Genomic DNA, 41,773 nt, shown 5'->3' with positions numbered 1-41,773 from the left:
TGTCCTATTTATTTTGGCAAATAAAAACTGGTATTAGTTTTCACCAACACCAGAAAGTGTAGACCCGAATATATCTTCAAGTCGGTGGATTTTTTTGGTGAAAATTATTGAAATCAGGTGTTGTTGATCAAATGATAAATCAGCCGCCACAATTATTCCGCGGAGTTATTTTGAGCGAATAACTGCCAATGTTGTGCTAGATACTGTGTAGTTAAAGTGTCAGGGTGTTTGACTAACTGGCTAGGCTGTCCGGTGGCAATAATCTGGCCACCAGCTTCACCACCACGTGGGCCCATATCGATCAGGTAATCGCTGTTGGCAATTAAATCGAGATCGTGGGTGATCGTAATTACCGTCGCACCACGTTTGAGTAGCTGATCGAAAATTTGCAATAACGTTTGTACATCGAGTGGATGTAATCCGACGGTTGGTTCATCGAAGACGAATAAGGTTGCTAATTGTTTTTGGCGCAAATGTGCGGTTAGCTTTAAACGTTGCGCCTCACCACCAGATAAACTTGGCGTGGCTTCGCCTAGATGGAGATAGCCCAAGCCCATCGATTGTAGCGTTGTGAGTGTGTGTAAAATACGGGGCTGATTCTTGAAAACAGGGAGTGCGTCCGTCACCGAAAGTGCGAGCACATCTGCAATCGAACGGTCTGCCCATTTAACAGATAACATTTCTTTTTTAAAACGATGGCCGTGACAAGTTGGACACGTTTCAGTCATGTCTGGCAAGTATTGAATGTCTAAGGAAATTTCGCCGGTACCACCGCAAGTCGGGCAGGCGCCTTCTTTATTATTGTATGAGAAATATTTGGTGGTCCATTTCTTGGCTTTAGCAGCCGGTTGCTCGGCAAAAAGTCGACGCAACTCATCCATAATATTCGTGTAAGTGGCCACCGTGGAGCGAGCGTTTTTGCCGACTGGTGAGGCATCGACACTGACTACATGCTGGATTTGACTAGCATTGAGTTTACTGACGTGACGTGGCAAGGGTTCTTTTGCTAATTGGGCGTTCAAAGCGGGGATGAGGCTGTCTAAAACCAGTGTCGTTTTACCGGCTCCTGAAAAGCCAGTTACACTCGTCAATCGATTTAGCGGAAACTGTGCCTTGATATCGTGTAAGTTGAACCGATGCGTGATTTCAATCTCGATCTGTCCAGAGCTGAAGAGTTCCTGTTCAGAAGCGGGTTGGCGAACTAATAATTGCGCAGCACCGGTTAAAAATGGGCCGATCAACGAAGCGGTATTTTCACGGATGGCTTGCGGTGTCCCAGTCGCAATCACTTGACCACCTGCCGCGCCAGAATTGGGGCCAATTTCGACTACCAAATCTGCAGCGGCAATCAACGAGGTTTCGTGATCAACAACCACTAGCGAATTTCCTTGCTTGATCAATTCGCGGAATATTTTGATCAAGCCATTAATATTATCGGGGTGCAATCCGACAGAAGGTTCGTCTAGAACATAGAGTACCCCCGTCGTCTGCGTTCGTAGCGTGCGGCCTAATTGGATCCGTTGCAGTTCACCGGTAGATAAACTGGCGCCCGTTCGATCGAGCGTTAAATAATCCAAGCCTAAGTCCAAAAGTGGCTGGAGTTGATTGAGCAATTCCTGAGTGAGGTTCTTAGCCAGTGCCTGCATATTTGTCGGCAACCAATTTTTTATCGTGGTCATGAATGCGGGCAAGTTGCCCAAGGTCATTTGCGCAACTTCAGCAATGTTTTTACCAGTAACTAATTGTGTTAAGCGTGTTGGATCCAAGCGAGTGCCGTGACATGTTGGGCAAGTTTGGAACTGATAAAAACGATTGAGACGTTTCAAAGCAATGTCACTTTTAGTCGTGCTCATACTATCTTCGACGGCAGCGTAGGCATTTTCGTAAAGGGCGTGGTCCATGTGAAAGACCCGACCGTTCTTTGAAGGGATATCGATGGGATACTGTTTCTTCTCACCGTGCAAAACGAAATCTTGCTCTTCTGGCGTTAAGTCTTGATAAGGCACGTCGATGCGAATGCCGGCAGCTTGCGCGACGATCGGCATAAAATTACGACCAGGAACTCGCCAGGCTGCAACGGCACCGTCCGTCAGACTTTTTTCGGGCGCGTCGATCAGTTTTGTCGTGTCTAACTGACGGGTTGTGCCTAATCCGCCACAGGTTGGGCAGGCACCGTCGGAATTAAACGCGAAATCTTCCGCACCGAAAGCATAGAATTGCACACCACAAGTAGGACAGGTGATTCGACTCATTTCATCGCCGACTTTATCCATAGCCTCTGCGATCTCAATCGTCGGTGGTACTTGATGCCCATTTGGACAGACGGGTGAACCTAGTCGTGAAAAAATCAGCCGGAGAATATTAAAAATTTCGGTCATCGTACCGACAGTTGAACGCACGCCTGGAACAACTGGGCGCTGGCGCAACGCTAATGCGGAAGGAATATGTTTGACTGACTTCACTTCCGCGCGACCGACTTGGCTGATTCGCCGTCGCGTGTAAGTTGCCAAAGAATCGAGATAACGACGCGCACCTTCAGAATATAAAATACCCATGGCCAAAGACGATTTACCAGAACCGGAAACGCCGGCAATCGCCACAAATTTATTCAGTGGAATATTCACATCGATATTTTTAAGATTATTGACTGCACCGCCACGCACTTCAATTTGTGTGGGGAGATTTGTTCGATCCATTTTTAAAAACCTTCTTTGGAAATTTTCTTTTAGTACTGATGAGTTTACTTTAGCACGGATGCGCGACTTTTTGTATTAATGCCTTTTTTGGGGACAGGTTTGCATTTTATCGAGTGGCTTTGTAAACTAGACGGATAGCTAAAGTAGTCGGTGTTTTTAAACTCAGTTGAGGAGATCATCATGGAAATTACGATCAAGAAAATAGTTGTCGCTGACGTTGAATTATTACAGCAACTCAGCATCGAAACTTTTACAGATACATTTGCGGCTGATAACACGCCCGAAAATTTACAAAATTACTTAAACGAAGCCTATACCACCGAAAAATTAACCGCAGAACTAGAAAATCCCGAGTCAACATTTTACTTTGTTTATGCGGATCAAGAATTAGCAGGTTACTTAAAGTTAAATGTTGGTGCTGCGCAGACCGAGGTTGAGGGAACCAACGCCATGGAAGTTGAGCGCATTTATTTACGGCAGTCAGTTCAACATCAAGGTCTGGGCAAGAAGCTGATTCAATTAGCCGAAAAAGTGGCACATGAAACGGGCAAATCAGAATTGTGGCTAGGCGTCTGGGAACACAATGAAAATGCTAAGGCCTTCTACGAAAAAATGGGTTTTAAACACATCGGCGCACACCATTTTATGATGGGGACAGATCCACAAACGGATTTAATTTTGTTGAAGAAACTGGATTGATATTTTGATTGCAACAATCAGGAAGTGGGACAATTATGAAAATCGGATTTTTCTCGTCATCAACCCCAATTACCGCTTTATCACCACAACGATTTGCACGCGCCCAGGATTTTTTGCGTAGTAAGCAGATCGAGTTGGTAGCCGGCAGTTTAACCGGCAAACAAGACCATTATCGCAGCGGTTCGATTCAGAAACGCGCGGCTGAAATTAATCAGTTGATCCATGATCCCGAAGTGTCGGTGATTATGTCGACGATTGGTGGCACGAATACCAATGCGGTGCTGCCGTATATCGATTACGAATATTTGCGTAGCCATCCGAAAACGTTCGTTGGTTATTCTGATACCACGGCGTTGTTGCTGGCAATTTATACGCAGGCGCCGAATTGCCGAGTCCTTTATGGTCCCGCATTGGTAGCAGCCTTTGGTGAATTTCCACCGTTTGTTGAGCAAACCTGGAACTATTTTCAGACGATGATTGATGCGTCGATCGATACTAAAATTGCACTTACGGCTCCGAAATTTTGGACGGATGAGCGCGCTAATTGGGAAAGTTTCGAGCATTTCAAAACGACCCACGAAAATCACTGGGGTTATACCACACAACCGATTTTATCTGGAAAGGTGGTTGGCGGGAACCTAGATACGATGTACGGTTTTATGGGCGCCAAATATTTTCCAAAGTTTTCTTCGGATGATTTGCTCTTTATTGAAGATGCGGAGAAGGATGCCGCGACGGTCGAGAAAAACTTTGCCATGTTGAAAAACGCCGGTGTTTTCGATCAGGTGAAAGGAATCATTCTGGGCAAGCACGCGTTGTTTGATGATCGCGGTACTGGGCGACGGCCGATCGATATTTTGTTGGAAGTTTTGAATGGCGCGGATGTGCCGATTATTTATGATTATGATAGCTGCCACACGACGCCAATGATGACGACACCGATTGGCGCACGGGCGACGTTTGATGCGAAAAAGATGACGGTTGAGTTTGAGCTGTAACTGGGGTGATGGCTGCAGGATTTTGGAAGTGCGGAATATTTTACCTGCATTTGAATGGTCTAAAATTATGGTTGTGTGTAACTGCAGTTTGAATTTGCTGCAGAGAATGAACAGCACACTCGTGGGGACGGCTCCAGGATTTCCAAAGTACGGAAATTCTTCCGCCTAAATTTGGAGCTCTTGCCAAACCGGCAAGATCTCCGAATTTCCCATGCTCTAAGCGACGATGGATCGTGTCGCTAAGACCATTATCACAGTGTGCTGTTCATTCTCTTCCGCAAATTCTGTGTGTCTATTCTAGTAAACAGATTTAAATTTTGAACTGGACTTTCTCCCGCATGAATCTTTTCTGAGCAACATAAATATTTAGTGGCAAAATATCAAACGTGATCATATTTCTCACAAAAAACGCAATCGACGTTAAATTCAAATCATGCGACACAAACCCAGTTATTTCCAGTTCACCACTAAACCAATTCAAGTTTAGGTCGCGGCTGCGTGGGGCAAGTGACGACACTGTGAAACTGGTTTTGCGACAGGGCCATCGTCGCTTACAGCAGGGGCGCATTTCGAGATTTTTCTCAGGAGCCGGGTTTGCGACGGATAAAAAGCTCGAAATCGAGGTGGAAGACTTTCCCCAGAGTGTGACGCAACATGGTTTGAAATCAACAGCTAAGACGTCAAGATACAAGAATTGGGCTTCATTCTTCGTGGCTTGATCTCTTAGATGCTGATTTCAATGTTGCAGAACACGTTTCGGGGAAAGCCTGGAACCGTCCCCACAGTAGTCAGTCACTTGCCCCACGCAGCCGCGACCGAAGGTAGAGCAGCCAGATTTTACTTTCTTACCACGCTCATACCGTTGACGAATGAGCTGTTTCTTGTTATATTGAAATCAATAAATGACCAGGAAATTATTGCGAGGTTCTTGATGAGTGTGCTTGGGTTCTAATTAGCCAGCTAAATAACTGAATGAATAGCAACAGATAGTGGTGGTGCTTTTAGCACGTTTATTTGCGTCACACTATCCACACCTGCTATTTATTCGGACACTCATGAGTGATGCCTGTCGCAATTTAGATTGTTGAAGACTATGCGTTTTAAACGTATGGAGACGGTAGGATGACTGCCGCCTTTTTTGTTGCCTAAATTTAATTCAACAACGGAAAAAATCTGGTCGTTTTTATCAGGTATCCTCTTTCACAACGAAGGAGAACGAAATGAATCAAGCAACTTTTGAAAAATTACAATTCGATCGTGTCAAAGCCGAAGTTCAGGCGCAGGCGTTGGGAAATTACAGCAAGGCAAGAATTGCCACGTTGCAGCCACAGTCGGATTTAAAAACGGTCCAAGCGTGGCAACAAGAAACACAAGAAGCACGCTGGATTTTGGATAATGGACAGCACGTTCCGTTTATGGGATTAACTCGGATCGATGAGCTATCCGCCCAGGTCAAGAAAGGGCTCGTGCTCACACCCGCCGAGCTAGTGACCTATGCCGATTTTATTCGCAGTAGTCGCATGATCGCTACATTTTTTGAAAAAAATCAGACGCAGACACCATTATTATGGCAGTATAGCCAAAACTTGCCGGATCTGCAGGAAATCGAAAATGCCATTTACAACAAAATTAAAAACTCACAACTGATCGATGCCGCTTCGCGCGAGCTCCGCAAGATTCGCAAGCGTCAGCACGAGTTAGAAAAAAATATTCAAGATAAATTAACGAAATTCATGCATCAATCTGGCCACCGTGAAATGATCCAAGAACCGATTGTTGTTCAAAAGGACGGTCATTACACGATCCCAATTAAGGCGAATTATAAAAATAAACTCGTCGGACAGGTGATCGATCAGTCGAATCATGGGGGGACGGTTTTTATGGAGCCTGGTGCCGTGGCAAAATTAAACGAGCAGTTGATCTTGACACAGGCCGAAGCAACCGCCGAAGAATATCAAATTTTGGCAGAATTAACCGGTGAAATTGCCGCTGAACAAGCGCAAATCGATTATATGATCGAGTCGATCACGGCGCTGGATATTATTTTTGCGCGGGCTAAGTACAGCCGTGAATTGAATGGAATCACGCCAGAAATCAATCAGTCCGAAATAATTCGGATCAAACAAGGTCGGCATCCATTTTTACCAGCAGATGCGGTCCCACTCGACTTCGCGCTAGGAGCCGATTACCGCGGCTTGGTCATCACCGGACCCAATGCGGGCGGCAAAACTGTCGTGCTGAAAACGGTGGGCTTATTGACGCTGATGACTATGTTTGGCTTGCAAATTCCCGCAGCCGAGGGGACAAACATGGCGATTTTCGACCGACTTTTCGTCGACATTGGCGATGCGCAAGATTTGGATAACGCGTTGAGTACTTTTTCGGGGCATATGCAAAACGTTGCGGAAATTCTCAACCAAACGAAACGCAATACGCTGATTTTGTTGGACGAGATCGGTAGCGGCACTGAACCAAATGAGGGTGCAGCGTTGGCAATCGCCATTATGGAGTCGATGTACGAAAAGGGCGCCTTGATCGTCACCACCACGCACTACGGCGAAATTAAACGTTTCGCAGAGTTGCATGCAGATTTTATTCCCGCAGCAATGGAATTTGATAGCGCCACGCTAACGCCGAAATATCTCCTTCATCTGGGCAAAGTTGGGGACAGCCAAGCGCTCTGGATCGCCAAGAAAATGAAAATGGACACCACGTTGATCCACCGCGCACAACATTATATTGCGAAAAAAAATTATCAAACCGAAAAGAAACAGTTTTCGAAAAATTATGTCCAGAAACAGACCGTGGAACAAAATCGCCTTGCACAAGGCGACCGCGTATTAATGACTAGCACGCAACAAACCGCATTAGTTTATCGAGACGAAGGAAAAGACGAATTGGCTGTTTATGTGGATGACGAAGTTGTGCCGATTCTGCGTAAACGATTGAAACTACTCACACCCGCAACAGAACTTTATCCCGCAGACTATGATCTGGACAGCTTATTAACGGACTATCGAACTCGCAAACTGCGGCATGATTTGGATCGTGGCTCGAAGAAAGCTCAGAAAGAATTGGATCGGGAACGGGAGGAGAGGAGAGGAAATTTGAAATAACAGCATGTATTAGCAATTGAGTTTGCCAATTCGTATAAATATTCTTAATTTACCTAAAAATAGTTATTTTTATGTTTCTTTTAAGTTACAAAATCGGTGTTATTGCTAAATATAAGGTTCTATCTGTTAAAATTACCCTTAATGACACGTTCAAACTTGTGGAGGGATAATTACAATATGATTCAAAATTTTTTATTCAGGAATAACCGCGGCTCTGTTGCGAAAGATAAGCACAGGATTACCGGATTTTCCATTGTGGGGTTAACTGTATTAGGCCTATTCTTAATGTCAACCACGCAACATAGTGTCGTGCACGCAGACACAACTAGTGGTGCTGGGGCAACGTCGGAAACAGCCCCATTTATAGCCGGTACAAGGTCTAATTTGGATTCGAAAATGATCTTACCTGCCAATATTGTTGCACAACAAGCCTGTGATGTTTTTACGATCGGGGATGCAGGACGTCCTCGTGTTGATATGATCGATGTTTCATCTTATCAATCTGGATTGACACAAGCAAATTATAACAAGATGAAAGCCTTTGGGGTTAAAACCGTTGTAGTTAAGCTCACAGAAAGCACAACGTACACCAATCCATATGCCAAGGCTCAGATCAAGATGGCACAAAATGCTGGTCTCGAAATTCGTGTTTATCACTACGCACAGTTTACGACAGCGGCCGAGGCAAAGAACGAAGCTGCATATTTTGCTAAAGTTGCGAAAAGCTTTGGTTTAAGTAGCAAAGTTATGTTTTACGCAGATATGGAAGAAGGTAAAACAGCAACTAGCAATGTTGTTAATAACCTGAAAACATTTTATAGCACGCTTGCCGCGAACGGATATAGCAATTACGCCGTTTACACCGGACACGGGTACAAATACTGTGATGCCATTGTAAACATCCTCGGTCAAAAGAAAGCGTGGATCGCTCAGTATCCATATCAACCAAGTTCAAGCAACCTTTGGAATTTTTCATATGCTGCATGGCAATTTAGTAGCACTGCAATGTTGCCAGGATACGGCAGTACAATCGATGTTTCGATTGACTACACTAGCGTAAATGCCGTAAATACCGGAAGTGTCGATAATGTTTCTTTATCTGGTACGAATTTGCAAGTGCGTGGGTGGCATGTAAGCGATGAATCCGAAGGGAAAAATTACAGCTTTATCATTTTGTATGATAAAACAAATGGGAAAGAATTAGGTCGATATAAAATCACTCGCGGTGTAAGAAATGACGTTCATAAAATCTACGCCAATGTTTATAATTCAACTAACAGCGGTTTCTTGATCAATATTCCATTTTCAAGCAAGCTAGTTGGTAAAGACATCCAGGTCATTTCACGTTATGCGCAATCTGCAAGTGGTGAAGGCAGTTATGTAGATTATCGTTCCCCGAAAACTTATAAATTTAACAGTGATCACGGCTCATCTGACTCGGTGAAAATTTCAGGCACACAATTACAAATTAAAGGTTGGCATGCCAGCGACAATTCTGCAAGCAAACCTAATAGTTTCGTTATTCTGTATGATAAAACAAATCGTAAAGAACTTGGCCGTTATAAGATCTCAAGAAATGTCAGAAATGATGTCAGCAAAGCCTATCCCAATATTTATAATTCAGCCAATAGTGGTTATACACTTAACATCCCGTATAGTAGCGCGCTAGCAGGAAAAAATTTGCAGGTTATATCGCGTTATTCTGATGCTGCAAGTGGGGAAGGAAGTACTGCTAATTATTGGTCAAAAAGCTATCAATTTACAAATAATCGTGGATCGATAGACACTGCAAAAGTGGTTGGCAACCAATTGCAAATTAAGGGTTGGCATGCAAGTGATAATTCGATCGGCAAAACGAACAGCTTTATTATTCTTTATGATTCAACAAATCATAGAGAACTCGGACGCTATAAGATTTCTAGGTATGCCCGTAAAGTTGTTAACAAAGCTTATCCGAATGTTTATAATTCTGTAAATAGTGGATTTATGATCAATATTCCCATGACAAGCAAATTAAAGAATAAAAACATTCAAATCATTTCACGTTATTCTAATTTAACTAGTGGAGAGGGTAGTTATGTTGATTATCGATCTTCAGCACGGAAATTTTGAGTAACAATTTAGATGAAGTTGAAAACATCTCCTTTCTTGGAGATGCTTTTTGTTTTTTCAAGGGATTTATTAATCGTGTTTATATTGCTGCAAGTTAATTTATTGAAAATAATTAAAGCAACAATCAGTTTCTGAAAAGAAACTGATATAATTAAGTTATTGTTTCCGGAGGAAAATTATGATTTCTTACTTTTTAACAATTTTTGTTTTCTTCACCATGTATGTTCCATTATTTAGTGTTCTTAGAAGGAATAATCTGAGCGAGATAAACACTGTTTTTAAAATGATTTTAAATGCAGTTAGTGTTTTTACAATAGTACTTGTGGTTAGCCGGTATATTTTGCGCACCAACCTTTTAATTGCCACTAATTATTCATTGATGTATTTTGCAAGAATTCTGACATTGTTTTTGCTCACGGAAATCATCATTCTGTTATTGGATAATTTCTTTCATTTAGGTAATTTTTTTACGATTATAGAAATTAGAAAATCGACACTTAAAAAAACGATTCAGTCAATATTGCTATCGCTACTGGTTGCGGTCGCAGTTTTCCTGTATAAAGCAAGTTTTTGGGCAACCAACACTTTCGGTTTGCTTAATCCAGAACAACTTATTTATAATTTGCAACAACCCATGGAGGGTGCAGATACAAGTTTTATCGCTTCTTTTTTAAATGGGCCTTTACTTGTTGCGGTGATTTGTTTGTTACTGGTATTTCCATTTGTTTTAGCGTTGTTCAGAATACGATTTGAAATTCATAATCGCTTTAAATATATCTATACTGTAGTTACAGTCATTTGTTTGGCTTTTTCATCTGTTCTGATTTTTGCTGCTGCAAAAAATATCAATATAGCAGGATTTTATAAGTATTTTACTTCTTCTTCGACGTTTATTGAGAGAAATTATGTTGACCCACAAAAAACAAAATTAACATTTCCTACTAAAAAAAGAAATCTAATTTATATTTATGTTGAGTCTCTTGAGTCTACTAGTATTGACAAGCTTCAAGGTGGTCAGATGTCAACGAACCTACTGTCTAAATTGACTGAACTTTCCAGCGAAGGGATTCATTTTTCAGACAGCGATAAAAAGTTTGGTGGCGCAATGCAATTTTATGGTACTGGTTGGACGATTGCTGGGATGGTTGCCCAAACAGCAGGATTACCTTTGAAGGTACCAGTTCAGGGGAACTCGTATGCGAATTCATCTAAACAGGAATTTCTTCCTGGAGCAACGACCATAAATGATATTTTGAAAGAGAATGGTTATCAACAAACAATTCTGATGGGTTCGGATGCCACTTTTGGCGGTCGTAGAAGTTATTTCACGCAGCATGGAAATATTAAAATTGATGATTATTTGCAGGCCAAGAAAGATAAACGTATCGCCCCGGATTATCGTGTGTGGTGGGGTTATGAAGATTCTAAATTGTTTGCATATGCCAAGCAGGATTTGATCAAAATGGCAGCGAAAGGCAAACCTTTTAATTTCACTATGTTGACCGCAAATACTCATCACATTGGCGGTTTTCCAGAAAAGAACATGCCAAAGACGTATCCGCAGCAATATTCAAATGTTATTTCCTTTACTGATACACAGTTAGTAGAATTTGTTTCTTGGATCAAAACCCAGCCATTCTACGATAATACAACCATTATCATTAACGGTGATCACCTATCGATGGATGCGAAATATTATCAGGATATTCCCTCAAAAAAGCGTCATACATTCAATTTAATTCTTAATGCAGCAGGCGACAATTCAAACGTGAAAGAAAAAAATAGAACTTTTGGTACTTTTGACATGTTTCCCACGACGCTTGCCGCGCTCGGTGTTAAAATTGAAGGTAATCGTCTTGGCTTAGGGACCAATCTCCTGTCAGCTAAAAAAACAATCGCGGAAAAATATGGATTTAAGGTTGTCAACGAGGAATTATCGCAAAGTTCGAAGTTTTATAATGATACTTTTATGTATAGCAGTAAGTAATTTATAATGGTAGAAGCGTGGATTAATCTTGAAAAAGTTCTAAGGTTGTGATGATTACTATGAATTGTTCATCAAATATAATATTATAGATTACAGTTGTCTAATTGTTGTTTGAAATAATTAGGTATAAAACCAGTATCTGATCAGGAATTATAAGTTGATCAAGAAATATTATTAAATAAAATAGGGGTGCCTTATGAAACGTGTTATAACATACGGAACATTCGATCTTCTTCATTATGGTCATATCAACTTGCTACGTCGAGCAAAAGAGCATGGGGATTATTTGATTGTCGGTTTATCCACCGACGAATTTAACTGGGATGAAAAGCAAAAGAAATGTTATTTTTCCTATGAGAAGCGCAAACAATTATTGGAAGCAATTCGCTATGTCGATTTAGTTATCCCAGAAACTGGATGGGAACAAAAGGTAGAAGACATCAAAGAATATCATATTGACACGTTTGTTATGGGTGACGATTGGGCCGGAAAATTTGATTTCTTACGCGATAAAACAGACGCAGAGGTTATTTACTTACCAAGAACGCCAGAAATATCCACAACACAAATAAAAAAAGATTTGGGAATGGATTAACGGCTAAAAATAGCTAATATAGATGGCGAGTAAATCTATGATTCTGGGGTGTGAAAATTAGCATGATCACAAAAATAAAAAAATATAGTCGCGACGTTATTCAAAGTGTCATTTATTTTATGAGCGGTTTTTCTCACCGCAATCCGAAAAGAATTGTGTTCGGCTCATGGTTTGGGACAAAGTTAGCCGATAATTCATTATATTTTTTAGATTACTTAGTTCAAAAAAAATATGATGAAAATTATGAGTTAGTCTGGATCGGTGACGAAAAATTGAGGCAAGAAGTCTTGGAACGTTTCGATGGCAAGGTTGCATTTTGTCGAAGAAATGCAATGAGTACTTTTCGAGTTTTGTTAGGTGCAAAATATGGGTTTGTCTCAAACGGTATGTCTGACTTAGGAACGTTGGTACCTAATAAAAATATGTCGTTAGTTCAGTTGTGGCACGGCTTTCCATTTAAAAGAATTGGTGCGGACATGCCAACTGATCCCAATGAAGGCAATCAAGTTTTTGATGAGTTCTCTTATTTTTTATCTACTTCAGAAGTCATGACAAAGCGCTTATTAACAGCTTTTAAAAATTATGGCATTACTGAGAACAAACTTATTAAAAGTGGGCAACCACGAGATCGTATTTTTTACGATCATGAAAGAAGTCGTATAATCAAGAATGAATTACTGGAAAAATTACACATTCCTCGCGGTGCCTTCGTGGTTTCATATCTGCCAACATTCAGAGATAGCAATTCTGCAAGTTTTTCTTTTAGAAATCTTGGGAGTGAATTCGAAGAACAATTGCAGCATGCAAATATTTTTATTGTTGAAAAGCCACATCATTTTCGTGCTCAAGAGTATCATGTCTCAAGCTCAGCAAATATTATTGAAGCTCCTGATAGTATTGATACCCAGCACTTATTGATAATCACTGATTTGTTGGTCACGGATTATTCAAGTGTCTACGCTGATTTTCTTTACTTAAATCGTCCCATTATTCATTATTTATATGACGGCGACTATTATGTGAACAATGACCGTGGTCTCTATAATAAAAATGTAGAAGCCACGTTTGGTGGACCCGTCATTAAGGATGAGAAGACATTAATCGATTTTGTTCTCAACCACAGTGATAAAGATTTTCAGGATGTGAAACGAAACCAACTGAATTCGATTGTTAACCAGTATTCGGCGCAAAACTCCGGAGAAATTATTGCTGAAAAATTGGGCCTAGTGAGAGGTTAAATGTGAAAAAAATAAGAGTTAATTTGGTTTATAACGCCATGTATCAGTTTCTTCTAGTGGCGTTGCCCATTCTGACAATACCGTATCTATCTAGAGTGTTGGGACCAAAACCACTTGGAATAAATGGTTATGTTGGCTCAATTGTCGCATTTGCCGGAAATTTTATGTTGTTAGGATTAAATCAATTTGGTGTGCGAACGATTGCACAGGCCAAGGCGGATGAAATTAGTTCAAAATTCAGAGATCTATGGATTGTCCAAATTGCGACAGGTGCGCTTATTGTCCTGATCTATATGTTGGCAACTTCTATCTTTCTGCCTTATAAGATCTATTTTTATTTGAACATTCCTTATTTAATTGGTTATGGGCTAGATATTTCTTGGGCTTATATTGGATTAGGCAACGTCAAGAAAGTAGTTCTACGAAATAGTATTGTCAAGATTTTGAGTGTGCTGTTGATTTTTACTTTAGTACACAATCCTCATGACTTATGGAAGTATGTTACGATCAACAGCGTTGGTATGCTCCTTGCAAATTTTGTTTTTATCATCGATTTGAAAAGCATCGGGATAAAACTCAAAGAAATCAATTGGCGAGAAGTAAACAAAAGATATTTACGCCCATTAATTGTTTTAGCTGTTCCAGTAGTAGCTGCACAACTCTATACAAATATTGATAGCACCATCGTTGGTACTTTTTCTGGTGTCACTCAGTTGGCTTATTATGATCAGTCACAGAAGATTGCAAGAATCATTCTAGCAATACTTACTTCTGTGAGTACTGTCATCATGCCTAAGATGGCACAGCTTGATCAACGAGGATCGCAATCAAAGCTGTTTAGTTTATTTAAAACTTCGGCAGATTATACACTTTTATTATCGTTACTATTTAGTTTAATTCTCATGGTTAATACAGAATCATTTATTCCATTTTTCTTTGGCGAGGCATTTACAAAAATGAATTTTAATATGTTCTTCGTAAGCTTGATTATCATTTTCATTGCTTATGGGGGCGTATTCTCGACTCAACTGGCTCTTTCCAAAGGATTATATAAAGAATATACAATTCCATACGTGGTGGGTGCAGTCTTTAGTATTGTCGCAAATTTAATTGTTGTGCCACAATTTAAAGCAGATGGTGGAACTGTTGTTATCGTAACGACGGAATTTATTGTATGTGTATTACGTATTTTCCTAGTCAGGCATGCAGTTGATTTGAAATTATTATTCAAAGAACATATAAAATATGTCTTGGTTTTCTTGATACTACTATTTGCAATGAGATTTGTTCATATTGGCGCGGTTGGGAGTTTTGCAAACTTAGCAATCACTTCAATTATTACTGGTGTACTATTTATACTATTGTTGATTGTATTCCGTACCAGAATACTTTCAGACTTTAAACGGATATTTATTAAGACCGCAAAGTAAGTTTCGTTGAAGATCAGTTTTATGTGTGGGTTTTGCATATAACTGAATTTATAGTAACTATACGTGTCACGTGATGTGATAAATAAAGATAAAAGAACAATGGAGGGTTTTTCCGGGTGAAAAGCAAACAACTAACTAAATTTGAGAAGTATTTATTATATGTCTTCTTCTTTGAACTATTTGCCGGTGGGGGCGGTCGGATACTAGCAGTGGGTCCGATATCTATCCGGCAATTATTGTTTGTTGGCATACTTGCTATTTTTTCTATCCGGTTTATTGTCAATCGTGAAACTCGGAAAGAATTAATTTCTTATTTTGTAAAGCCTTTTTCTGGTATCTCGCTGGTAAGCATACTCATGGTTTTATGGATTGGTATTAGTTCAATTATTGGAATAATCAATCATCATCCGGTGGGGGCTGTTTTAACAGATACTTTAAGAGTTGTTTTCGTGATCACAATCGTTCCGTTAGCATACTATATCGGTAAAAATAGATTTACTAAGGAAGACCTACTCAAAACTTTACTAATTGCTTCTTTGGCAACTTCAATCCTAACGATAGTTATCAGCCTGATTGGTAAGACGATGAATGGACATGATTTCTATTATTTTTATAAATTTATCAATCAGGCATTCCCGGGAGATTTATTCTTTCGTCCATCCAGAGGTGTTTTTTATAAATCACATTTCTTAGTTTTGTTCGCGCTGATTATTTGCTTCATTAATTTGATCGAAAAAAAATCATCTCGTTTGCAGAATGTGACCATTATTTTAAGCGTCGTTTCAATCGTATTATCAGAAACGCGTGGATTGTATATTGGTTTTGCGGTGGGGTTGTTGACATATATTTTGGTCAAAGTAATTATTTACTTCTTTGGACAATCAGGTAAAACAACAATTACTAGAAGGACAATGATCCGCCAAATAGTATTATTAATTGTTGCATTTGCGTTCACCGGTTATTTCTTTGAGAATTCAACGATATCCAGATTCTCCGACCAAGATGATTTCCAAACTGAGGATAATGGTAGCCGAGGTGAACAGGAGGGCACGAAGGTAAATGATGTTAGTATGAATGTCCGTCTTGATTTACTTAAGGATTCAGTCAACCTAGTTGAAAAATCAAAATTGGCATTGCTGATTGGTAATGGATACGGCACTAAGATTGGAAAACGAACAACGGGTATTGAAATGACCTTTGTCGATATTTTAGTTGAACAGGGCGTAATTGGCGCTCTAATTTGGTTAATGTTCTCGCTGTTGCCACTATATTATTATTTCAGAGGATTTTTATTGAGCAGGTATATCGGTATTTTGGATATTGGGTTATTAGGATCTTCACTTGCTATGATTGTAGTAACGAATATTAATCCGTTCCTAAATAGTCCGATTGGATTAGGATTTCTTATTCCAGTCATTGTTATTTCGTTTAAATCATTTAGAAGCTATCAATCCGCAGTGTTAGAGGAGACTGATTAATATCGACAATAAAATTGCAATTAGCATTGTGACGTACAATAGTCCAGACGTGTTTGTAACTTTAGACAATTTTAAATCTGAAATACTACCTAATTTTGCCGCTCACATTTATATTTTTGACAATAATTCGAACGATGACTATCAGCAAAAGTTAGCTAAGTACCAAAATGAAATGATTACAATTCACTTCGCACCTGATAATGCGGGTTTTGGGCATGGACATAACTATAATATAGATCATTGTACGGAAGAGTTTATGTTGATTTGCAATCCTGATATCTTAGTTGATCAAGAAAGTTTTGAACTTTTACTTGTGCAGGCTTCAGCGCAAGAGCATGCAATGTTGGCCCCTTCAGTCTTGTATCCAGACGGATCTGAGCAATATTTAGTTAGACGTAAACTAGATGTGTTTGATTATATTTTGCGATTTATTCCTTTTGGATTTATAAAGCGGTTATTTGATAAGCGTCTTGCCTATTTTGAATGTCGTGATTTAACATCCGAAATGCAGGAAGTCATGTTTGTTTCGGGTTGTTTTATGCTCACACGTCGTCAGGATTTAGTGGATGTGGATGGATTTGATGAACGATTTTTCATGTATTTCGAGGATAACGATTTATGTCAAAAGTATCGTCATGCCAGTAAAAAAATCGTTTATCTGCCAGAAGCGAGCGTTGTACATTATTATGGTAAAGAAGCACATAAAAGTATGAAAGTCTTTAAAATTTTTATCAGTTCGATGATCAAGTATTTTAATAAGTGGGGCTGGAAATTTTTCTAGGATGGAGATTGTATGAAATTTATAATTGTTGCGGTTCTTTATAATAAGAAGATTACGGATTTACCATACTACTCATTATTTGATCAGCTATTTCAAAGAGATATTTCTATCATTTGCTACGATAATAGTCCTTTTGCACAATCAGTAAGCATAGTTGAAAGTCATTTCCATTATTATCATGATGAAAAAAATAGCGGGATTGCCGCAGCATATAATTATGCGTTAAAAATGGCGAATAAAAATCACGTCGCAGCGCTTTTGTTATTAGATCACGACACGCAATTGACTTTAGAACTTGTTGATATGTATCTTGCAACTGTTCTGGATGATAAGCTTGTTGCTGCAGTTCCACGCGTTGTATCTAATGGCGAGCAGATATCGCCTGTGGATGCATCACAATATATTAACCATTCATCAAAAGCCATTGATCCCGGCATTTATTCTAACCCATTAATGGCAATTAATTCTGGTAGTTTGATTTCAGTTGCGTTTTTAAACGAATTAGGCGGATTTAATCAGTCATTTCCATTAGATTTTTTAGATCATTGGCTCTTTTATGAAATTAGTCAGCATGGCAAAAAAGTATTGATATTGGATACATCATTGGATCATGATTTATCTGTTCAAAATTATCAAAATGTTTCACACACCCGATACAATAGTATTATTGATTCAGAGACAAAGTATTATTCTAATTACAGGACTGATTTGCTCCAGGCACACAAAATTCAGTTGCTTAAACGAACGATGAAACAATTTGTCAAAGAGAGCGACCGGTTCTTCTGGAAACGGACGATTCGTGAGTTTAAGAAAATTTGGAGGTTGAAAATGTGATTACGGTTTGTATGGCAACATATAATGGTCAGGCGACAATTGAACGGCAATTACGTTCAATTTTGCCACAACTTTCAAATACTGATGAAGTGCTGATTGTTGATGATCAATCTTCTGATGATACAATACAAATTATTAACGATGTTTTTCAAGAATCAGACATTCCACATCAAATTTTTATTAATCAAGTGAATCAAGGTCCGATAGCCTCATTCGAAAGAGCAATTACTAAGGCTAAGGGCGATTATATTTATTTGAGTGATCAAGATGATCAATGGTTTTCAAATAAAATATCGGTTTGTCAAGCAACTTTTAAGTTGAATAAGTCCGATTTGGTTGTTCACGATGCTATAGTTGTAGACAAAAATTTACAAGTGATCGATAATTCGTGGAATCACTATAATCATAATAATGTTGATCAGGGCGTTCTAGGAAACTTAATAAAAAATGGTTATACTGGTGCCATGATGGCATTTACCAACAAAGTTAAGCAAGCTATTTTACCCTTCCCCCGGACGATTGCAATGCATGATCAGTGGATTTTCTTGGTAACCAAAAAAAATAGATATCGAATTGATTCTATAAAAGAACCGCTAATGAATTATGTGAGACATGGTAATAACGTTACTGGGCAGAAACGAAAGAAACTCCCAATGATTCTAGATCGACTGACGATGATCCAATGCTATTGGTCAATTAAACGTAAATAAATCTTCAAACATAACTAGCTTAAAATAGTAAAATAGCTTTGGCTCTGATAAAATAAATCAGTAGCCGCGGTAGCTTTTAGCGCCTTTCCAGAAAGTGAGTCCTATCATGTTCAACATTATTGTAAAACTTATATTGACAATGATCGTGTCCGCGTTGATCACACCATTTGTTCGAAAACTCGCCTTTGTATTGGGCGCAGTTGATAATCCGAATGCACGACGGGTAAATAAAAAACCCATGCCAACGATGGGTGGTCTCGGTATATTTGTGGCTTTTAATTTTGCTGCGTTTGTTTTATTGCGTAATCAGTTTCCCACACATGAACTGTTAGCCTTGACTACAGCTGAATGTATTATCGTGTTAACTGGTATGATCGATGACATTCGCGAATTATCTCCGAAATTAAAGATGTTGGGAATTGTCATTGCCGGAACAATTGTTTATTTCCTCGGCGGTATAAAAATGAACTTAGTGGTCATACCTTTCCTTGGAACTTTTCATTTGGGTTGGTTAAGTTTTCCAATTACACTTTTTTGGATCATGGCGATTACTAATGCGGTCAATTTAATTGATGGGTTAGATGGGCTAGCCACTGGTGTTTCTATCATTGGGTTAACAACAATGGGAATTATGGCGTTCTTTTTCCTAGCCATTCCCAACACTTATGTTGCAGTTTTAATTTTTACGTTGGTTGCCGCTCTGATTGGATTTCTGCCATATAATTTTCATCCCGCCAGTATCTTCTTGGGAGATACCGGTGCCTTATTTATTGGCTTTATGATTTCGGTACTTTCATTAAAGGGATTAAAAAACATAACGTTTGTCACCTTGGTTATTCCTGTGATTATTCTCGGTGTTCCGATTACAGATACAGTTTATGCGATGTTGCGTCGAATACTAAATAAAAAGCCAATATCACAAGCTGACAAGCATCATTTGCATCATCGTTTAATGCAGTTAGGGCTTACACATCGTCAGACAGTTTTGGCAATTTATGGCTTAGCGCTTATTTTTTCGTTCGTGGCATTGTTATATCCGATTTCTTCGACAATTGGGAACATCGCATTAACAATTGTGATTTTATTCGGATTGGAGCTTTTTGTTGAGTCGATTGGATTGATAGGAGACGATCGTCAACCATTGTTGAGAACAATTTCGAGAATTGTGAAAAAAATGGGTCGAAATGAACGATAGCAATAAACGGAAACAAACCAGATTTTAAATTAGACCGTAAGTCGTTTTTCAACAATTCAGACTACGAATCTAGGGTTAATATTAAATGAAATCGGGAATGTTTGAATGCCAAAATTGAATGGGTCAAGGCAAAATATAAATATTTTTTCTTGGTTAACTATTATAAAATTTTTCCTCATCGGTATATTAATAGTCATTCCTAATATACTGAATCATACATATTATGAGTTAGCTTTAGAACTTTTTGAAGTTGGGATAGTTATTTCAATTTCTCAAGTGCCATTGAAATATTTTAAATATCCTGCTTATTTAATAAGTTCAATTCTCTTCTTGATTATCATTGCACAGGAATGGGTCAAGTTGTTTTCTGGGACGTTCACGACTAAAACAATGCTTGAAAATATTAACAATGTCCACGCATTGGGTCCCAGTTTGCCTAAGTATGTCGTTTTAACTATTATTGTGATTCTAATTGCTTTTCTCCCGATGAGATTTAATCTGTTAAAAAAACATAGTTTCCTTGCTATGGGCTCAATTGTGATGAGTATACTCGCTGTTATTGCAATCTTTATTTTTAAGCCAAATACAGCACTTGCTGGAACCTATGCTTTAATCAAAGATTACCAGAAAGATTATCAGATCGAACAGGCTATGGAGACAACGAATCAAGCAAAAATTTTAAAAGCTTTTAAAAATAAAAGCGTTAAAGACGGAATAGACGCAAATCTTGATCATATGAATGTAATCATTATTTTTGCCGAGGGGACCTCACGAAGAGTCATTGAGGATGATAAATATCCTAATTTGATGCCTGCAGTAAATAAATTTGCTGACGAATCAATTGATGTGAGAAATTATTATAATCATACTGCCCCTACTTATCGAGGGCTTCGTGGGCAGCTTTACTCCAGTTACCAGTTTAATGAGGGTTATGAAGGCGCGACTACGGCTAAACAAATGAAAAAGCGGTTAGATACTAAACTGATTGGTTTGCCAGAAATTCTCAGTAAAAATGGGTATGTTACCAAGATGATCAATGCAGAACCTAAGCACAAGCAATTCACGCCTTATCTTAAAAATCTTGGTTTTGATAGTGTTATTTCCGGAAATAAGAGCCAGTGGCAAGGTAGTGGTGCTGATACTTTCTTACCTGATAAAGATAATCTGAATTTGTTGTTCGAACAGGCCAATGCTTTAAGTCAAAAGAACAGAAAGTTTATGCTCGCCACGTACACGTTCCAAACACATAATGGCTGGGATACAGATAGCAAGTACGGTGATGGGAAAAATCCAGTTCTCAATAAATTTCATAATTTCGATGAAGCTTTTAGTTCGTTTTATGATAGTTTTGAAAATAGTGATCTTAAAGATAATACCATCTTGATCTTAACAACGGATCATGCCAGCTATGCAGCGCCAGAATATGCGAATACCTTTGATGATCAACGTACAGCATTTGCATCAACCGTGCCATTGATGATCAAGTATCCCAATAGTAAACATCAAGAAGTCGATGCGAAAGGCAGAAATTCACTTCTGTTGACACCAACCATCCTAGACATGCTAAATCTTGAAAATGAAGAGAATTACTTCTTAGGAACTTCTCTATTTACAAACAATGTTAGTAAATATGAACATACAACAGAGGTAGGGTCGGATTTTTACGATACAACCGATAACAAATTGATGGAATTACCGCCGGACAAACAATCTATTAAGGACGAAATTCTTAAATATGATTCGATTTCCTTGAATATGAAAAAAGTAAAAGGTGAGTAGACAAACAAATTAATTCAAATTTAAAAGATGATCACTTATTTAGTGATCATCTTTTCGGGCTTCCGCACTTTTGGCTTAACCAATAGCTTAAAGTATTGAAGCTTTTTATATTGGGGAATCGGACTAGTTATTTAAGACTGTGACGATCAGAGTTAATATTCCGATGACGGTTGTGCTCGCTGTGACCAACTGGATCTGGCTCGAATTTAACTTTCTAATTTCTTGTTTCCAAAGCATTAGAACTAGAATTATAGCGACGACAAAAACAAGATAATAGGTTCTTAATCCAGAGGCCCACACGGTAGGCGAGAAGCCAAGGATTAATCTTGAACCGAAAGCCATCAATATTAGGACAATGGCGAATATTGCTTCATGCTTGTTGGTAAATGACGTGAACAAGCTGATGCAAAGAAATAATAATAAACTTAAGATAGTTAGTGTGGCCAGCCATGTTCCGGGGTGTAGAAGCGATAAGTCCGTTCCGGTTCTTGAAAAAAGTTTATCAATACCATTACTGTCCCAAATCATGTTTTGTTGACTCCCAGTGTTAAGGAAGCTGGGTTTCATTGTTTTTCCGAGAAAGATCAACAGATTTAATGAGAGAGGAGTTAGCGATATGAGACGTAGGTAATAATTTTTAGTATTTTGGTAGCCAGCGATTGCAATCAAGGCAAATAATGCCCCGAACAGTATGTTAGTATCGAAAAAGAACGGTTTACCGAAGGAAGAAATTCCCAGGTCAATCTTGTTAACAATCGAAAAATGCTCATATCCTGGAAACCAACGGATCACTTCTTTGTTAAACCGAATAAGGTTGCCTGGGGTTGTAATTGAAAAGAATAATTCAGCAAAACTTATCAGCGATAAAGGAAGTAATTGAATTGGGTAATGTTTTGTTGTTGTTTTAATATACACGGAAACAATCAAGGTTAAGACGAAAAAACAAAGATTTATTTGTTCTTGATTGGCAGCAAAAACAAGCAATACTGTGCTAAATATAAGTATATAAGGGGATGCTTTTTTCTTTTTTATAGTCTGGTAGAAGGGATAAAATGCGAGCAATGCTGCAAGCGTCGGCCATGAATAATTTAGTGTTGTCGCAATCCAACCAGCTTCGTTCATAATCATTAGGGGCATCAGGAAGTATAATGCAGCCGTAAGCAACAACTTCTTTGGTTCCAAGCTGCCAAACACAAATTTGTAAATTATTATAATCGTACCAAGCATGACTATGGTATTTATAAATTGCCAAAGCAAAAAGTTCTTTGCAAAAAACATGACAAAAAATTCAATGACCAATCTCGAGCTCCAACTATGGTAATGATCGACGGTCGCTCCCCAGTAACCCATGGTGTTTGCACGATGAATATAGCCCAAATCGTCATTCTTAAGTGTAGGAACGTATAAGTTAAAAAGTAACAGTACAATACCCAAACCTAATGTAACCAATATAATTTCTCTATTACTGCGTTTAATGTTACTACTTTTCAAAATGATCACCTCAATGGATAATTTTGCTAATAATCTTTTCTAGACCGAAATTGAATGGTATTAAATAATGTGTGAGAAACTATTTACAACGGTTTCTCACACATTATTATTTGATCAGTGGAGATCGTGAAATTCATTTTTTAGTTGACATGAACTTGGTGTTTTCAAGATAGTGATTTCCCTTAGTTAAATCGTATTGGACGAGTTGTAAATCATGTAAGAGATTTTTTTGATTTTTAGTGAGGGAGTTGTATTTGAGCGTCTTTTGTTGCTGTGTAATAAATTCATAGTTTTCTTCCGTGGTATCACCCGCCGCGGTATTATTAATGATCGATTGCTGTGTAATCACAGGTAGTTTCTCTTGAACTGCGGTTAGTAGGGCTGCATACGGTGATACCTTTGAGTTGGTTTGCTTGAGAATTAGCGAAGTGAAATCATTAGTTCCAGCTATTTTTACTGAGTTAAGCCGTTTAGTGTGAAGATGCTCGCGACTATATTTATTCGAGTAGATGAAAAAATTCGTTTCATGCATCTTCAAACCATATTGTGATAAATACGATGTTGAAATAATCGCTGGATAATGGTCTCCATAAAATACCACTGAAATTGGCTTATTAATCTTGTCAATCGATGTTATGAAAGATTTAACGGCCTGATCAGTATAACTGACCCCCTTCGTATAAGTGCTGAATGCATTTAATTCAGTTTCTGTATTCATGACCCCGCTCTTGATTTTACCAGTATATTCATTATTTGAATAATAATTATTATAGGGCATATGGTTTTGCATTGTAATCAAGTTAATAAACTGGCCACCGTTTTGCTTATTAATTTGATTGAGCGTATTTTTATAGGCAGTTTTATCAGATAGATAAGGGTTATTGCCGATTTTGGTTTGATTTGTAATTTTATAATGGCTTCCTAAATAATGGAATGCATTAAAACCCATTTTTTTATAAACTGCGGGCCGGCTATAATAGAATCCATAATAGGGATGAATCGCGCTCGAATAATTAAACTGGCCATTAATGGCATCAACATGCGTCATAGATGGAACAACGAATGAATACTGAAAAGTTTCTGCTGATTTTATTTTTCAATAAATTTATCTCCTAGAAAAAATAGATGTTGAACGTTATTATACTACAAAGTGAGTTGTGGCGAATTATTCATTGGAGATATTAATACGTTACTTAAATATTCTTCCAAACTAAATGACTGGGTGAGTAAACGGTTGGTTGAATTTGACGCGTTTTCAACAAGCGTACGCTTCGGTTTGGGCGGATCCGTTTGTACAGGGGTACTATTGTCATTTGATTGTGGATATTTGGGTTCGCGGTGAGTTCAATCAATCTTTGCGACATTTTGAGGGGACGGCTGCGCATCGTGAGCGAATACTTTCGCTTCATTATCAGGATTTCCATAGTTTGAATGCTATTTTGAAAAAAGAGTATCAATTGAGTCCACCTAACTTTGTGCTACCTGTGAGTTGTCCTGTTTTTGAAATTGATGCGAGTTATTTACCGAGTCTTTTAAATGATTTAAAGGCTGATTTTAGCGATGTTGAACAGCCGTTAAGGGGATTAAGGGGATTCATACTCAAGCACAGATCAAAGCTTACCTCGAGGCTGCTATCGTGGCATATGAGCGTGTGGCCTTGATTGGGTCGTAATTTTACGGATAAACGAAAAAAGAAGCCGAATTTCGGCTTCTTTTTTTAATATTAATCAAATTCGTAATACAAGTCTAATTCTGGCAACCAGGCTTCACTCCGCGTGGTTTTGAGTTGGTCGGCTAATAATTCTGGTTTGAAACTGTGCCACGGAACTGTATAACGGGCACTAATTTTGTTGGCCAAATCGAAAATGTCTTGTTTCGATGCATGTCCACTAGCACCCATTGGGACGAAATCGAGCTTTTGCGTTGCCAGAATTTTTTGTAGTTCGGCAAAATGTGGATCGTAATCGCCGAGTGGTTCGCCGTTAAAGTGTAGATAAACGCCATCACGGAATTCTGTGAGCCGGTCATGTTTTTGCCACGAATTTTGGACGACAAATTTCCGGGGAGTTTGTTGTAATTCAGCCATTAAATCTTGCCAGTGCAAATTGAATTCTGTTGCTGGTTGATCAGTCGCGACAACTTGATAAACGGTTGCTTCGGGTGCAAATGTACGAATGATTTTCGCGTAATTGTCTTCCCAAACGATCGGACGGTTGGCAACCAGGGCGGCAGAATTGAAGTTGATCAGTCGCTCAACGTTGCGTGGATAAGGATTGATGATCAATGTCGATTGAATGCTGGCCATTTCCTCTTCGAGCAGCGGTACCAGATCCTGTTCTTGATAAACGGGTTCCGAGGTGTTGTTGGCGACGACTAAAGGCTGTTCGGTGGCGAAGCTGTAGGTAGTCGCTTCAGATAAATACACGAGCAGTTTGTTGGCGACGAGATCGGACCAACGGGTGACGCGATCCTGATGGGGGCCATTGATGCGCACGTCGCCAGAATGGAGAAACTTGTGCTCGTCATCATCAACGAGAAACGCCATTGGTCCAATCGTATCATGATCGCTGAGAAAACCAGTCACACTCAATGAGCCGACCTGAATTTTTTCTTGATCAGCCAATGCGTGCAAATTTTCGACGGGTGCTTCAACACCTTCAGCTATTAAAACTTCGTATAGTTTTTTAGCGTCGCTGGATAAATAAATGGGAATTTCATGTGCCTGTAAATATTTCAGCGCGCCCATATGATCGATGTGTAAATGAGAAATAAAAATCGCCTGGTGGGCAAATTTCTGAGCCTGGTCGGGCAATAATAAATCTGGCAAGTGGGGAAGATCATGGTCATCGATGGCTTGCTGGATGGTTTTGTCATCGAAATTAGAAGCAATTCCGAAGTCCATGATCACGCGACTGTCGCCGTTGACGAATTCAACAATGTTGCCGCCGATCGTGTTCAGACCATTTAAGAAACGTAAAGTTGTCATTGAAAAACTCCTTTGATTAATCACACTAAAAACTATTTTCGAGCAGTAGACCAGTTTACCGCAAAAATCGGTAAATCACAAATCGACAGTCGAAAAGCATTCCAGATTTTTTAGGTGGGTGGTTCTCCGTGAATAACAAGCCGACACGTTCGTACTTTTTTAGGGCATATCGCCTGAAACAAGGTATAATCAAATTAATTTTTGAAAAGCAATCCGCACACATGGATTTTGATAATGAAAATAGAAAGAGCCATTTTTCAGATGATGTCAATGTTCAAGAATTGTTTGATAAGTGTGCTGGTACTGGAAAAGTCGGAAAAGACCGTTATGGTGTCGAAGAAATACTGAAATTGTCTATCTAAAATATGATATTGGTATTGAAGGCAGTACGGGAAATAAAGTGTCCGGCATTCAGATTCATCATTCCAAGCAACGAACACATATTGTGCCTCAAAGAAGGGAGTAAATCATGCACTTATATCCGTACCTAGATAAGAATGTGGAAATCAAATTTGACGATGAAACCGTCTATGGTAAGGTAGTCGGCTACACTTCAGCTGATGACAATGAGCCCGATGACGCTGGAAACTATGGTGGAGAATACGTTACAATTAAGGTAAGCCAGCCCACAGGACATTTTGAAGTAGGTGAGCAATTTTCCGCCTTTCTCTACGAAATAAAATCAATCAAAGCGACTGGCATTTAGCACCCAAACAATTAACGTTGAATGAGTGCTATTTTTATACTCAAAATATGGCGATCTATTGTGTCTAAGCAGTTTCGAATAAATAAATATTGGTACATTAAAATTACTTCTTTGCGATAATAGGACACTACCTTTTCAGCGGATGATTATAGTATTGCTGCTGATTACGGGTCGACAGCAGACGTGCTTGGATAAAAAAACACTACTCAAAATTATGAGTAGTGGCATGCATCCGCGGGGAGCTGTTGTTATCTGTATTATTTTATCTGTATCATAAAATGACTATGTTCTAAAATGCTGGTTGCCATAATGGTTGCCATTCTATGACTTTATGCATTTTGCCAAAAGTTTATAAAGACTGATTTGACAGCGTTTTGAGGCCATATAATGACTGATAAATCTATAAATATGGAAATCCAAAAAAATAGCCCCAATTGAGGGCTATTTTTATTCCGGTCGAATGACATAGCTAGGGAAGCTTTAACAGCTGAAATGGTCAATATAATAGCTACTCACTCTTGTCCAGAATTTGTCCAGAATGGTTTAACTTTCTAGTGTTTTTTAATACATTTTACAAAAATAGAAACCTGCTAAATGTTGATTTAGCAAGGTTTCTATTTTTATAAATCTTTCTAATACATATTAATATGGAGATGAGGGGAATTGAACCCCTGTCCATGCATACTGCCACGTCAACGTCTACATTCATAGCGATGTTATTTAGGATTTAATTATCATCGCGCGCCACACCACAGGGCTAACCGATAATAACGAGCTTGATGATCTCTTCTTGTCCGTTCAAACGGGACGAACAAGCGTAGCCTATGATTTTGAGACCCAAAATCCGAGTTCTAGGCTAACCCGGCAGGATCACGCGAGCTGGTTTTTAGGCAGCTACCGCGTAAGAAACTTTATTATTGTTTGCAGTTAAATAACTGTAACGTTTTTACGTAGACGTAACCTACGGAATGCAATTCACGCTCAGACACACATGTCGAATCCAGAACATCCCCGTAACAGTAGTCATTATATCATGTTTCGGATGTTTTTGGAACCGACACGAATTATTGATAGTCAATGGATTTTTGGAAAATTAATTGACTATGAAAAGGATTTTACAATTTATTTGGTAACTAAATAATAGAAAAACTAATCAATGAGTATGACGTGTGTTACGACACTCGGATCAAATACAGCAGAAATTAAGTTGATTGTCAGCTGTAATATCTAGTTGTAAAATGGTGAATTTATTCATGTGGTTCTACCAAAAATAAGTATAAAGTATTTACCAATCAATCAATTATATGTATAATATAAGTATAGAAAGAGGAAAAGCAGATGCCCATGAAACCTGAGAAGCTTGAAAAACTTGTTTTGAGGCAAGGATTTAAGCTAGTTGCAAATAAAGGTAAAGGGAGTCACAGACGTTATCAACACCCTGATGGTCGAACAACGGAGATTAATTTTCATTCGAAGGAAATTAGAAAAGGAACTCAAGAAAAAATATTTAAGCAAATAGGGCTGAAATAAGCTATGTACATTTTTCCTCAAAGGAGGTTTATTATGAATGACAAAATTTTAGTTTATCCAACGATCTTCGCCGAATTCCATGATGATGGAGATTATTTTACAGTGACTAGTCCGAATATTCCTGGGATGATCACACAAGGCCAAACGCGGCAGGATGCTGCAATTGAAGCAATTGACGCAATTGCGACCATGCTTGACGGTGAAAATTACCCGGTTACACAGGATCCGAGTCAGTGGAAATTGGCTAACAGTGAATCGATTGTTTATATCACGGTAAATATGAGCGAATGGTATCGTGCAAAAGAACGTGCGTTAAAAACGAAAGCTGTTAGACGAACAATTACGTTGCCCGAGTATTTGAATGATCTGGCTAAGAATAGAGGCATCAATGTTTCGCGGGTCGCCAGTGAGGCTTTGGAAAAAGTATTAGAAGGCTAATTTGAGGATCGATGTGAAAAGAATAGAAGCCTGACTCAATATTTTTGAGTCAGGCTTCTATTCGATTACGTGTTAAATCAGTTTAAAGTGTTTCAGTCCATTAATAATGCCGCCATCAATATTACTATCAGTCACAAATTCGGCAACTTTTTTAACTTCTTTCAGGCCATTACCCATGGCAACGGGGTGGTCAACGTATTTCAACATGCTGAGATCGTTCGGGCCATCGCCGAAACCTTACGTTGGCAGGCCGTCGAGTTCGAGATCTTTGACTAGTTCCTTAATGCCGTTCATTTTCGAGATGCCGCTTTTGACGGTGTCGATCGAAAACGGACTGTTGCGGTAATAAGTCAGTTGGGGAAAGCGTTCATGGTAATAATGGTCGTTGCTTTTCGTGAGCAGCAGTAGCATTAAGATTTCATTGTGCAAGTAGAAATCTGGTTGCGCTTCGGGAATCGGCGTGTGGATCAGGCGATAGGCGGCGTTGATATTCTCGTCGTCTTTTGAAGCCTTGATTTGATCCGTGGTATAAAATGAAACGGCGTCACCCAGCTCGTTGGAAAGTTTAACAACCTGATCGACCAGCTCAGTGTCAATTTTACCTTCGAAAACAGGGCGGTGGTCGTGTTCGAGATAGCTACCGTTGAGGCTGATGAAAGTATCGATGCCCGTCATTTCGCGAGCGCCGACAATTTCTAGTGGTGAACGGCCAGTATTGATGACGGGCAAGTAACCATTAGCACGCAATTGATGAACGGCTTGACCGACGTCGGGATCAACGGCGGAATTTGCATTTAAAAGTGTGCCATCTAAGTCGAAGAAGACGACACCTTGATAATTAGTTTTCAATAGATATGACCTCCAATATTTCTCCCTTTTATCTTAACAAACTTTGGGGAAGAGGTACACTGTCTGGTTGCGCGCCGTTATCTAAAAGCTTTGCATCGCGCTGTGATTCAAGTAAAATATAAATTAATGAATTCGAGTCAAGCTCGTGTAAAAAATGATATACTAATAGTGTTTAAATGGGTTTATTTGTGAAGTTGATCCAAGTATTGATTATCAGTGACAATAGTGTTTGTGGAGGTTGCTCATGATTTATCTGATCAGTGGTTTACTTATTTTCTCGATGGGACTATTTTACTTAGTTCACCCGGCGAAATCGCCGGATCATCTTTATAGTTATAGTTCTAATTTAGCAACGGCGACGACGAGTGGGTTTTATTTAGCACAACGTTGGTGTCGGAATGCATTTTTGGTCGTTGGTGCCGCAGAATTATTGTTGGGAGTCGCGATCAATTATTTCCATCTGAATCATTTCGATGGGCTGTGGACGTTGACCGTTTATGCGGCCGTCGCCATTATCTTTGTGCACACAGAAATTAAACTGCGCCATTATCTAATGCGAATTGGGCAATTACCAGCTGCCTATCAGAAATAACATCAAGATTTTTTCACAATTGACACATTATTGAAACCTTTTCGCTTTTTCAGTGAAAATGCATTATTTGGTGTACGTAACGTCTATAATATAAATCACAGGATGTGGGGTAACTATGAAAATATTAATGATCGAAGATAATACATCAGTTTCAGAAATGATGGGAATGTTTTTTCAAAAAGAGAAATGGGAAGTCGAATTTGCCTATGATGGCAACGAGGCAACCGATAAATTCAACGCCGATCCCGAGAGTTGGGATATGATCACGCTGGATTTAAACTTGCCTGGCAAGGATGGCATGCAAGTGGCCAAAGAAATCCGCGAAGTTTCTAAAACCGTGCCGATCATCATGTTGACGGCGCGTGATAGCGAAAGTGATCAGGTTTTAGGCTTAGATTTAGGTGCGGATGATTATGTCACTAAGCCGTTCAGTCCAATCACACTAATTGCGCGGATCAAGGCGATTCATCGTCGTGCTGATTTATCGACCAACGGTAATTCTGACGATGATGATACACCAACGCTCAATCAAGGTGAGTTTGATGTGACCACGGATCATTTCAAGTTAAGTTCGAACACGCGCGAGGCTTTTTTGAATGGTAAGGAAATTCCCGGTCTCACGCCGAAGGAATTCGATTTATTAAAGACGCTTGCGAAGAAACCACGTCAGGTTTTCTCACGGGAACAATTATTGGAACTCGTTTGGGATTATGAATATTACGGTGATGAACGCACAGTTGATGCGCACATCAAGAAATTGCGTCAGAAAATTGAAAAAGTCGGACCGCAGATCATTCAAACAGTTTGGGGTGTCGGCTATAAATTTGACGACTCGGAAGCGGGAATTGAATGAAACTTATCTATCAGCAGATGTTGGGATTTTTCTTGGTGATCTTCACCACTTTGTTGATCGTCAGCGCTGCTATTATCAATTATAACAATCGCCAAGCTTATGAAACGACTTGGAACCAATTGGAAGGTTACGCCAGTAAATTTGGTGCACTTTTTACGCAAACGGATCCGCAGACAGGCTCATATCAGTCGATGTCAACGGATTTTTTAGACGAGGTCAAATATGTGCTTAGTGACGACCAAGTTTATTACGCAATTTTCAACGAGGACAACGCCCAGATCTATCCAACTTCTGAAGGCGCGTCGGTCGATCTCAAGTTAGATGCGGCCACTTGGAAGAAATTGAAACGCGGCCAGATCGTGCGTGCGCAAACTAATCGCACCCAAAACCAGGGACCAAAAATTGGTGGCGGTGAATTAGCCTATGTCATCTATCCTTGGTTTAACAGCAATAAAGAATTCGTCGGCGCCATGTATATTGGCTCGCGAGTCACGCGGATCAAGTCGACATTGCGCGAAATGGAGAATAATTTACTCGTTGCGTTGGGTATTTCTCTGTTGGTTGCTTTAGCAATTAGTTTTGTGCTCGCTCGTTTTCACGTTCGTCGGATCAATCGGTTGCGGCAAGCGACGCGAACGGTTGCCAGCGGCAATTTCGATGTCGAATTAGTTTCCAATGGTCGCGATGAAATCGATGATTTGGCGACCGATTTTAACGGGATGGTCTTGTCGTTGAATGAGTCCAATCGCGAAATCGCCCGGCAAGAACAGCGGCGGCGTGAATTCATGGCCAATGCAGCCCACGAAATGCGGACGCCTTTGACGACGATCAACGGTTTGCTGGAAGGCTTGGCGTACGATGCGATTCCCGAAGAGGCTAAGGGGAAGAGTATTGAGTTGATGCAAAAGGAAACTCAACGCTTGATCCGCTTAGTGAATGAGAACCTGGATTATGAGAAGATCCGTTCTAACCAAATCATTTTAAACAAACGTGAATTTAACGGAGCCGAAGCAATCGGTAATATTGTTGAGCAGCTGACTAAAAAAGCGGCCGCGGCCGGCGATAAGTTGGTTTTGGATTCGAAAGAAAATGTGACTGTTTTTGCAGATTACGATCGTTTCATCCAGGTTATTTTCAACGTCACGCAAAACGCCATTCAGTTTACCGAGAATGGGCAGGTTACCATTGCGCTTGAACAAGTTGAAAAGGGTGTTCAGATCAAGATCAGCGACACTGGTATTGGGATGAGCGATGATCAACTGAAGAACATTTGGGAACGTTATTATAAAGCCGATCCTTCGCGGAAGAACACGAAATACGGCGAATCCGGATTGGGCCTAGCCATTGTTCATTCGTTAGTCCAGCAACACGGTGGAAAAATTGATGTGACTAGCCAGTTGAAGCATGGGAGTACCTTTACAATTTTCTTCCCAGACAAAGATCATGTGCCATTAGCTGTCGCTGCTAAAACGGCAAAGCCAAAGAAAACGCCACAAGCATAAGCATCTAAATAAAAACCAGCGTGCTAAATCAGAAATCAATTCTGATCAGCACGCTGGTTTTTTTCGTTGCTATTTTGTTTTGGAACTATTTTTTGAATTGGAATTAGTACTGGTACTAGACTTCTGACTACTTTGACTGGAACTACTCGGCTGCGAACTCGAACTCGATTCTGGTAACGTATCGATTTCGGCTTTAGGATCCGTCATTTCCGGCGCGTCCGTTTCGTAAAGATCCGTCGTCGATTTATTTCCATTCTGGCTATACAGAGAAGTCGATTGCTTGCCTAAGTCTTTGCGCGCGTCGATCAGCTTGGTAACTTGATCGAGATAGGTGTAATTATCGGGGTCAATCGGTGTGAATCCAGACGGTGTGTAGAAACGTAGCAGATTTTTCATGTTCAGTGAATCTGATAATGAAAGTGCACGGTCGACTTTCGCTTGGTCCGCGTCCAATTTTATGATCTGTTGCGGCGTCAATTCTGTCAACAACTCGCCGGTTCGATTATCATACACGCTACCTTTAGAGCCTTTGCCACCGAGAACGGTGTACTGGTTGGTCACGAAATTATTGTTCCGAAAGGCGACTAGTTGCTCATGCTTCGTCGATAATAAATCTTGGCCAAAGAAAGCATATTTCGTTGTATCAACGCCTAATAGATGCAACAGGGTAGGCAAGACGTCGATTTCGCCGCCATATTGCTTTTTAATGCCGCCTTTGAGACCATCCATGTGTAGCATGAACGGCACACGCTGTAATTGGGTGTTATCGTACGCTGTCCAGTCCGCTGGATCTTTCCCCAGTAGACTTGCCACGGACTCGTTATCTTTGTCAGAGAGGCCGTAATGGTCGCCGTAGATCATGACTAAAGTATTCTTAGAAAGACCAGACTTGTCCAAATACGCGAAGAATTCTTTGACCGCCTGATCGAGGTAATGGGCTGTGGCAAAATAATTATTGACGGCTTTATCCTTAGTTGTCGGTGTGACAAAATCGCTATCGTCGTCGGAAAGTAGGAATGGCATATGGTTCGTGACCGTAATGAATTTCGTGTAAAACGGCTGTTGCAATTGTTCCAAGTATTTGGCGCTCTCAGCAAACAACAGCTTATCTTTCAACCCGTAACCGATTTTAGCCGCGGCAGAGGTGTTGTAGTAGCTGGAATCGAAGAAATAATCATAGCCTAGATTTTTGTAGACGTGATTACGATTCCAGAAACTTCCGACGTTGCCGTGGAAAACCGCGCTACTGTAATTATCGGTCTGTTGCAAGATCGCCGGCGCCGCCTGGAACGTGTTGTCAGAACCCAGTGAGGTAAAAACAGAACCCTCTGAAAGACCGAACGTGCTCGTTTCCAGCATGTTTTCGGCATCGGAAGTCTTGCCTTGACCAACCTCATGGAAGAAATTACTGAAGCTGAGTGTGTTGGAATCATGATACAGACTGTTCAGAAACGGGGTCACGGTCTGACCGTCGATTTTCAGATCGATCAGGAATTGTTGGAAACTTTCCAGATGGATGATGATCACATTTTTACCGGCGGCTTTACCGTAATACTCGGGATTGGCGTCGACTTGATGCTCCTTGACGTAATTCAGAACGTTGTTGATATCGGTGCCGTCCGCCGAAGAACGAATCTGATTATTCTGGGCGGTTTTCATACTGTCATACACCACGAACGTGTCTAGACCAAGGTATTTAACGATGTAATTACGGTCAAATGTCCGCGTCAGTAATTGCGGGCGATTAGCTTCACTCAAGGTCAGATTAAATAGAAAAATAAAAACGGCCAGAGTAGTTGTGGTGAACGCAAATTTAGGTTTCAGTGGCCGTGGATCGATCTTAAGCCAATGACGCGCCAATAGCAGTGCAACGACGATCACATCGAGCCAGAGAAAAAGATCATACCATTGCAATAAAGAAATCGTGCTCTTACCCAGACTGGCGGAAACTTTACCCACACTCATGATCGTGTTCAGCGTCAAAAAATCGGTGAATTGCCGATAATAGAGCACATTACTGAAAAGTAGCAACGTATTCAGCAGGTAAATGGTGAACATGACGCCGTAACTTATTTTAGGCCGCTTGATGTAAAGTCCGATCGATAATAACAGCATGATGGTGCCGATCGGATTTAGAAACATCAGGAAATGTTGAAGCGGGTCTGTTGCCCCCAGCGAGAAATCAACGTAGTAGGCAAAAACAGTTTTTATCCAGAAAAGGACGGTTAGTAATGTAAAAAATCCAAGTCGCGTTTGTAAAAAGCGACCGATTTGTTGTTTTTTCAAATGGCAAACCTCACACTTATAATGTCCTTATTTTAACCCTAAACGCATCTGACAAGCAATTTTCTGAAATAAACTAGTTATTTCTTAAGAGTCTGTGGTGAAATATTATCTACCTTCGGTCGAAAGTGCTGGGGCAGGCAGTACGTTGGCTTGTGGGACCGCTTGAAGCCTTCCGAGGTTCATGGAAGTCTTCAAGCTTCGATTTGAGCTTTTGCATAAACCGCAAAATCTCGAATCGATCCACCATGTAAGGCAGGCAAAAGCGGCCCGCCAACATGGTTGTCACTGCCACGACTGCCTGCACCAGCACTTTCGACCTAAACTTAATTTAGTTTAGTGTAGGAAATGAATAACAGGGTTCCTGGAGGTGGATTATCAAGGTAGCCTTTACTTTGAATAACTAAATAAGAAAAGTGATGAATTTAAAATTTGTCGTGTACCTAAATTACCAATTCTCATTTTACGCGCGAAAAAAATATTGGTTGAATTTAGAAATGCAAATTAAATCTACAACTCTAAATATATCGATCTTGTTCGAATAGGATAGGCGAAATTTGTGGTGGGAACTGGGAGACTGCTGTGGGGACGGCTCCAAGCTTTTGGAAGAACACCAAAAGTTTTCCGCCTAAAATGTGAGCTCTTCCAAAATCGGGAAGATCTCATATTTCCCCTTTCTGTAAACTCACAAAACCCGTTCGTTAACAGAAATTCCACTGCAGTCCCAGTTCCCACCACAAATTTAGCCGGAACCGCAAAAGAATTCCCAATCATTTTTACGGTACATGCATTCGGTAGATTTCTTAAAATTTAGTTATGTCAAATTCATGGTCAAGGTATTATCAACCGAATTTGGTAGACTAGAAGGTGCACTGCAAACAGAAGGGAAGTGGCCGCTCATGTATTTACTCAGCCCGATTTATTCATATATTGTGGCACATTATGCGAATAGTTTTAATCACTTTCCCTTAGTGCGCCTCATTTTCTACAGTTTAGATAAGTCGCTGATTTATTTTCTGCTGTTCTTGCTGCTGCGCGGTATTTACTTTCTAGTTAAAAAGAAACGACCACATTGGCCTTCTGAACTTGTTTTGTGGGTATTTATTTTCTACTTACTGCTATTGCTGGCGTTGACGGTCTTTCGGGGGATTTATTTCCCGTGGCAGATCAAGATTTATTGGCAACGGCCGCGTTCGCAAATTAATTTAGTGCCGCTAGTTGAAACTTTAAAATTACGAAACGGAACTTCCAGCATCGATTTCATTTACAATCTTTACGGTAATATTGCTTGGTTTGTGCCGTTCGGCTTATTGTGGCCACTTGTGCGCAAACGGCGTGGTTTTTTTCGGACCGTTTTTGCGGGTATGCTACTTTCATTTTTGATCGAAACCGTTCAATTTTTCATTTGGACCGGGATCAGTGACATTGATGACATTATTTTCAATACCAGTGGTGCAATCGTGGGATACCTACTGTTCTGGCTGTTTCTCAAGCGTTTTGTGCCTAGAAAAGCGTGACTGGTTTTCAGAAAGATTGCCTGTTATTAAAAAGAGTTTACAAAATATTACCATTTTTTCTCAATTAATGATAATATAACTGTTGTAGGTAAAAAAATATTTTTTCTCGCAGGAGGATGTATACAATGCCATTAGTACATGGTACAGAAATTTTTCAAGCTGCTCGTAAGGGTCACTATTGCGTCGGCGCATTCAACACTAATAACTTGGAATGGACTCGCGCTATTTTAGGTGCTGCCCAAGAAAAGAACGTTCCCGTTTTGATCCAAACATCAATGGGCGCTGCTAAGTATATGGGTGGTTACGAACTTTGCCAGAAGTTGATCGAAGCAACGGTTAAGAGCATGGACATTACTGTTCCTGTTATTATCCACTTGGATCATGGTGATTACGAAGCTGCTAAAGAAGCAATTGCTGCTGGTTACAACTCAGTTATGTTTGACGGTCACGACTTACCATTTGCCGAGAACGTTGAAAAAACTAAGGAAATTGTCAAATTAGCTCATGCTAAAGGCATTTCTGTTGAAGCCGAAGTTGGTTCTATCGGTGGTGAAGAAGACGGTGTTGTTGGTGAAGGCGAATTAGCATCTGTTGAAGAAGCTAAGGAATTAGCTGCAACTGGTATCGACTTCTTAGCTGCTGGTATTGGTAACATTCATGGCCAATATCCTGCTAACTGGACTGGCTTGCACTTTGACCGCTTGAAGGAAATTGGCGAAGCAGTTGATTTGCCATTAGTTCTTCACGGTGGTTCAGGCATCCCTCAAGACCAAGTTGAAAAAGCAATTTCAATGGGTATTTCTAAGTTGAACATCAATACTGAATGCCAATTATCATTTGCTAAAGCAACTCGCGAATATATCGAAGCTGGTAAAGACCAAGAAGGCAAGGGTTACGATCCTCGTAAATTGCTTGCTCCTGGTACTAAGGCTATTGCCGATACAGTTAAAGAAATCATTGGCTGGATGGGTACTAAAGAAGTTAAAATGGTTCCTGAAGAAATCTAATTGTAATTTTAGAAAGTCTGACTTGTTAGTTGAAAAACTGACGGGTTGGGCTTTTTTTTGACGAGTGGTGAAGTTCTATCTACCTCCGGCAGATTGCTCCAGAAAACAGCGGCTGTTAGACTGTGGGGACGCTTCAAGCCAATTGAAAATCGAATTGTCTTGAAGCTCGATTTCGAGCTTTTTCCCAAGCTCTTGGAAAAATCTCGAAATCGCCCATGCTGTAAGGTGACCAAAAACGGGTCACCAACACCATTTTCACAGTAACAGCCGCTTTTTTCTTCCGCATTCTGCCTATTTTATTGCAGCTTTGAGTCGGATTTGATGCTGTGCGACTGGTTTGTAGTGGAACTTTATTTATTTGGTGACGAAAGGCGGACGTGCGAATTAAATTAGAAAATGTAAATACTGCTCTTTTCTCATTTGATTATCTATATTTGATTTCAGACCAAACCCCAGTTATTTCCAGTTAAGCTCTAAACCAGTAACGGCCGGAAGTAGATCAGCAGTCAAAGCAACACTGTTATGAAAGCCACTGAAAGTAGCACACGCTTTTAAGAAACGTAGTGTTGAAATTTTCACAGAAAAATCAGTCTCGACATTATTTCAACTTAAATTAAATCAGCAAATATATAGGTGAGCCTAAGAATCGACGGCATTCACCACGAATCCACGGTGCGAGTGACACGTTCAGAAAAAAATGAAATTTGCGCAACTAATTCATCAACATTTCTTGCAATCGGTTTGAAAAACGTCTAAAGTATTTTAGTGGAAAGAGACTTCACTTTTTGATTATTAGGAGGAAAAATTTCTAATGGCACACATTTCATTTGATAGCAGTAAACTAGGTAAATTCGTTCAAGATAACGAATTAGGCGAGATGCAGGCATTAGTTACAGCCGCTGACACTGAATTACGTCAAGGTACAGGCGCTGGTAATGATTTCCGTGGATTCATCGATTTACCTGTCGATTATGACAAGGATGAATTTGCACGCATTAAAGCTGCTGCAAAGAAAGTTCAGAGCGATTCTGAAGTTTTCGTTGCAATTGGTATTGGTGGTTCATATTTAGGCGCACGTGCAGCTGTTGATTTCTTGAGCAGCACTTTCTACAACTTATCACCAGATCGTAAAGGCCCACAAGTTTTATTTGCAGGCAATTCGATCAGCCCTAATTATTTATATGACTTAGTTGAATTGATCGGCGATCGCGATTTCAGTATCAACGTGATCTCAAAGTCTGGTACTACAACAGAACCTTCAATTGCATTCCGTGTTTTGAAAGCTAAGTTAGTTGAAAAATATGGTACTGAAGGCGCTCGTGGCCGTATTTATGCGACAACTGATCGTGCTAAAGGTGCTTTGAAGACTGAATCAGACGCTGAAGGCTACGAAGAATTCGTTGTGCCTGATGATATCGGCGGTCGTTTCTCAGTCTTGTCTGCTGTTGGTTTGTTGCCAATTGCCGTTGCTGGAATCGATATCGATCAATTGATGCAAGGTGCTGCAGATGCCCGTGATCAATATAGTGATGCTGATTTAACTAAGAACGAAGCTTATCAATATGCTGCATTACGCAACATTTTATATCGTAAAGGTTACACAACTGAATTGTTGGAAAACTACGAGCCAACTTTGCAATACTTTGGCGAATGGTGGAAGCAATTAATGGGTGAGTCTGAAGGCAAGGATCAGAAGGGGATTTATCCTTCATCTGCAAACTTCTCAACTGACTTGCATTCATTAGGCCAATACATTCAAGAAGGCCGTCGTAATTTGATGGAAACAGTTATCGAAATCGACGAACCACGTCACAATGTTGAAATCCCAACTGAAAAAGAAGATCTTGATGGCTTAGGCTATCTTGAAGGCAAATCAATGGACTTTGTCAACAGCAAAGCTTATCAAGGTGTTGTCTTGGCTCATACCGATGGTGGCGTCCCTGTCATGACCGTCCGTATTCCGAAGCAAGACGCATACACACTTGGTTACATGATTTACTTCTTCGAAATTGCCGTTGGTATTTCTGGCTACTTGAATGGCATCAACCCATTCAACCAACCAGGTGTTGAAGCATATAAGAAGAACATGTTCGCATTGCTTGGCAAACCTGGCTTCGAAGACTTAGCTAAGGATCTTAACGAACGCTTGTAGGAGTGGGGTTACAGTGTTTTACTACTAGCTTTTGTTAAAGCGTTAAAATTAATTAAATTCGGCTTGGTACACAGTTTGGTACACAGTCGACGAAAAAGGCGGCCATTTTATTGGTCGCCTTTTTGTGTATTCTCGATATAAAATGGAAACGTATGTTCTTTTTGCTTTAAAAAAATAAGCCATCAGGCATTATCATGTTCTATAAAACTATTATTAATTTCTTGATCCATTTCCACGAGAGCTTTATTCATATTTTTCAAAGTTCTTTGTTGTCCGTTCCATTATGGCGAATGCGCTTGAACGTTGCATAAAAACTTGTGTCGCCTAAATTATTTTGTAATTGAACATTTAGCTCTTAATTTGTCATAGTATTTACGTCAATAATTATTTGGGAAATCCCTGCCTAAGAATCGAACTTAGGCAGACTCACCAGAGCAGGGAAGTAATCAAAGCTGGTATAGCTACATCATTTAAATAAATTTTTAGTGGATGAGTTATTAGCCCACTATTTGGCAAGTTCTTTGACCACGCTGTTGCGCTTCGAGAATAAAACTGGCTTAATGTTTTCGGAATTAAAAAGATTGATAATTTTATTATCAACAGTATTTTCATCGTTTATAAATGTATAGAATTCAGCATTAGCTTCTACTTTTCTTGTTTGGTGGACGTCCATAGCCACTGATTTTGCGTAGTATTCGTTGTCCGGTGTGTTTACCACCCGAATGAGGCGTTCCGGGATATCTTTAAATCCAGCGATTGAAAAATCGAATCGGTGAATCATACCGGATGTGCCAATTATTGCCCGGTTTGCAATGGCCCTAATGTTGTTGTCTTCAAGGAATCCGGCAACTTCGTTAAGAAAAATAGATGATACATTCTTATTTGAAAGCATAAACATATCATTGACAAAAAGCATTGCTTGAACTAGTAGGTATTGGTTGACAGCATATTGTTCGGTAGAAGAAATTGTATACAATTCATTTGTTTCTTTGTCAAACCTAATTGCGAATGAGTTCAGCTGTTTAAGCATAAAATCCATTCGCAGTTTTGATCTCAAAATATAGATACCATCTGTTTCTAAATCATCAAGCACATATCCTGCATCACTAATCTTGATGTTGCCATTTCCGCAATCAGATGCATAGATTATCAGTGAGTCGTTATGTCTGTCATAAAAAGGCGTGTCAATTCTAATAATATTTTGATCAATATTTGAAAAATTTATATGTTTTTGATTGAATGCAGATAGGGAGTGTTCCAAGTCTTTTATTGATACCATTTATTGGACACCTTCTTTCATGTGTATACTCATCATTCTAACTGATTTGTTTTCACATTAGTATATTTTAAGAAACTTTCAAGAACTGTAAATAAACTGGTTAAATCAGAAATCTCGTCAGGTAATGGAATTGCTGTCGCATCTTTTCGTAGGTTAGATTCCAAATGGTATATGTGCATATGGTTCTGGCGTGCTATTTCACCATTTGGATTACGATGAGTTCCGTTGTTGATGTCAATTCTTATAAGATGGTCGTTGGTATCTTTGAATCTGATATGAAGGCTAAATCTATTATTATCAATGGGGTTACGGTAACGGTGAAGTTGGTATTGAACATGGTTTTGAAAATCGACTACAGGTGTATCATCCTTTATTCTTCCAATAAGCGGAGTCTCCCCAGAAATGCTTTTTTCGCAGTTCTTAAGCGACTTGATTAGCCTGTTGACCTCTTGATCAGTTAGCTTCAGAATATTCATGTGTTGGTTCTCCTTTAATACATAAGCTATATATAAATCTAAAGTCGAGTTGAAATATGTGGGCTTGTAAATGATGAAACTGGTTTAAATGGCAATATTGGTAATTTGTAAAATCCCCAGCCGAGAATCGAACTCGGATCATCACCAGAGTGGGGGTAGTTTATTTATTGTACGTTGATAGTTTTTGTGCCGATCGTGTCAAAATCAGCATTAGAAAATGATAGTTCGACAGGATTAGTGTTTTTCAGTGTGTAAATTAGAACTGTTTCGACAGTCTTACCTGGTAATAAGTTGTTGTTCAGATTGTCTTCTTGCGTTTGCAGTGGACTATTGCCGTTATCATCTAGTGCCAGCATGCCGATGTCTAAATCAACATTTGAAGTATCGGTTTTTTGTTTGAGAGTGTCAAATTTTATGTGTAAATAGAAAAGCCTCTCGTCCTTTTTTTAAAACATAGATTCTAA

Annotated in this window: 33 protein-coding genes, 1 other RNA gene and 2 pseudogenes; 26 read left to right on the top strand and 10 right to left on the bottom strand. The window is 39.6% G+C overall.

Annotated features, from left to right (window positions below; genetic code table 11):
* Positions 1-152: 152 nt before the first annotated feature.
* Positions 153-2,696, bottom strand: a complete 2,544-nt coding sequence (locus EKM67_RS06135; RefSeq protein WP_125578149.1) for an excinuclease ABC subunit UvrA — start codon at positions 2,694-2,696, stop codon at positions 153-155.
* A 180-nt stretch (positions 2,697-2,876) separates the two neighbouring features.
* Between EKM67_RS06135 and EKM67_RS06130 the strand changes: the two genes are divergently transcribed.
* From EKM67_RS06130 to EKM67_RS06065, 14 genes are all read left to right on the top strand, one after another.
* Positions 2,877-3,395, top strand: a complete 519-nt coding sequence (locus tag EKM67_RS06130; RefSeq protein WP_125578148.1) for a GNAT family N-acetyltransferase — start codon at positions 2,877-2,879, stop codon at positions 3,393-3,395.
* A gap of 35 nt (positions 3,396-3,430) precedes the next feature.
* Positions 3,431-4,393: a S66 family peptidase gene (locus EKM67_RS06125; RefSeq protein ID WP_125578147.1), complete on the top strand. Its 963-nt coding sequence runs from the start codon at positions 3,431-3,433 to the stop codon at positions 4,391-4,393.
* A gap of 1,220 nt (positions 4,394-5,613) precedes the next feature.
* Positions 5,614-7,509, top strand: coding sequence for an endonuclease MutS2 (locus EKM67_RS06120; RefSeq protein WP_125578146.1), 1,896 nt, complete (start codon positions 5,614-5,616; stop codon positions 7,507-7,509).
* A gap of 255 nt (positions 7,510-7,764) precedes the next feature.
* On the top strand, positions 7,765-9,621 hold the full coding sequence (locus tag EKM67_RS06115) for a GH25 family lysozyme (RefSeq protein WP_164506588.1): 1,857 nt from the start codon (positions 7,765-7,767) through the stop codon (positions 9,619-9,621).
* Positions 9,622-9,799: 178 nt separating this feature from the next.
* The gene (locus EKM67_RS06110; protein ID WP_125578144.1) at positions 9,800-11,608 is read left to right on the top strand and encodes an LTA synthase family protein; all 1,809 of its coding nucleotides are present in this window, start codon (positions 9,800-9,802) and stop codon (positions 11,606-11,608) included.
* Positions 11,609-11,804: 196 nt separating this feature from the next.
* Positions 11,805-12,203: a glycerol-3-phosphate cytidylyltransferase gene (gene tagD / locus EKM67_RS06105; protein ID WP_125578143.1), complete on the top strand. Its 399-nt coding sequence runs from the start codon at positions 11,805-11,807 to the stop codon at positions 12,201-12,203.
* A gap of 62 nt (positions 12,204-12,265) precedes the next feature.
* Positions 12,266-13,441, top strand: a complete 1,176-nt coding sequence (locus EKM67_RS06100) for a CDP-glycerol glycerophosphotransferase family protein (RefSeq protein WP_125578142.1) — start codon at positions 12,266-12,268, stop codon at positions 13,439-13,441.
* A 2-nt stretch (positions 13,442-13,443) separates the two neighbouring features.
* Entirely contained in the window at positions 13,444-14,871 is a 1,428-nt protein-coding gene (locus EKM67_RS06095; protein ID WP_125578141.1) for an oligosaccharide flippase family protein, read from the top strand.
* 116 nt (positions 14,872-14,987) lie between these two features.
* The gene (locus tag EKM67_RS06090) at positions 14,988-16,349 is read left to right on the top strand and encodes an O-antigen ligase family protein (protein ID WP_125578140.1); all 1,362 of its coding nucleotides are present in this window, start codon (positions 14,988-14,990) and stop codon (positions 16,347-16,349) included.
* Position 16,350: 1 nt separating this feature from the next.
* The gene (locus EKM67_RS06085) at positions 16,351-17,130 is read left to right on the top strand and encodes a glycosyltransferase (protein WP_125578139.1); all 780 of its coding nucleotides are present in this window, start codon (positions 16,351-16,353) and stop codon (positions 17,128-17,130) included.
* A 12-nt stretch (positions 17,131-17,142) separates the two neighbouring features.
* The gene (locus tag EKM67_RS06080; protein WP_125578138.1) at positions 17,143-17,964 is read left to right on the top strand and encodes a glycosyltransferase; all 822 of its coding nucleotides are present in this window, start codon (positions 17,143-17,145) and stop codon (positions 17,962-17,964) included.
* An 11-nt stretch (positions 17,965-17,975) separates the two neighbouring features.
* Positions 17,976-18,674 (top strand): glycosyltransferase, encoded by a 699-nt coding sequence (locus tag EKM67_RS06075; RefSeq protein ID WP_225417327.1) that lies wholly within the window; start codon positions 17,976-17,978, stop codon positions 18,672-18,674.
* A 106-nt stretch (positions 18,675-18,780) separates the two neighbouring features.
* A complete protein-coding gene (locus tag EKM67_RS06070; RefSeq protein ID WP_125578136.1) occupies positions 18,781-19,869 on the top strand; it encodes a glycosyltransferase family 4 protein in 1,089 nt (362 codons plus the stop codon).
* A 105-nt stretch (positions 19,870-19,974) separates the two neighbouring features.
* A complete protein-coding gene (locus EKM67_RS06065) occupies positions 19,975-21,648 on the top strand; it encodes an LTA synthase family protein (RefSeq protein ID WP_125578135.1) in 1,674 nt (557 codons plus the stop codon).
* Positions 21,649-21,771: 123 nt separating this feature from the next.
* Here the strand turns inward: EKM67_RS06065 and EKM67_RS06060 are convergent, their stop codons facing one another.
* The gene (locus tag EKM67_RS06060; RefSeq protein WP_225417326.1) at positions 21,772-23,139 is read right to left on the bottom strand and encodes a DUF6056 family protein; all 1,368 of its coding nucleotides are present in this window, start codon (positions 23,137-23,139) and stop codon (positions 21,772-21,774) included.
* A gap of 133 nt (positions 23,140-23,272) precedes the next feature.
* The gene (locus EKM67_RS06055; RefSeq protein WP_125578134.1) at positions 23,273-24,187 is read right to left on the bottom strand and encodes a sulfatase-like hydrolase/transferase; all 915 of its coding nucleotides are present in this window, start codon (positions 24,185-24,187) and stop codon (positions 23,273-23,275) included.
* Between the two features lie 265 nt (positions 24,188-24,452).
* Between EKM67_RS06055 and EKM67_RS06050 the strand changes: the two genes are divergently transcribed.
* Positions 24,453-24,800 (top strand): hypothetical protein, encoded by a 348-nt coding sequence (locus EKM67_RS06050; RefSeq protein ID WP_125578133.1) that lies wholly within the window; start codon positions 24,453-24,455, stop codon positions 24,798-24,800.
* Between the two features lie 62 nt (positions 24,801-24,862).
* Here the strand turns inward: EKM67_RS06050 and EKM67_RS06045 are convergent, their stop codons facing one another.
* Entirely contained in the window at positions 24,863-26,125 is a 1,263-nt protein-coding gene (locus EKM67_RS06045) for an MBL fold metallo-hydrolase (protein WP_125578132.1), read from the bottom strand.
* 128 nt (positions 26,126-26,253) lie between these two features.
* Between EKM67_RS06045 and EKM67_RS10780 the strand changes: the two genes are divergently transcribed.
* From EKM67_RS10780 to EKM67_RS06035, 3 genes are read left to right on the top strand one after another with little or no spacing between them, the layout of a single operon-like run.
* Positions 26,254-26,487 carry a polymorphic toxin type 50 domain-containing protein gene (locus EKM67_RS10780; RefSeq protein WP_164506587.1) on the top strand — a complete coding sequence of 78 codons (234 nt, stop codon included), beginning with the start codon at positions 26,254-26,256 and terminating at the stop codon, positions 26,485-26,487.
* The gene (locus EKM67_RS10990) at positions 26,418-26,591 is read left to right on the top strand and encodes a polymorphic toxin type 50 domain-containing protein (RefSeq protein WP_125578131.1); all 174 of its coding nucleotides are present in this window, start codon (positions 26,418-26,420) and stop codon (positions 26,589-26,591) included. Before EKM67_RS10780 ends, EKM67_RS10990 begins: the two co-directional genes overlap by 70 nt.
* 3 nt (positions 26,592-26,594) lie before the next feature.
* Positions 26,595-26,831 (top strand): hypothetical protein, encoded by a 237-nt coding sequence (locus tag EKM67_RS06035; protein ID WP_125578130.1) that lies wholly within the window; start codon positions 26,595-26,597, stop codon positions 26,829-26,831.
* Positions 26,832-27,476: 645 nt separating this feature from the next.
* Here EKM67_RS06035 and ssrA read toward each other — a convergent pair.
* Positions 27,477-27,844, bottom strand: a transfer-messenger RNA (tmRNA) gene (ssrA, locus tag EKM67_RS06030).
* 325 nt (positions 27,845-28,169) lie between these two features.
* Here ssrA and EKM67_RS06025 point away from each other — a divergent pair.
* Together EKM67_RS06025 and EKM67_RS06020 are read left to right on the top strand one after the other, a co-directional pair.
* Complete coding sequence (locus EKM67_RS06025; protein WP_125578129.1) at positions 28,170-28,361, top strand: type II toxin-antitoxin system HicA family toxin; 192 nt, start codon at positions 28,170-28,172, stop codon at positions 28,359-28,361.
* Positions 28,362-28,394: 33 nt separating this feature from the next.
* Positions 28,395-28,799, top strand: coding sequence for a type II toxin-antitoxin system HicB family antitoxin (locus EKM67_RS06020; protein WP_125578128.1), 405 nt, complete (start codon positions 28,395-28,397; stop codon positions 28,797-28,799).
* A 72-nt stretch (positions 28,800-28,871) separates the two neighbouring features.
* On the opposite strand, the pseudogene EKM67_RS06010 reads toward EKM67_RS06020, so the two are convergent.
* Positions 28,872-29,648, bottom strand: a pseudogene (locus EKM67_RS06010) (Cof-type HAD-IIB family hydrolase).
* A 244-nt stretch (positions 29,649-29,892) separates the two neighbouring features.
* Here EKM67_RS06010 and EKM67_RS06005 point away from each other — a divergent pair.
* From EKM67_RS06005 to EKM67_RS05995, 3 genes are all read left to right on the top strand, one after another.
* Positions 29,893-30,240 (top strand): hypothetical protein, encoded by a 348-nt coding sequence (locus EKM67_RS06005; RefSeq protein ID WP_125578125.1) that lies wholly within the window; start codon positions 29,893-29,895, stop codon positions 30,238-30,240.
* 115 nt (positions 30,241-30,355) lie between these two features.
* Complete coding sequence (locus EKM67_RS06000; protein WP_125578124.1) at positions 30,356-31,093, top strand: response regulator transcription factor; 738 nt, start codon at positions 30,356-30,358, stop codon at positions 31,091-31,093.
* On the top strand, positions 31,090-32,595 hold the full coding sequence (locus tag EKM67_RS05995) for a sensor histidine kinase (protein WP_125578123.1): 1,506 nt from the start codon (positions 31,090-31,092) through the stop codon (positions 32,593-32,595). The genes EKM67_RS06000 and EKM67_RS05995 overlap by 4 nt, the downstream gene beginning before the upstream one ends.
* 69 nt (positions 32,596-32,664) lie before the next feature.
* Here EKM67_RS05995 and EKM67_RS05990 read toward each other — a convergent pair whose 3' ends face one another.
* Positions 32,665-34,881: an LTA synthase family protein gene (locus tag EKM67_RS05990; protein ID WP_125578122.1), complete on the bottom strand. Its 2,217-nt coding sequence runs from the start codon at positions 34,879-34,881 to the stop codon at positions 32,665-32,667.
* 824 nt (positions 34,882-35,705) lie between these two features.
* On the opposite strand from EKM67_RS05990, the gene EKM67_RS05985 reads away from it, so the two are divergent.
* The 3 genes from EKM67_RS05985 (at position 35,706) to EKM67_RS05975 (ending at position 39,554) form a co-directional block, all read left to right on the top strand.
* Positions 35,706-36,395: a VanZ family protein gene (locus EKM67_RS05985; RefSeq protein ID WP_318531161.1), complete on the top strand. Its 690-nt coding sequence runs from the start codon at positions 35,706-35,708 to the stop codon at positions 36,393-36,395.
* Positions 36,396-36,520: 125 nt separating this feature from the next.
* On the top strand, positions 36,521-37,402 hold the full coding sequence (gene fba, locus EKM67_RS05980) for a class II fructose-1,6-bisphosphate aldolase (RefSeq protein ID WP_125578121.1): 882 nt from the start codon (positions 36,521-36,523) through the stop codon (positions 37,400-37,402).
* 811 nt (positions 37,403-38,213) lie between these two features.
* Positions 38,214-39,554, top strand: a complete 1,341-nt coding sequence (locus tag EKM67_RS05975) for a glucose-6-phosphate isomerase (protein WP_125578120.1) — start codon at positions 38,214-38,216, stop codon at positions 39,552-39,554.
* Positions 39,555-40,059: 505 nt separating this feature from the next.
* On the opposite strand, the gene EKM67_RS05970 is transcribed toward EKM67_RS05975, so the two are convergent.
* The 3 genes and pseudogenes from EKM67_RS05970 to EKM67_RS05960 form a co-directional block, all read right to left on the bottom strand.
* Positions 40,060-40,833, bottom strand: coding sequence for a DUF1829 domain-containing protein (locus tag EKM67_RS05970; protein WP_125578119.1), 774 nt, complete (start codon positions 40,831-40,833; stop codon positions 40,060-40,062).
* A gap of 32 nt (positions 40,834-40,865) precedes the next feature.
* Positions 40,866-41,309: a DUF6978 family protein gene (locus EKM67_RS05965; protein WP_125578118.1), complete on the bottom strand. Its 444-nt coding sequence runs from the start codon at positions 41,307-41,309 to the stop codon at positions 40,866-40,868.
* Between the two features lie 164 nt (positions 41,310-41,473).
* Positions 41,474-41,710, bottom strand: a pseudogene (locus EKM67_RS05960) (DUF5067 domain-containing protein); the annotation flags it as partial.
* Positions 41,711-41,773 lie beyond the last annotated feature (63 nt).

The organism is Lapidilactobacillus mulanensis (assembly GCF_003946215.1).
GTDB classification, from domain to species: domain Bacteria; phylum Bacillota; class Bacilli; order Lactobacillales; family Lactobacillaceae; genus Lapidilactobacillus; species Lapidilactobacillus mulanensis.
Note: the sequence above shows the minus strand (reverse complement) of the source record. Positions and strands in the feature narration are given on the sequence as shown.

Excerpts from the sequence above, each read along its gene's own strand:
- EKM67_RS06055 (WP_125578134.1), bottom strand. The coding sequence starts at position 24,187 with ATGACGCATGTTGATGCCATTAATGGCCAGTTTAATTATTCGAGCGCG.
- EKM67_RS06075 (WP_225417327.1), top strand. The coding sequence starts at position 17,976 with ATGGCAACATATAATGGTCAGGCGACAATTGAACGGCAATTACGTTCA.
- EKM67_RS06065 (WP_125578135.1), top strand. The coding sequence starts at position 19,975 with ATGCCAAAATTGAATGGGTCAAGGCAAAATATAAATATTTTTTCTTGG.
- EKM67_RS06100 (WP_125578142.1), top strand. The coding sequence starts at position 12,266 with ATGATCACAAAAATAAAAAAATATAGTCGCGACGTTATTCAAAGTGTC.
- fba (WP_125578121.1), top strand. The coding sequence starts at position 36,521 with ATGCCATTAGTACATGGTACAGAAATTTTTCAAGCTGCTCGTAAGGGT.
- EKM67_RS06120 (WP_125578146.1), top strand. The coding sequence starts at position 5,614 with ATGAATCAAGCAACTTTTGAAAAATTACAATTCGATCGTGTCAAAGCC.
- EKM67_RS06080 (WP_125578138.1), top strand. The coding sequence starts at position 17,143 with ATGAAATTTATAATTGTTGCGGTTCTTTATAATAAGAAGATTACGGAT.
- EKM67_RS05965 (WP_125578118.1), bottom strand. The coding sequence starts at position 41,309 with ATGAATATTCTGAAGCTAACTGATCAAGAGGTCAACAGGCTAATCAAG.
- EKM67_RS06005 (WP_125578125.1), top strand. The coding sequence starts at position 29,893 with ATGATTTATCTGATCAGTGGTTTACTTATTTTCTCGATGGGACTATTT.
- EKM67_RS06000 (WP_125578124.1), top strand. The coding sequence starts at position 30,356 with ATGAAAATATTAATGATCGAAGATAATACATCAGTTTCAGAAATGATG.
- EKM67_RS06020 (WP_125578128.1), top strand. The coding sequence starts at position 28,395 with ATGAATGACAAAATTTTAGTTTATCCAACGATCTTCGCCGAATTCCAT.
- EKM67_RS06125 (WP_125578147.1), top strand. The coding sequence starts at position 3,431 with ATGAAAATCGGATTTTTCTCGTCATCAACCCCAATTACCGCTTTATCA.
- EKM67_RS06070 (WP_125578136.1), top strand. The coding sequence starts at position 18,781 with ATGTTCAACATTATTGTAAAACTTATATTGACAATGATCGTGTCCGCG.
- EKM67_RS06035 (WP_125578130.1), top strand. The coding sequence starts at position 26,595 with ATGCACTTATATCCGTACCTAGATAAGAATGTGGAAATCAAATTTGAC.
- EKM67_RS06045 (WP_125578132.1), bottom strand. The coding sequence starts at position 26,125 with ATGACAACTTTACGTTTCTTAAATGGTCTGAACACGATCGGCGGCAAC.
- EKM67_RS06135 (WP_125578149.1), bottom strand. The coding sequence starts at position 2,696 with ATGGATCGAACAAATCTCCCCACACAAATTGAAGTGCGTGGCGGTGCA.
- EKM67_RS05975 (WP_125578120.1), top strand. The coding sequence starts at position 38,214 with ATGGCACACATTTCATTTGATAGCAGTAAACTAGGTAAATTCGTTCAA.
- EKM67_RS05985 (WP_318531161.1), top strand. The coding sequence starts at position 35,706 with ATGGTCAAGGTATTATCAACCGAATTTGGTAGACTAGAAGGTGCACTG.
- EKM67_RS06110 (WP_125578144.1), top strand. The coding sequence starts at position 9,800 with ATGATTTCTTACTTTTTAACAATTTTTGTTTTCTTCACCATGTATGTT.
- EKM67_RS05970 (WP_125578119.1), bottom strand. The coding sequence starts at position 40,833 with ATGGTATCAATAAAAGACTTGGAACACTCCCTATCTGCATTCAATCAA.
- EKM67_RS06130 (WP_125578148.1), top strand. The coding sequence starts at position 2,877 with ATGGAAATTACGATCAAGAAAATAGTTGTCGCTGACGTTGAATTATTA.
- tagD (WP_125578143.1), top strand. The coding sequence starts at position 11,805 with ATGAAACGTGTTATAACATACGGAACATTCGATCTTCTTCATTATGGT.
- EKM67_RS06025 (WP_125578129.1), top strand. The coding sequence starts at position 28,170 with ATGCCCATGAAACCTGAGAAGCTTGAAAAACTTGTTTTGAGGCAAGGA.
- EKM67_RS05995 (WP_125578123.1), top strand. The coding sequence starts at position 31,090 with ATGAAACTTATCTATCAGCAGATGTTGGGATTTTTCTTGGTGATCTTC.